Here is a 41,128-nt window from a genome sequence, read left to right on the forward strand (position 1 = left end):
AGCGAAACGGACTTAAAGTCACAAAAAAAAATAGTGACATAAATGTCACTACCACTAAACACAAAAAGACAGGCCTTTATAAGACCTGTTCTAAAACTTGTTTACTTCTACGGTGTTTCAGAATAAGATAAAAAATAACTTCAAAAAGAAGAAAACTAAAATAGAGCCCTAAAATATAAAGCAAAGTTTCCCATTTATCTGTTGCTGATTGAAAATGACCGTGATGATCCACTGTACGAATGCTAATTAAAAGACAAATATCTAGAAATAAGGCTAGAAGAATACCATTAAATCCTATAAAAAAACGCTTTTTAACCATAGTCTGACTCCTGTATCTTTTTTCTTAACCATAGAATAGCAAACTCAACTTAAACCAGCCTAAAGCAAAAAAAGACTCAGAGAGCCCTTTTTCCTTTATGTCAATTTTTCTTTCAAATATTGTCCTGTGTAGCTTTTTGAAACAGCTGCTACTTCCTCTGGAGTCCCTGTAGCTACGATGGTACCTCCACCGACACCGCCTTCAGGACCCAAATCAATGATGTGGTCTGCGGTCTTGATAACATCTAGATTGTGCTCAATCACGAGAACAGTGTTGCCATCATCCGCAAAACGCTGAAGCACCTTCAAGAGACGAGCAATGTCATCCGTATGGAGACCAGTCGTAGGTTCATCCAAAATGTAGAAGGACTTCCCAGTAGAGCGTTTGTGCAACTCACTAGCCAGTTTCATACGTTGAGCTTCTCCACCTGATAGGGTTGTTGCTGGTTGTCCCAAAGTCACATACCCGAGCCCCACGTCCTTGATAGTCTGAACCTTACGAGCAATCTTAGGAATAGCCGCAAAAAAGTCAACTGCGTCATCAACTGTCATATCCAAAATTTCAGCAATATTTTTCCCCTTATAGCGAACCTCTAAAGTCTCAGAATTATAGCGTGTGCCATGACAAACCTCACAAGGGACATAAACATCAGGCAAGAAATGCATCTCAATCTTGATAATACCATCACCAGAGCAGGCTTCACAACGACCACCCTTGACATTGAAAGAGAAACGCCCCTTCTTATAACCTCGAATCTTGGCCTCATTGGTTTGGGCAAAAAGATCACGAATATCGTCAAAAACGCCTGTATAAGTCGCTGGATTAGAACGAGGTGTACGCCCAATTGGACTTTGGTCAATATCAATCAAACGCTCGATATGCTCAATGCCTGTCACTGATTTGTGTTTACCAGGTTTCTCACTATTGCGATTGAGCTCTTGGGCAATTTTTTTCTTGAGAATTCCGTTAACCAAAGTCGATTTTCCTGAACCAGAAACACCTGTGACTGCAATCAACTTTCCAAGTGGAAACTTGACAGTTACATTCTTCAGGTTATTCTCGCTAGCACCTTTAACCTCGATAAAACGACCATTACCTACACGACGTTCCAGAGGAACAGGAATTGATTTGGCACCTGACAGATATTGCCCAGTGATTGATTTCTTGTTCTTAGCCACTTCCTCTGGGGTCCCAGAGGCCATGATTTGACCACCAAAAGCACCCGCACCAGGTCCCACATCGATAAGCCAGTCAGCCTCACGCATGGTATCTTCATCATGCTCCACCACAATCAAGGTGTTGCCCAGGTCACGCATCTTTTTAAGACTTGATATCAAGCGATCATTGTCACGCTGATGAAGCCCTATAGAAGGCTCATCCAAAACATATAAGACTCCAGAAAGGTTAGAACCAATCTGTGTCGCCAAACGGATACGCTGACTCTCACCCCCTGAAAGGGTTCCGGCCATACGAGAGAGGGTCAAATAATTAAGGCCTACATTATTTAGGAAAGTCAAACGATCCTTGATTTCCTTAACAATTGGACGAGCGATCACTCCCTCATTTTCACCTAATTCAAGGTTATCTATCTCCTGAAGATGATCTGAAATAGACAAATCAGAGATTTGGCCAATATTGAGGCCATTCTCACCACCAACACGAACCGAGAGTGCCGCTTCGTTAAGACGATAGCCATGACAAGTTGGACATGACAGCTCATTCATATAACCCCGCATGACATTGCGAGTGAAATCACTATTGGTCTCGTGATAGCGACGATTGATATTAGTCACAACCCCTTCAAAAGGAATGTCAATATCACGCACCCCACCAAAATCATTAACATAATGGAAATGGAATTCACGATCCCCAGATCCGTAGAGGACCAAATCTTGTTCTTCTTTTTTCAGATTTTCAAATGGTGTATCCATATCCACGCCGAACTGCTCCATGGCCTGCTCAAGCATAGCTGGATAATAGTTGGATGATATAGGATTCCAAGGCGCCAGAGCACCTTCACGCAAGGTTTTACTAGCATCAGGGATAACCAAATCCATATCAACTTCCAGTTTATTACCCAAACCGTCACAGGTCGGACAAGAGCCAAACGGTGCATTGAATGAAAAGAGACGCGGCTCCAACTCTGGCACTGTGAAGCCACAAACTGGACAAGAATAATGCTCTGAGTAAAGCAACTCATTATCATCCATAGTATCCACAATCAAGTAGCCATCTGCTAAACGAAGAGCCGCCTCCACCGAATCAAAGAGACGACTACGGATACCCTCCTTATTTACCAAGCGGTCCACAACCACTTCGATATTATGCATCTTAGACTTAGACAACTCTGGCACTTCTGTGACATCGTAAATCTCACCATCTACACGAACACGAACATAACCGTCCTTTTGTACACGCTCAAAAACGGCCTTGTGTTGCCCTTTTCTACGACGAACAATCGGCGCTAAAATCTGCATACGCGTACGCTCTGGGAGGGCTAGAACCTCGTCAACAATCTGTTCCACAGAGGACGACTGAATGGCTCCATGACCATTAGGACAATAGGGGACACCCACACGCGCATAAAGGAGACGAAGATAGTCATTAATCTCCGTTGCTGTCCCTACAGTCGAACGAGGGTTTTTGCTTGTTGTTTTCTGATCAATGGAGATGGCAGGACTCAAACCATCAATCGAGTCCACATCAGGTTTCTCCATATTACCCAAAAACTGACGAGCATAAGCCGAGAGACTTTCAACATAACGACGTTGCCCCTCTGCATAGATGGTATCAAAGGCCAAGGAAGACTTCCCAGAACCTGACAAACCCGTCACCACCACCAGTTTATCACGCGGAATCTCCACATCAATATTTTTTAAATTGTGAGCTCTTGCTCCATGAATCACTAACTTATCTTGCATATTTTTAAGAGGCCCTAGCCCAAAAGCTACGGCCACTCCTTTCTACAGACGGATGGAAAATCCATCCCGACTTTCTCTCATATTATAACAAAATTTCAATTTATCCAGCCCAAAAATGTTTCAAATGTAGTATAATATTGGAGTGTCTAAAAAAGGCAAGGAACATCGTCCCAAGCCTCATTTGACATCACTAAAAAAAGCTAAGAGCAGTGTTTATTTTACTTAAAAGCGATTGTAAAAATCCTTTTGTAATCAAGGCGCTAGCGCTTACCTAATGACAAAGGAGGGGTTCCCATTGAAACAAATGTTCTTATCCACCGGAAAAGAATTCAAAGAAATTGAAACATTCGAGCCTGGTGCTTGGATTCATTTGGTGAACCCTTCCCAAGAAGAAGCCATGAAGGTCGCAGAACGTTTTAACATTGATATTCAAGACCTCCGTGCCCCTCTGGACGTGGAAGAAACATCACGTATCGATGTCGAAGATGACTACACCCTGATTCTGGTCGACGTCCCAACCCAAGAAGAGCGTAATAACAAAAGCTACTACGTCACTATTCCATTGGGTATCATCGTTACCGATGAGGTGGTTGTTACAACCTGTCTCGAGGACATCAGCCTCATGGACAACTTCCTCAACCACCGTGTACGTAACTTCTACACCTTTATGAAGACCCGTTTTGTCTTTCAGATTCTCTATCGCAATGCTCAACTCTTCCTAACCGCCCTACGTTCTATCGACCGTCAGAGCGATAAATTGGAAGCTCAGTTGGAAAATGCGACTAAAAACGAGCACTTGATTGACATGATGGAATTGGAAAAATCCATTGTCTATCTAAAAGCCTCACTTAAGATGAATGAGCGAATTGTCAAAAAGCTAACAGGTAACGCCTCTAGCTTGAAGAAATATATCGAGGACGAGGATCTCTTGGAAGATACACTGGTCGAAACCCAACAGGCCATTGAGATGGCAGGCATCTATGAAAATGTCTTGAATGCCATGGCTGAAACCGCTGCTTCTATCATCGGCAACAACCAGAACACTATCATGAAGACACTCGCTCTCATGACTATGGCTCTGGACATCCCAACCGTTATCTTCTCCGCCTACGGCATGAACTTTAAAAATAATTCTATGCCTCTAAACGATTTAGATAACGCCTTTTGGGTTATCTTTTTCATCGCAGCCTTCGGGTCATCCTGCGTTGTTATCTACTTTATCAGGAAAAAATGGTTCTAACATAGAGCCTCTTCTTTTCCCTAAACTACAAAACTAAAAAATAATACTATTTATCGAAAGGTCATCTCATGGACATCCAAAAACTCACCAAGAAAAACCAAGAATTTATCCACATCGCAACCAACCAACTCATCAAAGATGGTAAGTCAGACCAAGAAATCAAAGATATCCTTGGCGATATTATTCCTGAACTTATTGAAAACCAGAAAAAAGGAATCACAGGACGTGGACTCCTTGGTGCTCCAACTGTTTGGGCAGCTAGTTTCTCTCCTGAAAAACACCAAAAACCTGAAACTGGTAAGCCTAACAAAGAAGTGCCAGAAACAGATAAAACTCCTTGGAAGATGTGGCTTGATACCTCACTCTTCCTTCTAGCCATCGTTGCTATCATGAACGCTATCTTTGGTTTCTCAGGTACACAAACTAGCTACGGCCTCACAACCCTTCTTTCAGTGTCATTCATTGGAGGCCTTGCTATGTATACCCCTTATCACTACATCTACCGTCACAATAACAAACCAAAAGAGGAACGTCCAAAATGGTGGTTCAGCATGACCGTCATCACACTCTCTTTTATTGCATGGTTTGCTCTCTTTAGTCTTACAGCCCTTCTTCCAAGCTACCTCAACCCTGGTCTTTCACCAATTGTAATCCTTATCATTGGTGTCATCGCTGGTGTTGCCAAATACTTCTTCAAACGTCATTACAACGTCCAAAGTACTTACGCACCTGCATCTTAATCAACCTCAAGCACCCATAAGGGTGCTTTTTTACGTCAGAAATCTTGACACAGTTGGCTATTCTATACTAAAATGTTAAAGTTAATAGACAAAAGAAAGAATTCCAATAGATGCGTATCAAATTCCCTCTACTAATCATTGCTTGCTGCCTACTACTTATGGCTTGTGGCCACAAGAATACTCAGAAAAACTATCAAGCTTACTATAGTTTTAACAATGTGACGACTTCCACTCAGGAAAAACAGCTAGCAAAAGCCTTAAAAAGCAAGGGTATTCCGACAAAAGACTGGGACAATCTAGCCCCTTATATTAGTCGTTACAATCAGGAAAATACAAATCTCCAACCTGTTGTCAAAAAATGGACCCAAAGTAAAATCGGCAAGGATCAAAATCAATTCGTCACCTTCCTTAATGAAAAAACTTTCGAAGATAACAAATCACATTTTACTGATGACTTAAACTGCCGACGAACATCGTTCCTCCTTCTTCATGACCTTATTACAAGCTCAGAGGACCTCACCAAATTGGACCTCCCCTCTCAAAACGAATTTATAGATCTTAAGTCACGCCACAAAGAGCTAACTTCCAAGGATCAAGCTCTCTATAGTCTCCTCTTTGGAGATAATATCAGCTACCAGTCTACGGATGACCTCCTTAAAGCTTGGAAAAAAGCTGGACTCAAGTTTCCAGAAAAGGTTAAACTCCTCTCAGTCTTTCAAAATAGCCCTGGTGATGTCAGCAATTTCCACACGGCTATAACTTACGAAAAAGATGGCAGTATCTATGTCTTTGAAAAACAGGACCCAACACTTCCTTATAGGTGGAGCCGCTTCAATAATTGGGCAGATATCAAAACACATTGGTTATCAAACCGCTTCAAGGTCTTCAAAGATAATGTCGATATCCTCGTTAACGACCAAAAATTTGATGATTTCTTAGAAAACACACTCTATATACCACAAAACAACCAACTAGCTCCTCAAGATAAATGAGAAGACCAGTTGGTTTTTCTTTTTCCCTAAAGTATAAAATAACACTCAACACACAAGCCTAAAAAGAAAAAAGCCCATAAAATCAAGCCAGAAAAAAACACCCTCAGTCGAGGGCATTATTTTTAGTCTTCGTTTACGTAAGGCATAAGTGCCATAACGCGAGCGCGTTTAATCGCTGTTGTTACTTTACGTTGGTTTTTAGCTGAAGTTCCTGTTACACGACGTGGAAGAATTTTACCACGTTCTGAAACGAAACGGCTAAGAAGCTCAGTATCTTTGTAATCAACATATTCGATTTTGTTAGCTGCGATGTAATCAACTTTTTTACGGCGTTTGAATCCGCCACGACGTTGTTGAGCCATGTTTATTTCTCCTTTATATATTTAATTCGTTTTGTCCATTCTTAGAATGGGAGATCGTCATCTGAAATATCCATTGGATTTGAATTACCAAATGGACTCTCGTCACGACCGAAGTTTGGTGTAGATTGTGCAGGTTGTGATCCACCAAATGAACCACCAGTTGAAGCTCCTCCACCGAATGAATTTGAATTATCAAATCCTCCAGCGTTGTAAGAACCACCACTGTGACCTTCACGTGCCGCACGGCTTTCCAACATTTGGAAATTATCAGCGACAACTTCAGTTACGTAAACACGTTGACCTTGTTGATTTTCATAGTTACGAGTCTGAATACGACCTGTAATTCCAATCAATGCGCCTTTCTTAGCCCAGTTAGCCAAATTTTCAGCTTGCTGGCGCCAGATAACACAGTTAATAAAGTCAGTTTCACGTTCACCATTAGCACCCTTGAAGTTACGGTTAACCGCAAGGCTGAATGTTGCAACAGCAACGTTACTTGGTGTATAACGAAGTTCCGCATCACGGGTCATGCGACCAACGAGTACGACATTATTAATCATAATTTACCTTCTTACGCGTCAAGTTTAACGATCATGTGACGAAGAATGTCACCGTTGATTTTTGAAAGACGGTCAAACTCGTTAAGAGCAAAATCGTTATCAGATTCAACGTTAACAACGTGGTAAAGTCCTTCACGGAAATCTTGGATTTCGTATGCAAGACGACGTTTTTCCCAATCTTTTGATTCAACAACAGTTGCACCGTTGTCAGTCAAGATAGAATCGAAACGTGCTACCAAAGCGTTTTTAGCTTCTTCTTCAATGTTTGGACGAATGATATAAAGAATTTCGTATTTAGCCATTGATATTTTCCTCCTCTTTTGGTCTAATGACTCATGGTCTTTCGCCACGAGTAAGTGAGGTGCACTCACAAGATATAATTCTACCAAAGTTTGAGGGATAATGCAAGGAAAAAGTAAAGAGTTAGAAATTTTCCCTCATAAAAAAATTAAGCCTTATGAGTCGTCTTTTCTCCAGCCAAACTTCATGCTAAAATAAGAGAATGCTTTATCATAAAAAGAAATTAGGAGAAAAACTAGGGCTTCCAACCTTTAACCACTACTATAATATTCCTATTACTTCCCTAGAATATGATTTAAAAAACTTAGGTCAGAGTGACGTCTACATTATCACTTTCAAACAGGACAATAACCTCTTTGTTGTTGACATAACACATCAGCTTGGTCATACCAGTCATTTTGATACCGTCTCCCTCTTTGAACAAGACAAGGTCTTATCAGGCATCGCTGCTGTCCCTTTGGCCTCTGTTCATAGCATACAAATCTTGTCTTTTCCAGACAAGTTACACTCTCTGGACCCTAGTCAGCGTCTAAAAAATCTCGTCGCTCTTTACTACAAGGATGCAGAAATCATGCGTTACCTCAAGACGACTAAAAATATCGGTGATCAGGTGGCAAGATATCAATTAGAGGCTGATCGACTAGAAAGACAGGATAAGAGTTTTGACTTCTTCAAGTACGCCAGTCGTAGCAAAATACGAGAAGAAAACGGTCTTTCGGAAGTATCCAGCAAGGACTACGACTTCATTCCTGATTTTCATCCCTTCTTAACCTCACCAAGAAGCCAACAGGTTCTAAGCGTACCAGTAACCTACTGTGATGACAAAACGAAACAGACCGCTAAAATAGACATCATGGGGTGGTATATCAAGGACCAACAACTTAAGATTCGTTGGAAACCCAAGTACATGCGCAAACGTCGATGGCGCTCATCACGTATCTCAATTGATATCGTGACCGACAACTACTTCTTCCAAGGACAAATCTATAGAGACAGTAGCGCCCCCATATTTCTGAACAACCTAAGCTTTGATAGCAAGATTCCTAAGAGCTTCCTGCCGCATCTTAAAAATCAATACCAAATCTTTATGGCTCTAGTCGAAGAACAAAAAAGACTGGCTCTCCTACGAAAGGTCCAGTTAAACAATAAGGATTAAGTAACTTTCAAAATTCAACATATCAAAAAGCTCATTCTTACACGCTAGAATGAGCTTTTAAGATTCTTCAATTGTCATTAGAACATCCTTTTGGAATTTTGTAAAAAATATTTTCATAAGGAGGAGTCATTGTGTGTCACCATTTTTATACCTAGCAATCATAGATTACCTCCATCAACTTACAAATAACTTTTTTGTATTGTAAATTTTCTATTACATTGGTATCACTCCCTAAGCTATTTTATGCAATAACTTGAAGTGTCTCCATTTTTATAACGTCCTAAATTCATCATCATAGTAATCACCTCTGATTCGTATGATTTGAGACCTATCTCCCCATTGACCACTCAATGAGATTTACTTGTCGCCGTTCTTATAACGACTTACATCAAACATCAACATAAGCGTCACCTCGGTACTTTGTTACAAGATTTAAGCATTTAACTTTTGTCGATAGTTTACTCATTTGGCATCGGTATCACTCCTTAAGCTATTTTACGCAACAGCTTAAGTGTCTCCGTTTTTATACCTACTAACATTTCTCATGAGCTTTACCTCACTTCTTCTTAAGTTAACAGATTTGAGTTTAGCCTTCGACTTCTGGTGGTATCACTCCCTTGTAGCTATTTTATGCAACATTTTTAATCGCCGTTTTTATACCTACTGATATATTTCATGAACTCACCTCGTTCATCTTAAGAATATAGGATTTACGTTTCGTGTGGCATGGGTATCACTCCTTAGGCTATTTTACGCAACAACCTAAGTGTCTCCATTTTTATACCTACTAACATTTCTCATGAGCTTTACCTCACTTTTTGACGTTAATCTTGAGTTTAGCTTTCGATTTCTGGTGGTATCACTCCCTTGTAGCTATTTTATGCGACTGAATTAATCTCCGTTCTTGTAACGTCCTACTGTCATGCGGTCACGCTCCTCAGAGATGATTGATAAAGTTATTTGTTTTGCCTACTGTTTTGTTTAGAGATCTCAGTCTCCGTTTTTGTACCTTGAAATATTGACTCTCACCATGGCTTTTACCTCCTTGATGAATCCTTATCTTCTTTACACTCTTAGTATAATGTAAACGCTTACTTTTGTCAATCTTTTTAACAGAAAAACGCATAATTTTTTGAAAAAAGATTTCTTTGCTACAATAGAGACATGTTAGATTTAAAAGAATACGGCATTGTCATGTGGGATGCTGAGAAAATCGCCTCTTTTCGTCGTACCCTCCTGGACTGGTACGATCGAGAGAAACGAGACCTACCGTGGCGAAGAACTAAAAATCCCTACTATATCTGGGTCAGTGAAATCATGCTACAACAAACCCAGGTTCAGACTGTCATTCCCTATTACGAGCGCTTTTTAAACTGGTTTCCAACAGTTAAAGATTTGGCTGAAGCTCCAGAAGAGAAGCTTCTCAAAGCTTGGGAAGGGTTAGGTTACTATTCACGTGTCCGAAACATGCAAAAGGCTGCTAAACAAATCATGGATGACTTTGATGGTCAGTTTCCAGATACTTATGACAATATTGCCAAACTCAAGGGCATCGGGCCCTATACTGCTGGTGCTATTTCTAGCATCGCCTTTGGGCTCCCAGAACCCGCTGTTGATGGTAATGTTATGCGAGTCATGGCTCGTCTCTTTGAGGTTAATTACGATATTGGAGACGCCAAAAATCGTAAGATTTTCCAAGCGATTATGGACATTTTGATTGACCCTGACCGTCCAGGGGACTTTAATCAGGCGCTTATGGACCTTGGGACCGATATCGAATCGGCTAAAAATCCAAGACCAGACGAAAGCCCTATTCGCTTTTTCTGTGCAGCCTATCTCAATGGAACTTATGACAAGTACCCTATCAAATTGCCTAAGAAGAAGCCTAAACCTATGCAAATTCAAGCTTTTATTATCAGAAATGCAAAGGGTGAATTTCTGCTCGAAAAAAATATCGAGGGACGTCTGCTAGGTGGTTTCTGGTCCTTCCCTATCGTGGAAACAGACTTTATTGGCCAACAACTCAGCCTTTTTGAAAAGGATGATAGTATTCTCGAGACAGTCTCTCAAAAGGCTATTTTTGAAGAAAATTATGCCCTTAATCCAGAGTGGACGAACAATGATTTTACACCTGTAAAACATACCTTCAGCCACCAAAAATGGACCATCGAGATGGTAGAAGGTAGCGTCAATGACGACAAACTCACTACCGATAAGGAGTTATGCTGGGTAGCGGCTGAGGACTTCGACCAGTTCCCAATGGCCACACCACAAAAGAAAATGATTAAAACTTATGAAGACAGCAAAAAAGGATAGCATTGAGTGCTACCCTTTTTGTTATACGTCACGTTTAGCGTGCTTCCGGCCACGCAAAGCAAGGTATACCTTTGAAAGAACTACTCCCAAAAAGATATAAAACAACTCCAAATAAGTCACATTTTTTGACATCAAAAATTCAATCATAGTACGACACTCCTTTTTATTAAGAACTCCTGTCGCTGTTCTCAGTTATGGTTCTATTATAGGTAATACGGCCAATAAAAAATAGTGACATAAATGTCACTATGACGAAAACAAAAAAGCCGAAACGTTTCAGTTTCAGCTTGTTAATCATTAGTCTACTTTGTAGAAGAAATAACTATCGTCTGTGGTGCCATAAAGTGACTACCCACCCCAGATACGATCCTTACTTTTATCTGACTGATCATCGGCTTTCTCATTTGGCGATGACATTACAGAACTAGTCAAAGATACTCCTTTGGGTAAGAATGCAAGCATTCCACCTCCAGGACCAACTTCTTTTGGTACAAGTCCTGCTTAAAAAAAGCCATCAGTGATTTTACCATATTCAATTGCTACCTTTGCCGTATACAATTCTATAAATTGGAATTAATTTACTTCATTGTCTCTTTCTTTTTTCTACATTTGTACACAATAAAATGGACTATACAAAATATAACGAACATAGACGTGAAATTTATCCAGACGTCCATATACGCGGACTGAGCTAAATTTTCTCTAAAACTCGTAGACCATACATAAAAAAATGCAAGTAAAACTGTCGGTATGTACGAAACTGCATATCTTAGAACCATAGGCTTTATAATCAGCTCTGTAACAAGAGCATATGCCACTACACCTATTAAAACTATGATTGCTCTGTCTATTTCGTGCCAGTTTCCGCTCGGATCCTCATATATTCCGTTATATAAATACAAAATGCTGTTTAGCACCGTTACAAATGTATATAAAACCGTATATGCGAAAATCAAATTCTTATATTTATCCTTTTTCATTGCACTACTACTCCAGAAATTCAAATTTGTTTATCTAATTATAAAATAAAGGTTAACGATTAATCAATTTAATTATATAACTAAAATTAGAAATGTTTATTCCAAATTTATTTGAGAGCTGTTCTAAGTTATTCCTTCCTTTCTAAGTTAAGTTCATAGATTAGAACTTGTAACTTGCTCTTCGGATGAAAGCCTCTGCTACCGGCCAAGGCTTAAAAAACCACCGAATAGTTCCACTTCAGCACCACCTTTGCTAGCTGACCCGACTAGCAAGTCTCATTAGTATATTAGCTACTGGTCGGGAACCCCTATCTAATATAACACTTTAGGGGGACTTTTTTGATACATCGTTAAAAACTTTTCGGAACCACTAGCATATCTGGTGGTTTTCAATAGGCAAAAAAGCTGGACCTCAGTCCAGCTTTCATCTGTCTATTTCTACTTGGTCATAAAGTAGGTGATTATTACTAATATAGCCACAATACCTAGGATAACAGCCAGAAATCCTAGCATGTAACGCAAGAGAAAATAGGTAAATGGAAAATTTTCTTTCATGTTTTACTTTGCCTCATACCATGTACGGCCGTCATTCTCATCTGCAATGAGTGGGACAGCGAGTTCGACTGCAGCTTCCATAGTTTCTTTAACCAAGGCTTTCATGGCTACAAGTTCATCGTTTGGCACCTCAAGGACGATTTCATCGTGCACTTGGAGGAGCATCTTAGTTTTATACCCACCTTCTACCAAAGCCTTGTCTAAGTTAATCATAGCAATCTTGAGGATATCAGCAGCACTTCCCTGAATAGGCGAGTTGATGGCTGTACGCTCTGCGAAGTTGCGAACATTAAAGTTACGAGAATTGATATCTGGCAACTCACGACGGCGATGGAAGAGGGTTTCTACATAACCCTTATCCTTGGCCTCACGAACCACATTATCCATATAGGCCTTGATACCAGGATAACGCTCAAAGTAGGTGTCGATATACTCCTTGGCCTTCTTACGGCTAATGCCAAGGTTGTTAGAAAGACCGAAGTCAGAAATGCCATAAACGATACCGAAGTTAACAGCCTTGGCGTTACGACGGTCGTTAGGTGTGACATCCTCTGGCTTTTCAATACCAAAGACACGCATGGCTGTAGAGGTATGGATATCTGCCCCCTCTTTAAAGGCTGCAATCAAATGCTCATCTCCCGAAATGTGGGCAAGCACGCGCAACTCAATCTGTGAGTAATCCGAGCTTAAAAGTACTGCGTCCTCAGTCGATGGGACAAAAGCCTTACGGATGAGACGACCTTGCTCCAAGCGAACAGGGATATTTTGCAAGTTTGGATCCACTGATGAGAGGCGACCTGTCTGTGTTAAATCTTGCACATAACGGGTATGGATTTTGCCATCCTCAAGGATATAATCCTTAAGTCCCAAGACATAGGTAGACTGAAGCTTGGTGATTTGGCGGTACTCCAAAATCTTAGCTACGATTGGAGCAATTGGTGCCAAACGTTCAAGGACATCCACAGCCGTTGAATAACCTGTCTTGGTTTTCTTAGTGTATTCCAAAGGTAGTCCCATCTTTTCGAAGAGGATGACACCCAACTGTTTTGGCGAGTTGATATTAAACTCTTCGCCCGCCATCTCATAGATTTCTTGGGTCAATTTATCGATGACCACTTGGTTTTCCACTGCCATCTCGTTAAGGGTTTGTCCCTTAACCTTAATACCAGCGATTTCCATCTTAGCTAGCACATTTGCCAGTGGTAACTCCATATCAAAGAGAAGCTCTGATTGGCCGTGTTCAGCCAATTTTTCAAGCATAACAGGTTTAGCTACCTGAAGGACCTTGACTTTTTTAGTTAGGTGGCTGAGCAAGACCTCTTTTTCAGGCACGGCACGTTTAGCCCCTTTACCATAGACCACTTCATCTGTTTCAAGCGGCAAGTCTGTATAGAGACGGGCAATGGTTGACAATTCATTGTCCTCAACGGTTGAGAGGAGATACTTGGCCAGACGTGCATCAAAATTAGCCGTAGGCAAGTCAATACCTAGATGACTCAAAAGGACCTTACTGCGCTTGAAATCGTAGATATTAACAGCTTTAGAAAGAGCTGCCTGGAAGGCGTCTGATTTGAGGAGGTCAGTATCTGTAGATGCATAAATCTGCTTGTCATTCCCCCAAGCAAAACCAATGATAGGCTCCGTGTGATAATTCTCACCAAGAATTTCAAGATAAAAGAAATCATCAGGGCTGAAGTGATCTTCTGTCACTTGGCTTGGCTCAGTATAGGCCACATCAAAATCTTGTGGAACAGCCTCGCCACCAAGGGCATTTTTAAACTGAACAAAGCCCATCTCGTCATAAAAGGCTGCCAATTTTTCAAGGTCAGGTCCCGTAAAGGCCGTATCATCTAGGTCAATTTCAATAGGAGACTGGGTATCAATAGTCGCCAGGGTCTTAGAAAGAAAGGCTTGATCCTTGTCGTTGATGAGATTTTCCTTCATCTTAGACTTCTTCATCTCATCGATGTGGTCATAGATACCTTCAAGGGAACCGTGTTCCAAGAGGAGCTTGAGACCTGTCTTTTCACCAATCTTAGTCACTCCTGGAATATTATCAGACTTATCACCCATAAGGGCTTTAAGGTCAATGAATTGCATTGGGGTAATCCCCATTTTCTCCATGAGGTAGTCAGGTGTGAAGGCTTCAAACTCAGCCACACCTTTTTTCGAAATCTCAACGACTGTATTTTCGTCAGTCAGCTGAATCAAGTCTTTATCCCCAGAAACAACTGTGATTTGGTAGTTCTCACTGGTATTTTCAGCCATCTTAGCTAAGGTACCGATAATGTCATCTGCTTCGTACTGAGCCAAGTCATAATAGGCGATGCCACGTGCAGCCAACATCTCACGGATATAAGGGAACTGCTCACGGAATTCCTCTGGAGTCTTGGAACGACCAGCCTTATAGTCCGCAAACATCTCTGTACGGAAAGTTGTTTTACCAGCATCAAAGGCTACCAAAACATGGGTCGGCTGGATTCGCTCAAGTAGGTTGTCCAACATGAGGTGGAAACCGTAGATGGCATTGGTATGAAGGCCGTTATTGTTACGAAAACGGTCAATTTGATTATAGAGTGCGAAAAAGGCACGAAAGGCAACGGATGAACCGTCGATTAGGAGTAATTTTTTCTGATTAGTCATAGGTTTATTATAGCATAGATGGGAGAAATGGATGGGATGAGAGTATTTAAAAAGCACAGGAACAATTCCTGCACTAGGTTCTAATCCGGTGAAAAATATCCGAGCATCTCTGCTTTCAAAATGGCTTCCTGTCTATTATTCACAGCCAATTTTGAAAAAATATTACCTAGATGATTGGACACTGTCCGTTTGCTCACAAAAGCTTGTTCACAAATTTCTTCAATGCTCAAACCTTGTCTTACTAATTTCAAAATAGCGATTTCTCTGTCTGTTAGGATGTCAATCATATCATCTGTTGTAAAGACAATTCCACCTTGATCAATGTTTTTTAATAGGAAAACCAACTGTTCAATATCAATACTTTTATCAATAAAACCCCTAGCACCCATTTCTTTCGCACGATGGCTGTACATTGGTTTGGAATATCCCGTTAGCATAACAATCTTAACAGCAGGATCTTCTGCAATAATTTCTTCTGCCAGGGTTAAACCATCTTGTTCATATAGCGTTGTTAGATTGATATCTACCAAAACAATATCGTAATGATCACTCAAAGGATACTGTAATTTTGTGATTTCGTCCACGGTGTCTACTTTTTCGAAGTCATCGTAAATCTCCAAGCTCATTTGAATACTTTTACTAAACAACTTATGATCATCAATCAATAAAATTCTCATGGCACAACCCCTTATCAATTGGAATAGTAATATAGACACTAAATGTTCCGTTTTCATTTGTTATCGAATAATTACCGCCTAACACCAGTGTACGCTGTTCAATAAATCTCAATCCATAGCCGATCCTGTTCACAGACTCATCTGAACCATTTTCTAAATGAATATGAATCATATCATTCGCCGTCCAAAGTTCCAAATTACTAACCATTCTAGTTGAATGCTTAATGGAATTATTTGCAAGTTCTTCCAATAATCTATACACGATGAGGTCATATGGAGACAACAGAATAATGTTATCATCTACCTGAAAATGAATTTCCCGCTCCGTATGTGACTTAGCCACAATTCTAGCTATCATCTCACGATAGCTTTGGGCTATACTTTGTTTTCCCTCTACAAATGGTTGATAAGTATCTAAACGTTCTCTTATTTCTGTAATAACAGATTGGCTAATTTGATTGATCTGTTCCCTAAAGATTGGCTTATCCCCCTGCTTATTAAAATTTTTAATTGCAATAACACTCTGGAGAATGTCATTATGTAGGAACTCTGAAAACTGATTTTTATACTCTTCATCCTCCAGTAGCTCTTTTACCATTGTATTTCTTTTTAAAAATAAGGTTTTGAAATGCTCAGAGCTTCCTTCATTCAATTCTTTACCAAAAACCTGGAAGGACTGTATAAAGGCAAAAGCAAAAATTAGAATATAAAAATTAAGTAGTAGGAAGCTTAATTTTGCATCAAGTTGCAAAAATAAACAAGAGACAATAAACGTAATAATCGACCCAAAAAATATCCGAAATATCAGTCCGATATATTCTTTTTTTACGTTTTTAACAACTTGACTGAACTTTTCAAAGATAATCCTTAGGTGAAAAAAGCTTATTAAGATGAATGTTCCCAAATACCATATTAGTAATGAAACATTACTAACTTCATAAGTAAGAATAAGAAATATAGTAGCCCATACTGAGAGTATCACTAAATAGCGACGCTGACTTCCTAATATAGTTTTTAATTCTTTGGCATACATAACTAGAAATATGATAGGAAGAAGCGAAGTAAACAGTGAACAAAAGAAAGAGAAAGTAACAAATAATCCCTTATTAATAAAGAACAAACCCTCTGTTATCAGAACAACAAGGAAGTAGGTTACAAATAACTCCTTACCAACCCATTGTTTTCCAAGTAAAATAATTGAAATAGCACTAAAAATCATCATGAAAAAAATAATGGGATTCAATAAATCTGTTAATAACATCACAGAACTACTTATGGAACTGTTTAAAATGAGCTGCCACATCAATAAATTGATACTGACATATAAAAAAAATTTCAGCAGGATTGATTTAAAATGGACAACAGAACACACATAGCTAAAGATAACCAGAATAGTTACAATGGAAAACATCATGACTGTCTGGAATGTGATTTGGGAAACTCCTTGATAAATCACCAGTAGCGCCAACACCTGACTTAAGGATGTTAACCAAAACAAGATTAATGGATATCTTGACAAAATATTATTTCTTATCATATAGCATCACCTATCTCCATTATACCACAGTAGTAATATCCCTTTTTTCTCTAGTTAACGCTTCTCTGTACGCAACAATCGTAAACTAATAGTATATGTGAACGCAATATATAGCCCAAACAATAACCAATAGATCATTAAATAACTGAAATTAAAGTCAACTTCAGTATTGGCATAATTTGCGAAATATCCTAACATACCTTTTGACAAAGCTATAAATGCTGGTAACCCAATCAATTCTGGAACAAGAAAATAAAAAAGAATCTGTTGAAAAAGAAGTCCTCTATTTTGCTTACTTCCAAGTAAAAATAGAATGTCGTAGTCTCGTTGGCTATCCAAGGTCGATGCAAGAGATTGAATGGAAAGAATGCTCAGTGAAATAATGGTAAAAATGAGTCCGACAAAAATCAATACAAGAACAACTACACCAACAAAACCAAGATACATATTAATCAGTCGATCTTTGGTCTGATAAATGTAGGTTTGTTCATTTCCAACCACATCTTCTTTTTTCAGTTGTTCAAGGAAATCCTTAATATAGTCTTTATTAGCATTCTTCCGATAGATAGCATCATAGTTTCTTTGGTAAATAGATAGCCCATCTACAGCATTATCTGGAACAACTAAGGTTCCCCTATCATTATTTCCAACTGACGTCATGACATAAACATTAGACAAGACCTGTGGTGATGCAAGCTTAAGTTTTTGATTTCCAATCAAAAGAGTCTTAGTACTCTTAACAAATTTCTGTATCTGTTTTTCTGTCCCCTTATAATTGGCATTAACAAAATACTCACCATCATTTAATGAGATTCCTTTTTTCCCTTGAAGACTTAACGTCTTATTATAATCACTAACACTGATAATAGGAACTGTTCTATTTCCCAAATCCTTGTCTAGTGACCATAACTGACTGGTATCTAAAACGTCTTTATACAAAAGATTACTTGCATAGATAGTAATCTCCGTATCCTTCTTGATATTTGAGAAATCAAAACTATCTTCCCTCAATTTAGATTTAATAGAAATACTTACCATACTGTTTGAACCATCCACACTTTGGATAATTGACATGCTATAGGGGATATACTTTTGTAGTTCATTTGATACAGCATTATAGGCACTTCCACTCACTGTCAGCAGAGTCATTGATAAAGCCATACAAAATGATAAAATTGCTATGGTGATTGCATTTTGATCAGCTTGTTTAAATAATTGTCTAACTTTAAATGAATTATATTTATGGAAATAAATACTATCAAATCGTTTAATGATTCTCACCATCGCATCGCCCATAGTGCTATAGAAAAATATCACTGCCAATACAAAAGCCAAAACTAGAAGTACTCCCCAACCTTTAAAGTATTGAAAATTTTGTTCATTACTAACGAAAAATAAGGAGAAGACGATAACAACAACTGATATGATAAATTCACATAAGACTACAAACCTATTATTTGCGACAAGGATCGAATCACTTCCCTCATATTCAGTAATCAAGGAAATGAGTCGTTTTTTTCTAAATGTTAATATGTTCATCAACACAATGATAAAGCTAGTCAATCCGTAGGCTATGACTAAGAGCAAAATAGATGGCAGATCAATATAAAATAATCCCCCAGTGTACCCGGATTGAAACATGATATCTGCTATTTTCGCAAGTATACTGAGAAAACCTGTTCCAACACATAATCCTAAAACAAGAGACAAAAGATTAATAATTAAGGTTTCAAATGATAGTATACTGACAATCTTAGGAGTACGCATACCTAAAACCGAATATAAACCCAATTCCTTTTTTCTTCGCTTTAATACGAAATTGGTAGAATAGACCACCAAAAAGATAATGATCATAATAATGACATAGGCTAGAATCCCCATATACTGACCAAAAATGTTAGTCATATTTGCCTTTGCACCACTTAAACTACCCATAACAGGATGATTCGGAACTGCATTGAAGGCATACAGTAATGCATATATGATAGATAGACTTAAAAAATATATTAAGTAAACCTGTAGGTTTCTCTTTACGTTTCTCAATATTAAATTAAAAAGCATAGTTTACCACCTCATCTAACAGTTAAAATTTATAGTTTCGTATTTCTGTAGGAATTCACAGCCCTACCCTTTCCAATATCGTACCATTTTATTAATCCAGAAGCCTGAGTATTTTCGGCAAAAAAAGAGTTGAGAAAACTTTTTCATGGTCTTCTCAACTCTTTTAGACTGAGTCTATTTCTTCCGATTATTTCTTCTCTTCATGAAATAAACAATCCCAATGATTAGTACTCCTAAGAGGAAAATAGGAGCATAAAATTCAAATGTACCAAGCAGTGCAGTCATAAATCATCCTCCTATTCATACACTAAACTACTCTACAAATCATAATAAGCAACTCAATGACATAAAATACAGTTACAAACTATAAGAAGTCAATTTTACCTACCACTTATTTTAACAAACTATCTTTTAAGGCGTCAATTGACATCATCGCTTTATTTACAACGAACATCATGAAAAATATACACATTAATTATTTTGTATTATTCTACTACAAATCCTATGAGTCAGTATCAGATAAACAATAAATAACACAACCGTCAATCCGAGATATCTTAAATCTACAACAACATCTGTATTGGCAAAATGTGTAAAATATCCTAATAAACTATTTCCAAAAGCAATACTGAGTGGGATGGCCAATATAAAGGGTGTCAGAAAATATAAAAGAATTTGTTGGAATAAAAGTTTCTTGTTGGATCCATATCTATTTCCCAACAAATATAGAATCTTGTAATCACCAGCGCTATCGAGAGAATTTGTCAAGGCCTGCAACGATAAAATACTAAAGGAAATTACCGTAAACACGATTGCTACGAATATCATAACAAAAACAATAACCCCCATGGAACTGATACTCAGTTCCGATAAACCAAGCTTTGTTTGATAGGTAAAGTCATTACTCTCTCCCTCACTCGTCTTAAAATAATATCCTTCAAGCCAGTTTTTCAAAAATAATTCGACTTGACGCATATCTGTTTTTTCTTTATATGTTGCAACATAAGCCATGCTATCTACTGACAGTTCTTTTGCAACTTTATCTGGAACAATAAAGGTACCAAAATCATTTGTGCCGACAGATGAAAGAAAATACACATTTTCAAGAGGTGTTTTAGAGAACGATTTCAAACTGTACCCACCAATAGTTAATGTTTCACCTTTTTTAAGAAAGTCTTTAATTTGTTTTTCTGTTCCTTTATAATGTTGATTTACAGCATATTCATCATTTTTGAGGGCAATTCCCTCTTTTCCCTGTATCTTCATTAAATGATTGTAACTTGACAAACTGATTACTTTCAAAGGAGTATCAGGTAGATACTTATCATGCGGCCAAAGATGATTGGTGTCAATAATATCTTTATAAGTACTATCTGCCTTATGAATAGTATATTGATACTCTGTATCAACCACATTGAAGTTAAAGCCATCTGCTTTCAAACAATCCTTGGTCGTCATATTTAAATAATGAAAATCCTCGCCTCGATAAAGAGAGACTTCCATATCGTATGGAGTGTAGGTCTCAATATCCTTTTCCATACTTGTATAGGTACTGCCACTAAAAATCAGTAGTGTTAATGTGAGTGTCATAAAAAGGGACAAAACTGCTATGACAATAGAATTGTTATCCGCTTGCTTTGAAAACTGACGAACTTTAAAGCTGTTATATCTTTGAAAATATAGTTTCGGTGTGGTACTAATCAACCTCAAAATAAACTGACTCAAGGAAGTATAAAATAAAACAACCACAATCAGAAATAGTACAATAAAAGCTAAGGCATGATTTTTCAAAAATCTCAAATGACTATAATTTGAAAGATAAAAGCAAATCACACAAAACAATATCGTACTTATTGTAAACAGGAATATCTGCCATTTACCATGAGCTTTTGAAATAATAGTTCTTTTTTTTTCATTATCTTGGATGAGACTGATAATTTTTTGCTTTCTAAAAGATAACACATCCAGTGCACCAATGATAAGGCTCGTCACCAAGTAACAGACAACTAACAATTCAACTGAATAATTGTCCCAAAATAATTTTCTTCCAAAATAATTTCCCATAAAGAAGTCTGAAGCAAGAGATGAGACAGGAATCAATATCATCAATCCAAACAAGAGCCCAACTACTAATGAGAGCAAATTAATGAACAAGGTCTCACAAAAAACAACTCCCATAATATGACATTTCTTCATTCCCAAGCTCGCATAGAGACCTAATTCCTTCTGTCTTCGTTTTAGAACAAAATTTGTCGAATAAACAATCAAAAAAATAACAGCTCCAACAACCATATAAGATACTATTCCCATATATTGGGTCATAATGGTTGTTAACATTTTTTTAGAACCAGACAAACTAGTCATAACTGGATGATTTGGAAGAGCATTAAAAGCATAAAGCAGGCTATAAATTAATGTTAAACTAAAAAAATAAATGCTATACGTTTGTATGTTACGCAAAACGTTACGGATAATTAATTTTGGATACATATTATCCCCTTATCTAGTCTTTTGATAAATAGTTTCCAAATATGCATCATTAGACATGCCATTGCGATACAAATCCTCGATAATATGACCATCTTTTAATAAAAGCATCCGCGATGAATATTTAGCTGCCGCAGGATCATGGGTAACCAGAATAATAGTGATCTCAAATTTTTGATTGATTTCTTGTAATAAAGCCATCAGATTTTCCGAATTTGCAGAATCTAGAGCCCCCGTAGGTTCGTCAGCGATTAAAAGCTTAGAATCATCTACCAGCGCCCTTGCTGTAGCTACACGCTGCCGTTGTCCACCTGACAATTGATTTGGGAATTTATTTCTAAGTTTTGAAATAGATAATTTTTCCAAAACTTCCTCAATTTTTTTCTTAGATAAACTAACTCTCTTTCCTTGAATTTGCAATGGTAAGACAATATTTTCATATACTGTCAACGTCTCTACTAAATTATAGGATTGAAAAATATAGGAAATGTTTTGTGACCGATAATCAGCTAACTCACTGTCTTTTGCATGAACAATATCAAACCCTTCGAAAGAAATATCTCCAGAAGTTGGCTCGTCAATAGTAGAAATACAATTCAATAAGGTGGTCTTACCACTACCACTGGACCCCATAATAGCGAGAAAATCACCTTTATCTACATCAAATGAAACATTGGACAAAGCATGGACAAGATTATCATCCTCACCAAATATTTTACTGACATTTTTTACAATTAATTGACTCATTAGCCAATCCTCCTACTTTTTTATTTTCATAAACAGTATAAGTCAGCTGACCTACATTGGCATGAGTAATTCATGCAGTAAAATGCTAACACTGTATTTGTAAATAATCATGAGTAAAATATGCATAAATTTACTATTTTTGTGAGCAAATCAATTCATTCCACCACCCCGCCCCTCTTGACAGGGTGTGCTATAATAGAAGCTATGAACACAAAGATTTTAGACCAATTAGAATTTAACAAGGTCAAGGACCAGTTCACAGAATACCTGCAGACTGAACAGGCTCAGGCGGAGTTGCGTGACTTGGTGCCTATGACCAATCCAGAAAGAATTCAAAATCAATTTACAGAAATTCAAGAAATGGCAGAGATTTTCGTAGAGCACCATGGCTTTGCCATTGGTAGCTTGCGAGATATTTCTGAGCCCTTACGTCGCTTGGAACTGGATGCTGACCTCAATATCCAGGAGCTTATTGCCATCAAGAAGGTGCTGCAAGCTTCGGCTGACCTTGGTCGCTTCTACGCTGACCTTGAAAATGTTGAGCTCGTCGCTCTTAAACGTCTTTTCGAAAATATTGAGGCCTTCCCAAGTCTACAAGGCAGTCTTCAAAGTATCAATGACGGTGGTTTCATTGAGCATTTTGCTAGCCCTGAGTTGCAAAATATCCGTCGTCAACTCAAATCTTGTGATGATGCCATTCGCCAGACCTTGCAAGACATTCTCAAGAAATCTGGCCACATGTTGGCTGAGAATTTGATTGCTAGTCGTAATGGTCGTTCAGTGCTGCCTGTCAAAAATACCTACCGTAACCGTATTGCTGGGGTTGTGCATGACATCTCAAGCTCTGGAAACACAGTGTATATCGAGCCACGCGCCGTTATCCAACTTAACGAAGAAATTACACAATTACGTGCAGACGAACGTCATGAGATGGCCCGTATCCTGCATGAATTGTCTGATCAACTCCGTCCACAAGCTGCTGCTATCGCTAACAACGCTTGGATTTTGGGTCACATGGACTTTATTCGAGGAAAATACCTCTATCTCCAGGATAAAAAGGCAGTTATTCCAAAGATTAGTGACAACCAAACACTCCAACTGCTTAACGTTCGTCACCCTCTTTTGGTCAATCCAGTAGCCAACGATTTACGCTTTGATGAGGACCTCACAGCCATTGTCATTACAGGTCCCAATACCGGTGGTAAAACGGTCATGCTTAAAACTCTGGGATTAGCACAACTGATGGCTCAATCTGGTCTTCCAATTTTGGCTGATAAGGGTAGTCGTGTAGCCATTTTCCAAGAGATTTTTGCGGACATCGGAGATGAACAGTCTATCGAACAGAGTTTGTCAACTTTCTCTAGTCACATGACCCACATTGTCGAGATTCTGGACGCTGCCGACAGCAACAGTCTTGTCTTAGTCGATGAGCTTGGGGCTGGTACTGATCCTCAGGAAGGGGCTAGTCTAGCCATGGCAATCCTAGAGCACCTCCGTTTGAGCCAGATTAAAACCATGGCTACTACTCACTATCCTGAGCTTAAGGCCTATGGGATTGAGACGCAACATGTGGAAAATGCCAGCATGGAGTTTGACACAACGACTTTAAGCCCTACCTATCGTTTTATGCAGGGAGTTCCTGGTCGCTCTAACGCCTTTGAGATTGCTCGCCGCCTCGGTTTGAATGAAATTATTGTCAAAGAGGCAGAAAACCTCACGGATACTGATAGTGATGTCAACCGTATCATCGAGCAACTTGAAGCCCAAACTGTGGAAACACAAAAACGTCTGGAACACATCAAGGACGTTGAGCAAGAGAACCTTAAATTCAACCGTGCGGTCAAGAAACTCTATAACGAATTCTCCCATGAGTACGACAAGGAACTCGAAAAGGCTCAAAAAGAAATTCAGGATATGGTGGATACAGCTTTGGCTGAGAGCGATAGTATTCTCAAAAATCTCCACGATAAGAGTCAACTCAAACCTCATGAAGTTATTGACGCCAAAGGAAAACTCAAGAAACTTGCCCCACAAGTGGACCTCTCTAAGAATAAGGTTCTTCGTAAGGCCAAGAAAGAAAAGGCTGCGCGTGCCCCTCGTATCGGAGATGATATCATTGTTACCGCCTATGGTCAACGTGGTACGCTTACCAGTCAAGCCAAAAATGGTAACTGGGAAGCCCAGGTAGGTCTCATCAAGATGACACTCAAGGCGGATGAATTCACTCTTGTTCGTGCCCAAGTGGAAGCCCAACAACCTAAGAAGAAACAAATTAACGTGGTTAAAAAAGCCAAAAAGGCATCTGGCGGTCCTCGTGCCCGTCTGGACCTTCGTGGGAAACGTTACGAAGAAGCTATGCAAGAGCTTGATGCCTTTATTGACCAAGCCCTACTTAATAACATGAGTCAGGTGGACATCATCCACGGTATTGGTACAGGTGTCATCCGTGATGCTGTTACCAAATATCTCCGCCGTCATCGCCATGTTAAAAGTTTTGAATATGCCCCACAAAGTGCCGGTGGTTCCGGATGTACCATTGCAACCTTAGGGTAAAAATAGTTAAGAAAGACTGGGACCTTGTGTCCGGTCTTTTTCATATCCTACCAAAACAAAGAACAAAAAAAGTCTCTCTTAATCAAGGAAGACTTCTTTTTTCTATATCACACTTGTCCACAAATGCTGGATAATCTGACTAACTGGAAAATAGCCATTAATCAAGATACGTAAAACCCAGCTCGATGACAAGAGCGTTTGAATGTTGTTCATAGGAACAGTCGCAAGAATATTCCCCAACATAGTCAAAGGCACAAGACTCACTAAGGTGGCCAAGACGCCACCTACCACTTGGTAACGTCTTTGATCAAGTCGCTCAATTCTCACAAAGTGGAAGAAAATACCAAGAAAGCGTAAGCCATAATAGGTTATACAGTAGATAGCAAAATAAGCAACGCCCGCATAATAGACACGGTCAAGTGAAAAGATGTTCTGATCTTTAAAGAAGGCTATACTAGCATCCTTGGTTGGATTGGTATAAGGTACCCAAAGATTGATAGCCTCTCCTAGCGACCGGTAGAAATAGGCCGCCACACACATGGCGATAATGACTGAAACCACGTAATAAGCTTGCATAAAGAGGCCTCGACGGTAGCCAATGTAGAAATTCCAAGCCATAATGGCTAAGACAAGGAGTCCAATCATGCGTCATCCTCATCGTCATTTGTAGCTGTCGCCTTAACCTTGAGCTGCTCAAGTTGCTTAGCTCTCAACGTTGCCAACTCTTTTTCCATATCTTCAACTTGAATTTCGCGTTCCAACTGAGTTGACAGAGAATTGATAGCCATTAGGATAGCGATTGTTTCATTGTCAGCATTTTTCATCTGCTCTTTGATAATTTTATATTTCTCGTGGGCAACACGCTCCACCTCTTCCATGAATAGGTTGTCCTTATCAGTTGTTAGCGTGAGGTTCTTCTCTCCAAAATGAAATTTGTAACGGTTCTTATTTGCCATTTGCTTGTTAGCTGCCAATCAATGGTGGTCATGGATATTCCACCGCAGCTTCTCCTTATATTATTGCTTGTATATCGCCATTTTTAGCAAGATTCAGACACTTACTCTGAGGCGTGTTCGATACTTAAATGCCAACCCATTTTCTCTAATTGTGGAAAAAAGAGCATGGTTAGGCATTCTCTTTCTAATCATTATATCCTAAATTTTAACTTTCGTAAATTTTAGACTTTGCACTTCTCTAGAAAAATAATTTTCAGGGATTCCGAGTCTGTAAAATATCTACCAATTCTCCTTTTTTGTGCTAAAATAGATTTCATGGGCACAATCGTATTAAAAATGACAGCAGAGCAGATTTCGACACTCCAAAAGGACCTAGCAAACTATGCAACTGCGACTAAAAATCCTTATGCAAGTTTTTCAGCCAAGGTCGATGGAATAAGTGTCATCGCCTATACTTCAGGAAAGGTAACTTTCCAAGGAGCTAAGCCAGAAGTCTTGGCTAGCCGTTTTGGATACCAAGCTGAACCTAAGCATTCACCTGATGGGCAAAACCTAGCCCTAATTGGATCAGATGAAGTCGGAAATGGCTCCTATTTTGGTGGTCTAGCTGTTGTAGCTAGTCTAGTTACCCCAGCTGACCATGCCTTTTTAAAATCTCTTGGGGTCGATGATTCTAAAAATCTTAATGATATCAAGATTCGTCAGATTGCACCTATATTGGAGGAGAAAATTCCTCACAAGGCACTTCTTCTTTCGCCTAGAAAGTACAATGAAGTGGTCGGAGACGGTAAGAGTCATAATGCTGTGTCCGTTAAAGTAGCTCTCCACAATCAGGCTATCTTCCTATTGTTACAATCAGGTGCTAAACCAGATAAGATTGTCATTGATGCCTTCACCAGTGAGAAAAATTATCAGAAATACCTCAAGAATGAACGCAATAGCTTTGACTTTCCTATCACTTTAGAAGAAAAGGCTGAGGGGAAATACTTAGCTGTTGCGGTGAGCTCTATCATCGCTCGCAATCTCTTCCTGGAAAATCTGGACAAACTCAGCCAAGAGGTTGGCTACACCCTTCCTTCAGGTGCTGGTGCTAAATCTGACCAGGTCGCAGCTAAGCTTCTTCAAGCCTACGGAGATCAGGCTCTCCAAGCTACTGCTAAATATCATTTCGCCAATACCAAAAAAGCCTACCAACGCTTAAAATAACCCTGAAAGGCCTTAACTATGAAAAACAAATGGACCCAATACTTCCTCATTTTACTTCGTGAATGGGGACTCTTTATCCTCTTTATCACATTTTTCCTTTTGACTCGCCTCTTCCTTTGGCTCCCTGTCCAGGTTGACGGCCACTCAATGGATCCTACTCTAGCCAATAATCAACGTGTTATCGTTTTGAAACACACATCCATTGAACGCTTCGATATTGTCGTTGCCAAGGAAGTCGAAGACGGTAAGACGAAACAAATCGTCAAACGTATCATCGGTATGCCAGGTGATACCATTACCTATCAAAATGATAAACTTACTGTCAACGGTAAAGAAGTCAAGGAAGAATACCTCAAAGAATTCCAAGCTGCCTTTGCCAAGGATAAACTACAAAAAGAATATGCTTACAACGATGACAAGAGCAAGAGTGGATACTTCCAACAACTAGCTAAGGATGCCAAGGCCTTTACAACCAATGCTGACGGTAACACGACCTTCTCTGTCACTGTTCCTGAAGGCAAATATTTCCTACTTGGGGACAACCGTATTGTTTCCAAAGATAGTCGAGTAGTTGGTTACTTTGACAAGAGTGCTCTTGTAGGGGAAGTTAAATTCCGCTTCTGGCCACTTAATAAAATTGGTACCGTTGAGGACAACTAAAAACACTAAATAAGATAAGGTTGGGGGAACCCAGCCTTATTATGTATCTAGGAAAAACACATGCAAGAATTTTATTTTTCAGGAACTATCGAACGCGTCATTTTCGAAAACGCTAGTAATTTTTTTCGTATCCTTCTCTTAGAAATTGACGAAACAGACAGTGATTTTGAGGACTATGAAATCATTGTTACCGGAACCATGGGAGATGTCATGGAAGGTGAAGATTATACCTTCTGGGGTCAGTTAACCAATCATCCCAAATATGGTGAACAACTCCAAATGACACGCTACGAACGGTCAAAACCTTCTGCCAGCGGTCTTATCAAGTATTTCGCTAGCGACAATTTTAAGGGGATTGGTAAGAAAACAGCTGAGCGTATTGTCGAGATTTATGGTGAAGACCCTATTGACAAGATTCTCGAGGATCCGAGCAAATTAGAACAGATTCCTAATCTGTCCAAGGTCAATCGAGAAGCCTTCGTTGCAAAGTTAAAAATCAACTATGGAACCGAGCAAATCTTGTCCAAACTTTCCAGCTATGGACTCACACCAAAAGCTGCCTCACAAATTTTCAACCAATATAAGGAAGAATCGCTCAACCTTATCGAAGAACACCCTTATCTCTTGGTAGAGGAAGTTCAAGGAATCGGATTTAAAATAGCTGACCAACTAGCCGAACGCTTAGGAATTGCTAGTGATGCTCCTGAGCGTTTACGAGCTGCCTTGATTCATTGTCTGCTAGAAGCCAGTATGGAAGAAGGCGACACCTATATCGAAGCCAAAGCCTTGCTTGAACGAACTATCATACTTTTGGAAAGTGCTCGTCAAATTGAACTTGACCCTGCCTTGGTCGCTAAGGAATTAACCAATCTCATCCAAGAGGATAAAGTGCAAAATGTAGAGACTAAAATCTTTGATAATACCCTATATTTTGCGGAACAGGGCATCTATACCCACCTAACTCGTATCATGAAAGACCAACCTGACATCAGTGCAGAGGACAAAATCCAAGCAAGCCTTGAAGAGGTGGAAGAGGAACTTGGTATTACTTATGATAAGGTTCAAAAAGATGCCATTATCAAAGCCCTACAAAGCAAGGTCTTCATCCTGACAGGAGGTCCCGGAACAGGGAAAACCACCGTTATTAATGGAATTATTAAAACCTATGCCGACCTTCATGGTCTAGATGTCAAAAAGTCTGACTTGCCTATTATTTTAGCGGCACCAACGGGACGGGCTGCTCGTCGGATGAACGAACTCACCCAACTCCCTAGCGCCACTATCCATAGACATTTGGGACTCAATAGCGAGGACGATTTCAAGACCTTGGAGGACTATCTCGATTGCGACTTGATTATCATCGATGAGTTTTCTATGGTTGATACTTGGTTGGCCAATCAACTTTTTGAAAGTATCTCTGATTCAACCCAAGTCATCATTGTGGGTGACCAAGACCAACTGCCTTCCGTAGGCCCTGGCCAGGTCTTGGCTGACCTTTTGCAGATTGATAACTTGCCTAAGGTTTCTCTGACCAAAATTTTCAGACAATCCGAGGATTCCACCATCGTTACTTTAGCTAGTCAGATGCGCCAAGGCCAATTACCCGCTGATTTCACAGAGAAAAAGGCTGACCGCTCTTACTTTGAGGCCAATGCCAACCATATTCCACAGATGGTTCCTAAAATTGTCTCTGCCGCTATAAAGAGCGGGATCGCTGCTCAGGATGTGCAGATTCTAGCTCCCATGTATCGAGGACAGGCTGGTATTAACAATCTCAATACCATTATGCAGGACCTACTTAATCATCAAGAAAAGGCCAATCAGTTTGCCTTTAATGATATTTTCTTCCGTAAGAACGACAAAATTCTCCATCTGGTCAACGATACCGAACTTAATGTCTTCAATGGCGATATCGGAATCATTACTGATCTCATTCCTGGTAAATATACTGAAAGCAAGCAAGATGAAATTTACATGTCCTTCGATGGCAATGAGGTTATCTATCCTCGTAACGAATGGAATAAGATTACTCTGGCCTATGCCATGTCAATCCACAAATCCCAAGGGAGTGAGTTCCCAGTCGTTATCCTTCCCATCACACGACAAAGTGGACGTATGCTACAACGTAACCTCATCTACACCGCTATCACACGCGCCAAGAGTAAACTAGTCATGTTAGGGGAAATCGCAGCCTTTGATTATGCCGTTCGCAACGAGGGAGCTAAACGAAATACTTATCTCATCCAACGTTTTGAACAAACTTATACACAAGCTGTTGATAAGTCTGTCGAAAAGATTGTTAAAAACGAGGCAACAGACGCCTCCAATCAAACAAAAACGAAAAACAATGACCCCTCAGAAATCCTTGAAAACAAAGACTTTTCGGAAAATATCAATCCATCCCAAGATCTTGTTAACACTTATTCACAGCCTGTGGATAAGTCTGTTAACAAACCTGTGCAAACAGAAGAAAACTATCGTTTAACTGAAGATAATTGGTCAACTATAGATCCAATGATTGGTCTCAGCGAAGACGATATAGCTGCCTTTTTTAACAATAACTAAAAAAGACTTGGAAAGCGACTCACTAAGAGCAACTCCAAGTCTTTTCATTTGCTAAAATACGAAACGAATCAGGGCCATAGATATTATACCGACGATTACTGCATAGAGCAGATTTTTGCTCTTAAAGGCTACAATTACCGTTGGCACAGTAGCCAGGATTTCCATCCACTTAAACTGTGGCAAGTGACCAATCTTCTCAGTCGTGAGACTAGAGAGAATCAGAGCAAAGAGGATTGAAACTGGTAAATAGTGCAAAAATCGAACAACGATATCTGGAAGCCCCTTGTATTTCACTAAAACAAAGGGAAGCACACGAGGAACCCAGCTGACCACAAACCCAAGTAGAATAGCAATGAGAATAAACTTATTGACAGCCATCACACATCACCCCCACACTACATCCAACCAAAGTAGCCACTAAAACAGCCAAAGATTCCGACAAGATGACACTAAAGCTCAGATAAGCCACAGCAATAGATAGTAAAATCAAGAGTAGCTTACGCACGCCTTCCCCTAACAAGGCATCAATCTGACTACTCAACAAACCAATAAACATGGCAATCAAAGCAAAATCCAAACCAAATAGCTCAGGATTAGGAATCATGGAACCAATCAAACAACCAATAACTGATGATACAATCCAAACCAAATAGCTGAAAATATTGTTACCATGCATCCAGTTAGCAGGAATATCTTTATGATGCACATATTCTCCCAACAAGACACCATAACTTTCATCCGTAATCAGACTACCAATTCCCAGCTGATTCCAGAGACTTGTTTTTGTAAAAATCGTCGTTGCATGTAAACTCATCAACATGTTACGCAAATTAACCAAGAAAACAGTCAAGGTTAACTCACCTAGACCAGCTCCTGCAACTACTAAGGCACACATGGCAAACTGGGCCGAGCCACCATAGACCAAGGCACACATGAGGCCAACCTCAAGGGCTGATAGACCCGAAGCAGCTGCTACAACACCAAAGGCTAGGCCAATAGCTACATAGCCTAAAGCTGTCGGTACCGCGGCTTTTACACCTAAACGAAAGTCAGACACACTCAATTCCTTTCTAAAGGAACCTCTTACCAAACTAGTAAGAGGTTCTTCTTATTCTTCAAATCCTGCAAAGGCTAGACTTGGTTTTGCATTCAAGTCCAACTCAGCAAAATGTTTTTGATCACATTCAATAGCGGCTGCTAGAGCAATCATGCCAGCATTGTCACCACAAAGACGTAAAGGCGGAATAACTACATCTACATCTGTGATTTCTTCAGCCAAACGTTCTCGTAAGCCCTGATTAGCTGCCACGCCACCTGCAACAACAAGTGTCTTGACAGGATAACGCTCCAAGGCTTTCTTAGTCTTAGCTAGGAGAATATCCAACACAGCAGCTTGGAAAGAAGCACAAAGGTCTTCTTTAATTAGAACGTCACCCTTTTGCTCTGCGTTGTGATGTAAATTGATGAAAGCTGACTTCAAGCCTGAAAATGAAAACTCCAAGTGGTCTTCCTTAATCATAGCACGTGGAAAATCATAAACATCTTTCCCTTTATGAGCTAACTCATCAATTTCACGCCCGGCTGGGTAGGTCAACCCCATCACACGCCCGACCTTGTCATAGGCCTCACCAACTGCATCATCACGTGTCTCACCAACAATCTTGTAATTTCCCGGTTCTGACACATAAACCAACTCTGTGTGCCCTCCAGACACCAAAAGCGCTAAGAGGGGATATTCCAATTCTTGAACCTCACGCGCTGCCATAAGATGCCCAGCCATATGATTAACTGGAATCAAAGGCAACCCATGTGCCCAAGCAAAGGCCTTAGCTGCTGCCATCCCGACCAAGAGCGCCCCGACCAAACCAGGACCATAGGTTACTGCTACAGCATCTAGTTGTTCAGCAGTAATTCCCGCCTCAGAAAGGGCATCTTTAATGCAAAGAGTTACCACTTCCACATGGTGACGGCTAGCCACCTCAGGAACAACACCACCAAAACGTTTATGGCTTTCCACCTGACTGGCAATAATATTACTTAAAAGTTCTTTCTCATTTTTCAAAACGGCAACTGAAGTCTCATCACATGAGCTCTCCACTGCCAAAATATATCTATCTGCCATTAGACTTCCTCTCGCCTCATGATAACTGCATCTTCTTGAGGCTCATGATAATAATTTTTCCGAATCCCTAGACTTTCAAAACCAAATTTTCTATAAAGTGCCTGAGCGACTTGATTTGAAGCCCTCACTTCTAGAAATATAGGCTCACTACGCTCTTCCAAATGCTTCATCAGCTGACTAGCATAACCACGACCCTGATAAGCTTTTAAAACGGCGATATTGGTCACCTCGAGCTCACCCACCAAATTTTGAAGGGCTAAAAAACCAACAACTTCTTCCTGATCATAAACATAGAAATACTCCGTCGTATCCAAAGCCAAGTCTGCTACCACTTGTTCTATCGTCCACGGAGACTTGTCATAAACATCCGACAAAATCTGATAAATCAGTTGAGCTTGCTCCTGGCTACTCAATCTAGACGCGCTTGATGTAGTTGTCACGGTTAGTCTCCTCATGCGTCTTAAGCCAATTCTCCTCCGCCTCAACTCGCTTCAAGTAATGTGGAACAAAAGCATCCACATCAACAGAAGTCAAGGACAAGCCTAAACGACCAATTAACTGGGCAGACGGAAGGCTGGACAAGATAGTTGCTTCTGGAAGGCTTTCCTTAATCTGATCCACAAAATTAGCCACTTCACCGACAAATGTCACCTTTTCAAAAGTTTTAGCTTGCTCCAGAACATCTACAAAAGATGCATGGCAATCTGGGACGAGGGCCTGACCATTTTCATAAAAACCAACGTAAACATTATTACGACGGGCATCCATGATAGGAATCACAACACCGTCAACCGAAAGGTCTGTCAGTGCCTGTAGGCTTGAAACTCCCACCAAATCAATGTCGAGCGCATAGGCTAAAGTCTTAGCTGTTGCGACAGCCACACGAAGCCCTGTGTAGGATCCAGGACCCTGTGCAACCACAATACGTTCTAAATCAGACGGTTGCCAGCCTGCCTGAGCAACTAAAAAATCAATGGTTGGCATTAGACTAATACTGTGGTTCTTTTTTACTGTGACAGTTGACTCTGCCACTAGTTTCTCATCTTCTAACAAGGCTACTGATAAAGCTGTGCTAGAAGTATCAAATGCTAATATTTTCATCTTTTTTCCTTGTTTCCTTTTATGCTTTTCTATTATAACACAAGTCACTGTTTCCCAGAAACGAACATTTTCCAACTTTTTCCGCCATTTTCTTTATCTAGCCCCTATCTTATGGTACAATAATAATAATTGTTAAACGAATCAAGGCTACTAGCTATTACTCATAAAGTGAATATCATAACGTCAAGTAAATCATAGAAAGATTAACTTGACCGGTTTTTTTATAGAATGGCAGAGCCTTTTGGAAAGAAAGGAAAACCATGATTTATAAAGTCTTTTACCAAGAAACTAAAGAGCGTAATCCACGCCGTGAACAGACAAAATCACTCTACCTAGATATCGATGCAGAAACTGAACTTGAGGGACGTATCCAAGCTCGTCAAATCATCGAAAAAAACACTGCCTATAACATCGAATTCATCGAGCTCCTTTCAGAAAAAGCCCTTGAATACGAAAAAGAAACAGGCGTTTTTGAAGTAACGGAGTTCTAAGACCATGGCATCAAAAATCAATCTAAAACCTGAAGAAGTTGGGGTTTATGCGATTGGTGGTTTGGGGGAAATCGGTAAAAATACCTATGGTATTGAATACCAAGATGAGATTATCATCGTCGATGCGGGTATTAAATTCCCCGAGGATGATCTTCTCGGAATCGACTATGTTATCCCGGACTATTCTTACATCGTTGAAAACGTTGATCGTGTAAAGGCACTAGTCATTACCCATGGTCACGAAGACCATATTGGTGGGATCCCCTTCCTTCTTAAACAGGCAAATATCCCAATTTATGCAGGACCACTTGCTCTTGCTCTTATCAAAGGAAAATTGGAAGAACACGGACTACTTCGTGATGCACAACTCTATGAAATTAATGCTAATACAGAGCTTACTTTCAAAAATATGAGCGTGACCTTCTTCCGCACTACTCACTCAATTCCAGAACCTCTCGGTATTGTCATCCATACACCTCAAGGTAAAATTGTTTGTACCGGTGACTTTAAGTTTGACTTCACCCCAGTAGGTGAGCCAGCAGACCTTCACCGTATGGCTGCACTTGGTGAAGAAGGCGTCCTTTGCCTCCTCTCAGACTCAACCAATGCTGAAGTACCAACTTTCACAAATTCCGAGAAGGTCGTTGGTCAATCCATCATGAAAATTATTGAAGGCATCCACGGACGTATTATCTTCGCCTCATTTGCCTCAAACATTTTCCGTCTGCAACAAGCTGCCGAAGCCGCTGTAAAAACTGGCCGTAAGATTGTTGTCTTCGGACGTTCTATGGAAAAAGCCATCGTCAATGGGGTTGAACTAGGCTACATCAAAGTTCCAAAAGGAACTATCATTGACCCTAGTGAGATGAAAAACTACCATGCCAGTGAGATTCTTATCATGTGTACTGGTTCTCAAGGAGAGCCTATGGCAGCCCTTGCACGTATCGCTAATGGGATGCACCGCCAAGTGACACTGCAACCTGGTGACACTGTTATCTTCTCATCTAGCCCTATCCCAGGAAACACAACTAGCGTTAACCGCTTGATTAATACTATTCAAGAAGCTGGTGTCGATGTTATCCACGGTAAAATCAACAATATCCATACCTCTGGACACGGTGGTCAACAAGAGCAAAAACTCATGCTTCGTTTGATCAAACCAAAATTCTTCATGCCTGTTCACGGTGAATACCGCATGCAGAAAGTTCACGCAGGCCTTGCTGTTGATTGTGGCGTTCCAAAAGATAATATCTTCATTATGGAAAATGGTGATGTCTTAGCCCTAACAAAAGACTCTGCTCGTCGTGCAGGTCACTTCAATGCCCAAGATATCTACGTTGATGGTAATGGTATCGGCGATATCGGAGCGGCCGTTCTTCGTGACCGTCGTGATCTCTCTGAAGATGGTGTCGTACTTGCCGTAGCAACTGTTGACTTCAAGTCTAAGATGATTCTAGCTGGTCCAGACATCCTCAGTCGTGGCTTCATCTATATGCGTGAATCTGGCGATCTTATCCGTGAAAGCCAACGCATTCTATTCAATGCTATTCGTATCGCTCTTAAGAATAAGGATGCTAGCATCCAATCCGTTAATGGTGCTATCGTCAATGCTTTACGCCCATTCTTATATGAAAAGACAGAACGTGAACCAATCATTATTCCAATGATTCTCACACCTGATAAATAAAAAAATGGTAGCTGGATGGCTACCATTTTTTAAGTTTAAATACAGTCTGGAGCACAACCCTTCCAGCAAGTAAAAAAAGCGTTTATAACGCTTTTTTCATTTTATGCACCTGGATAAATGTAAGATACTGAACCTGGTGTAGTTGAGTTTTGTGGGTCAAACCAACCACGATAGTTATTGATTTGTTGTTGACCTTGATAATTTGACTCCAAGATTTGAATTTGACCATCTTGATCAACTTGTGTTACATAACCAACGTGACCATAACCACCATCAGTCCAACATACAATTGATCCTGTCACAGGTGTTGAACCTACAGCATAACCTTGGCTAGCAGCGCTTCCTGCCCAATCGCCACCATTACCCCACCAGTTACTTACCCATGGAGCAACTTCCTTAACACCCCATGTACATTGACCAACTGGGTAACGATTCCAAGTAGCATCTGAATCAGTAGCTGTTACCTCTGAAGAAGAAGCTTCTGTCGTTTCCTCAACTGCTGTCGTAGCACCTGAAACTTCCAAGCTTCCACCAGGAACAATTGTTGACCAAATAGTCATGCCATTTTCAGCTGCCAATTGATAAGGATCTACCCCATACTGACTAGCAATCCCGAAGAATGAATCTCCATTTTGAACTGTATAAGTATCAGCATTAACTGTTTGTGCGACTGTAAGACCGAGCAATAATGCACTTGAGGCTGCTACCAAAGCAGCTTTTTTTGTAGTTTTCATATTTCCCCCTGAATAAGATTAATATAAAATTAGTTTAACACTCACATATTTTAATGCGATTAAGGGTGAATAAAGAAATATGACAAAAGAAAACAGCTCAGTTAAAACTACGTAATTTGTCCAAGAACTTAATGAATTTAAAAGAAAAAGAAAACCAGGCATAACCTGATTTTCAAATTTAATTTCTTAATAAATATCCAAGTAGTTATCAATTTCCCATTGTGAAACAAAGGTAGCATAGCTTGCCCATTCCATACGTTTCGCATCAAGGAAGTTAGTATAGATATGATTACCCAAAGCTTGACGAACCACTTCATCTGTTTCCAATGCTTTAAGAGCGTTACGAAGTGTTGATGGCAAATCAATAATACCTGCTTCTTTACGTTCTTCAGGAGACATTGAGTAGATATTTGTTTCAACTGGATCTGGAGCATCAATCTTGTTGATAATACCATCAAGACCAGCTTCCAAAAGAACAGCAAGTGCCAAGTATGGGTTTGCCATTGGGTCTACTGAACGCAATTCCAAACGTGTACCCATACCACGAGACGCAGGAACGCGGATCAATGGTGAACGGTTGCTACCTGCCCATGCAATATATACAGGAGCTTCGTATCCAGGAACCAAACGTTTGTAAGAGTTCACTGTTGGGTTAATAATTGCAGTATAGTTGTATGCATGTTTCATCAAACCACCAAGGAAGTAGTAAGCATCTTGAGACAATTGCATACCACGTGGATCCTCTGGATCAAAGAATGCATTTCCTTCTTCAGTGAAGAGAGACATGTTACAGTGCATACCGCTACCAGCAATACCATATTTAGGTTTCGCCATAAATGTCGCATAAAGACCATGTTTACGAGCGATTGTCTTAACAACCAATTTGAAAATTTGGATATTATCACAAGCCTTCAAAACATCTGTATACTTGAAGTCGATTTCATGTTGACCAACCGCCACTTCGTGGTGAGATGCTTCAACATCAAATCCCATTTCTGTCAAGACATTAACGATTTCACGACGTGTATTGTCTGCAAGGTCAGTTGGTGCAAGGTCAAAATAACCACCTTTATCGTTAACTTCAAGCGTAGGATTACCTTGTTCATCTAATTTGAAAAGGAAGAATTCTGGTTCTGGTCCAAGGTTAAATGATTTATAACCAACTTCTTCCATATGACGCAAAGCCTTTTTCAAGTTACCACGAGGGTCACCGGCAAATGGTTCACCTGCAGAAGTATAGATATCACAAATAAGACCAGCTACTGCACCATTTTCATCACCCCAAGGGAAAACTGTCCACGTATCAAGATCTGGGTAAAGATACATATCAGATTCGTTGATACGAACAAATCCCTCGATTGATGAACCATCAAACATAGCTTTATTTGAAAGTACCTTATCCAACTGTTCATCTGTCGCAGGAATTTCAACGTTCTTCATAACACCAAGAATATCAGAGAACATTAAACGCAAGAAAGTAACATTCTTCTCTTTGACTTCGCGACGAATATCAGCTGCTGTGATTGCCATAATAGGGGTCTCCTTTATAAAAACCAAAAATAAAAGTTCAAAGCGTAATTAGATACGCAAGTTACCAAATTGTTGTGACGGGGTCGTAAAACGGCCTTGCTGAAGGAGTTCATCATGCAAGATACGTCGAACGTCCGCATCTGTTAAAGCCGCTTGTTTTTGTTGGGCACGAACTTCACGCTCTTCGTACTCATGCTTAATCGCTGCAATATTGTAACCATCATCCAAAAAATCTTTGATTTCCAATAAACGATCCATATCATTTAATGAGTACATCCGACGATTTCCAGCTGTACGTTCAGGTTGAATTAAACCTTGATCTTCATAGTAACGAATTTGACGAGCAGTTAAATCAGTCAATTTCATAACTGTTCCAATCGGAAAAACAGCTAGAGAACGCCTTAATTCTTTCTCTCTTGCCATGATCATCCTCCTTTCCTAACAATTATATTCTGAATATTTCTACATGTCAACAGTTTATGTTACTTTTTCTTACACAATAAGCAATTCCCGAACATTACATTGTGTATTCGCTCTAATTTAAGGATTTTATCAAAAAAACATAAAAAATAGAGTTCAATAGAACCCTATCATTCTTATTTTAAGTGTTTAAGTAACCAATCATAATCATAATTGACAAGGATTGCTATAAAGACTCCACAGAAAGTTTCAAAGACTCGAGCAATAACATAAGTAAAGGTATTATCAGGTGGAATAGACAAGGTAATAATCAGAAGTGCAGCCACCCCTCCAATAACACCAGATGCATTATTAAAAGACACATTAATGACAATCGTCAGCATTGTCAAAATTGGAACCAATAGCAAAGTCACCCAAACTGAATGATTAAACCACATATTCACAAAGTAAAATAATAGCGATAAAAGCCCTCCAACCGTATTCGCAAAAATACGTGACTTACCAAACTGAATACTTCTATCGAAGTTTTCTCGAAGACTAAAGACTGCTGTCAAACAACCAATCTGAAGCCCTTCCCACCCTAATGCAGAAAAAAGACCTAAAACTAGAAAGACAGCAATCCCCGTCTTAAGTGTACGCATACCAAATTTAAATTTCTTCGGTTCAAATTTCAATCCCATTTTACTATTTTAACATGATTATGAAACTTTTGGCTACTTCTACAGTATTATGCCGCAAAGTTCAAACTAATAATCGCAATTTTTTGAAAGAAACTTACTTCCCAATAATAGTTTTAGCCTCTATCAAATACTCAATGAGATGACACAAAAAAGAGTTGGTTTCCCAACTCTTTTCATTCTAATAGACTTATTTATCAGTAAGTGCAGCCAATCCTGGAAGTTCTTTACCTTCAAGAAGTTCCATAGAAGCACCACCACCAGTAGAAATCCATGAGAATTTATCTGCACGTCCAAGGTTGATTGCTGCGGCAGCTGAGTCACCACCACCGATGATTGATTTAACGCCTGGTTGTTTCACGATAGCATCCATCACACCGATTGTACCAGCTTGGAAGTCAGGGTTTTCAAATACACCCATAGGACCATTCCATACAACTGTTTTCGCACCAGTCAAGGCTTTATCGAATTCAGCAATTGATTTAGGACCGATATCCAAACCAAGGAAACCTGGGTCTACTGCTTCACCTTCAGTGTCTTTCACTTCAGTGTAGTCAGCAAATGCATTAGCTTCTTTTGAGTCAACTGGCAAGATCAATTTACCGTTTGATTTTTCAAGAAGAGCTTTAGCAACATCAAGTTTATCTTCTTCCACAAGTGAGTTACCAATTTCGATACCTTGTGCTTTGTAGAATGTGTAAGTCATACCACCACCGATAAGAACTTTATCAGCTTTTGCAAGAAGGTTTTCGATAACACCAATCTTATCAGATACTTTAGAACCACCAAGGATAGCTACGAATGGACGTTCTGGAGTTTCAACTGCTTCTTTGATGTAAGCAATCTCGTTTTCAAGAAGGAAACCAGCAACAGCTTTGTCAACATTTGCTGAGATACCAACGTTAGATGCGTGTGCACGGTGAGCTGTACCGAATGCATCATTTACGAAGATACCATCCCCAAGTGATGCCCAGTATTTACCAAGTTCAGGATCATTTTTAGATTCTTTCTTGCCATCAACATCTTCAAAACGAGTGTTTTCAACCAAGAGAACTTGTCCATCTTCAAGAGCGTTAACAGCTGCTTCCAATTCAGCGCCACGTGTAACTCCTGGGATAAATTTAACGTCTTGACCCAATTTAGCAGCCAAGTCAGCAGCTACAGGAGCAAGTGATTTACCTTCTTTGTCAGCTTCTTCTTTTACACGTCCAAGGTGAGAGAAGAGGATTGCACGTCCACCTTGTTCAAGGATATACTTGATTGTTGGAAGAGCAGCAGTGATACGGTTATCATTAGTGATCACACCGTCTTTTACAGGAACGTTGAAGTCAACACGAACGAGAACTTTTTTCCCTTTCAAGTCAACATCTTTAACAGTCAATTTAGCCATTTGATCAGACTCCTTAATTTTTTAATACGTTTTCATTATATCACAAAATACCTAAAAGAGATAGCAAAATCAGAAGGATTTCTAGCTTATTACTAGTACAAGTACATCTACCATATAATCAAAATAGAAAGGCAGAATAACAATGAAAAAACAACTAAATAAAATTCAGAAAAAAGCTGATCAGGATTTACATATAATCCTCATACTTACACTTATTCCTCTTTTCTTCTTTCTTACCTTTAAACAAACTCTCGTTTCCTATATTAACCAAACCTCAGTCTCACTATGGACACGTTTAATCCTATTAGCCAGTTTGCAATTTGCCATTGCAGTTTTTGAAACGCCCTTTAACTTGCTTCAAAAGAGCCTTATTTTCTGTACAAAAAAAGAAGAGCCTAAGCTCTTCTTAATATGGCTCTATAATTTCTGTAGTGGGTAAAACT

General features: G+C 39.6%; 36 protein-coding genes. 12 read left to right on the plus strand and 24 right to left on the minus strand.

Going from position 1 to position 41,128, the window contains the following annotated elements; translation table 11 throughout:
- Positions 1–76 precede the first annotated feature (76 nt).
- Positions 77–319: a DUF3923 family protein gene (locus HMPREF2571_RS07145; RefSeq protein WP_002891836.1), complete on the minus strand. Its 243-nt coding sequence runs from the start codon at positions 317–319 to the stop codon at positions 77–79.
- A gap of 95 nt (positions 320–414) precedes the next feature.
- The gene (uvrA, locus tag HMPREF2571_RS07150) at positions 415–3,240 is read right to left on the minus strand and encodes an excinuclease ABC subunit UvrA (RefSeq protein ID WP_004183468.1); all 2,826 of its coding nucleotides are present in this window, start codon (positions 3,238–3,240) and stop codon (positions 415–417) included.
- Positions 3,241–3,535: 295 nt separating this feature from the next.
- On the opposite strand from uvrA, the gene HMPREF2571_RS07155 reads away from it, so the two are divergent.
- From HMPREF2571_RS07155 to HMPREF2571_RS07165, 3 genes are all read left to right on the plus strand, one after another.
- Positions 3,536–4,480 (plus strand): magnesium transporter CorA family protein, encoded by a 945-nt coding sequence (locus HMPREF2571_RS07155; RefSeq protein WP_004183470.1) that lies wholly within the window; start codon positions 3,536–3,538, stop codon positions 4,478–4,480.
- A gap of 68 nt (positions 4,481–4,548) precedes the next feature.
- Positions 4,549–5,220 carry a DUF1129 domain-containing protein gene (locus tag HMPREF2571_RS07160; protein WP_004183471.1) on the plus strand — a complete coding sequence of 224 codons (672 nt, stop codon included), beginning with the start codon at positions 4,549–4,551 and terminating at the stop codon, positions 5,218–5,220.
- Positions 5,221–5,330: 110 nt separating this feature from the next.
- On the plus strand, positions 5,331–6,212 hold the full coding sequence (locus HMPREF2571_RS07165) for a DUF4300 family protein (RefSeq protein WP_004183473.1): 882 nt from the start codon (positions 5,331–5,333) through the stop codon (positions 6,210–6,212).
- Positions 6,213–6,334: 122 nt separating this feature from the next.
- Here the strand turns inward: HMPREF2571_RS07165 and rpsR are convergent, their stop codons facing one another.
- Genes rpsR through rpsF form a run of 3 tightly spaced genes read right to left on the minus strand, consistent with a single transcriptional unit; the run spans position 6,335 to position 7,436 of the window.
- Positions 6,335–6,574: a 30S ribosomal protein S18 gene (gene rpsR / locus HMPREF2571_RS07170; protein WP_000068665.1), complete on the minus strand. Its 240-nt coding sequence runs from the start codon at positions 6,572–6,574 to the stop codon at positions 6,335–6,337.
- A gap of 41 nt (positions 6,575–6,615) precedes the next feature.
- Positions 6,616–7,134: a single-stranded DNA-binding protein gene (locus HMPREF2571_RS07175; RefSeq protein ID WP_002891844.1), complete on the minus strand. Its 519-nt coding sequence runs from the start codon at positions 7,132–7,134 to the stop codon at positions 6,616–6,618.
- An 11-nt stretch (positions 7,135–7,145) separates the two neighbouring features.
- Complete coding sequence (gene rpsF, locus HMPREF2571_RS07180) at positions 7,146–7,436, minus strand: 30S ribosomal protein S6 (protein WP_002884188.1); 291 nt, start codon at positions 7,434–7,436, stop codon at positions 7,146–7,148.
- 200 nt (positions 7,437–7,636) lie between these two features.
- Between rpsF and HMPREF2571_RS07185 the strand changes: the two genes are divergently transcribed.
- Together HMPREF2571_RS07185 and mutY are read left to right on the plus strand one after the other, a co-directional pair.
- The gene (locus tag HMPREF2571_RS07185) at positions 7,637–8,590 is read left to right on the plus strand and encodes a hypothetical protein (protein ID WP_004183517.1); all 954 of its coding nucleotides are present in this window, start codon (positions 7,637–7,639) and stop codon (positions 8,588–8,590) included.
- 1,164 nt (positions 8,591–9,754) lie between these two features.
- Positions 9,755–10,906: an A/G-specific adenine glycosylase gene (gene mutY / locus HMPREF2571_RS07190; RefSeq protein ID WP_004183519.1), complete on the plus strand. Its 1,152-nt coding sequence runs from the start codon at positions 9,755–9,757 to the stop codon at positions 10,904–10,906.
- A 578-nt stretch (positions 10,907–11,484) separates the two neighbouring features.
- On the opposite strand, the gene HMPREF2571_RS11005 is transcribed toward mutY, so the two are convergent.
- From HMPREF2571_RS11005 to HMPREF2571_RS07230, 7 genes are all read right to left on the minus strand, one after another.
- Positions 11,485–11,886, minus strand: a complete 402-nt coding sequence (locus HMPREF2571_RS11005; RefSeq protein WP_070847552.1) for a DUF6608 family protein — start codon at positions 11,884–11,886, stop codon at positions 11,485–11,487.
- A 558-nt stretch (positions 11,887–12,444) separates the two neighbouring features.
- Positions 12,445–15,084: a DNA polymerase I gene (gene polA / locus HMPREF2571_RS07205; RefSeq protein WP_070847562.1), complete on the minus strand. Its 2,640-nt coding sequence runs from the start codon at positions 15,082–15,084 to the stop codon at positions 12,445–12,447.
- Between the two features lie 80 nt (positions 15,085–15,164).
- Entirely contained in the window at positions 15,165–15,761 is a 597-nt protein-coding gene (locus HMPREF2571_RS07210; protein WP_037598477.1) for a response regulator transcription factor, read from the minus strand.
- A complete protein-coding gene (locus HMPREF2571_RS07215; RefSeq protein ID WP_013991190.1) occupies positions 15,742–17,298 on the minus strand; it encodes a sensor histidine kinase in 1,557 nt (518 codons plus the stop codon). The genes HMPREF2571_RS07210 and HMPREF2571_RS07215 overlap by 20 nt, the downstream gene beginning before the upstream one ends.
- A gap of 54 nt (positions 17,299–17,352) precedes the next feature.
- Entirely contained in the window at positions 17,353–19,359 is a 2,007-nt protein-coding gene (locus tag HMPREF2571_RS07220; RefSeq protein WP_070847554.1) for an FtsX-like permease family protein, read from the minus strand.
- A 471-nt stretch (positions 19,360–19,830) separates the two neighbouring features.
- Positions 19,831–21,849 (minus strand): FtsX-like permease family protein, encoded by a 2,019-nt coding sequence (locus HMPREF2571_RS07225; RefSeq protein ID WP_013991193.1) that lies wholly within the window; start codon positions 21,847–21,849, stop codon positions 19,831–19,833.
- A gap of 9 nt (positions 21,850–21,858) precedes the next feature.
- Positions 21,859–22,593: an ABC transporter ATP-binding protein gene (locus HMPREF2571_RS07230; RefSeq protein WP_002889290.1), complete on the minus strand. Its 735-nt coding sequence runs from the start codon at positions 22,591–22,593 to the stop codon at positions 21,859–21,861.
- Positions 22,594–22,797: 204 nt separating this feature from the next.
- Here HMPREF2571_RS07230 and HMPREF2571_RS07235 point away from each other — a divergent pair, with 204 nt between their 5' ends.
- Positions 22,798–25,146, plus strand: a complete 2,349-nt coding sequence (locus tag HMPREF2571_RS07235; RefSeq protein WP_049527816.1) for an endonuclease MutS2 — start codon at positions 22,798–22,800, stop codon at positions 25,144–25,146.
- A gap of 102 nt (positions 25,147–25,248) precedes the next feature.
- Here the strand turns inward: HMPREF2571_RS07235 and HMPREF2571_RS07240 are convergent, their stop codons facing one another.
- On the minus strand, positions 25,249–25,791 hold the full coding sequence (locus HMPREF2571_RS07240) for a CvpA family protein (RefSeq protein WP_049527813.1): 543 nt from the start codon (positions 25,789–25,791) through the stop codon (positions 25,249–25,251).
- The gene (locus HMPREF2571_RS07245) at positions 25,788–26,102 is read right to left on the minus strand and encodes a hypothetical protein (RefSeq protein WP_037611266.1); all 315 of its coding nucleotides are present in this window, start codon (positions 26,100–26,102) and stop codon (positions 25,788–25,790) included. The genes HMPREF2571_RS07240 and HMPREF2571_RS07245 overlap by 4 nt, the downstream gene beginning before the upstream one ends.
- Before the next feature lie 315 nt (positions 26,103–26,417).
- On the opposite strand from HMPREF2571_RS07245, the gene rnhC reads away from it, so the two are divergent.
- From rnhC to HMPREF2571_RS07260, 3 genes are read left to right on the plus strand one after another with little or no spacing between them, the layout of a single operon-like run.
- A complete protein-coding gene (rnhC, locus tag HMPREF2571_RS07250) occupies positions 26,418–27,308 on the plus strand; it encodes a ribonuclease HIII (protein ID WP_070847556.1) in 891 nt (296 codons plus the stop codon).
- Between the two features lie 18 nt (positions 27,309–27,326).
- Positions 27,327–27,968, plus strand: a complete 642-nt coding sequence (gene lepB, locus HMPREF2571_RS07255) for a signal peptidase I (RefSeq protein WP_002884233.1) — start codon at positions 27,327–27,329, stop codon at positions 27,966–27,968.
- Positions 27,969–28,028: 60 nt separating this feature from the next.
- Positions 28,029–30,533, plus strand: coding sequence for an SF1B family DNA helicase RecD2 (locus HMPREF2571_RS07260; RefSeq protein WP_070847558.1), 2,505 nt, complete (start codon positions 28,029–28,031; stop codon positions 30,531–30,533).
- Positions 30,534–30,584: 51 nt separating this feature from the next.
- Here the strand turns inward: HMPREF2571_RS07260 and HMPREF2571_RS07265 are convergent, their stop codons facing one another.
- The 5 genes from HMPREF2571_RS07265 to tsaB are packed head-to-tail and all read right to left on the minus strand — an operon-like array spanning position 30,585 to position 33,756.
- Positions 30,585–30,911: an AzlD domain-containing protein gene (locus tag HMPREF2571_RS07265; RefSeq protein WP_014635057.1), complete on the minus strand. Its 327-nt coding sequence runs from the start codon at positions 30,909–30,911 to the stop codon at positions 30,585–30,587.
- Positions 30,898–31,590, minus strand: a complete 693-nt coding sequence (locus HMPREF2571_RS07270; protein WP_070847560.1) for an AzlC family ABC transporter permease — start codon at positions 31,588–31,590, stop codon at positions 30,898–30,900. The genes HMPREF2571_RS07265 and HMPREF2571_RS07270 overlap by 14 nt, the downstream gene beginning before the upstream one ends.
- A 51-nt stretch (positions 31,591–31,641) precedes the next feature.
- The gene (tsaD, locus tag HMPREF2571_RS07275) at positions 31,642–32,655 is read right to left on the minus strand and encodes a tRNA (adenosine(37)-N6)-threonylcarbamoyltransferase complex transferase subunit TsaD (protein WP_014635059.1); all 1,014 of its coding nucleotides are present in this window, start codon (positions 32,653–32,655) and stop codon (positions 31,642–31,644) included.
- Entirely contained in the window at positions 32,655–33,110 is a 456-nt protein-coding gene (gene rimI / locus HMPREF2571_RS07280) for a ribosomal protein S18-alanine N-acetyltransferase (RefSeq protein WP_045769118.1), read from the minus strand. Before rimI ends, tsaD begins: the two co-directional genes overlap by 1 nt.
- A complete protein-coding gene (gene tsaB, locus HMPREF2571_RS07285) occupies positions 33,070–33,756 on the minus strand; it encodes a tRNA (adenosine(37)-N6)-threonylcarbamoyltransferase complex dimerization subunit type 1 TsaB (protein ID WP_045769117.1) in 687 nt (228 codons plus the stop codon). The genes rimI and tsaB overlap by 41 nt, the downstream gene beginning before the upstream one ends.
- A gap of 260 nt (positions 33,757–34,016) precedes the next feature.
- Between tsaB and HMPREF2571_RS07290 the strand changes: the two genes are divergently transcribed.
- Both HMPREF2571_RS07290 and rnjA read left to right on the plus strand, forming a co-directional pair.
- Positions 34,017–34,247, plus strand: coding sequence for a DNA-dependent RNA polymerase subunit epsilon (locus tag HMPREF2571_RS07290; RefSeq protein WP_002884752.1), 231 nt, complete (start codon positions 34,017–34,019; stop codon positions 34,245–34,247).
- Positions 34,248–34,251: 4 nt separating this feature from the next.
- Positions 34,252–35,934 (plus strand): ribonuclease J1, encoded by a 1,683-nt coding sequence (gene rnjA, locus HMPREF2571_RS07295; RefSeq protein ID WP_002884294.1) that lies wholly within the window; start codon positions 34,252–34,254, stop codon positions 35,932–35,934.
- Positions 35,935–36,035: 101 nt separating this feature from the next.
- Here the strand turns inward: rnjA and HMPREF2571_RS07300 are convergent, their stop codons facing one another.
- The 5 genes from HMPREF2571_RS07300 to pgk form a co-directional block, all read right to left on the minus strand.
- On the minus strand, positions 36,036–36,668 hold the full coding sequence (locus HMPREF2571_RS07300; RefSeq protein ID WP_013991205.1) for a CHAP domain-containing protein: 633 nt from the start codon (positions 36,666–36,668) through the stop codon (positions 36,036–36,038).
- Between the two features lie 186 nt (positions 36,669–36,854).
- Positions 36,855–38,198 (minus strand): type I glutamate--ammonia ligase, encoded by a 1,344-nt coding sequence (gene glnA, locus HMPREF2571_RS07305; protein WP_002884322.1) that lies wholly within the window; start codon positions 38,196–38,198, stop codon positions 36,855–36,857.
- A 48-nt stretch (positions 38,199–38,246) separates the two neighbouring features.
- Positions 38,247–38,621, minus strand: coding sequence for a MerR family transcriptional regulator (locus HMPREF2571_RS07310; protein ID WP_004183576.1), 375 nt, complete (start codon positions 38,619–38,621; stop codon positions 38,247–38,249).
- Between the two features lie 173 nt (positions 38,622–38,794).
- The gene (locus HMPREF2571_RS07315) at positions 38,795–39,298 is read right to left on the minus strand and encodes an FUSC family protein (RefSeq protein ID WP_002884568.1); all 504 of its coding nucleotides are present in this window, start codon (positions 39,296–39,298) and stop codon (positions 38,795–38,797) included.
- A gap of 187 nt (positions 39,299–39,485) precedes the next feature.
- Positions 39,486–40,685: a phosphoglycerate kinase gene (gene pgk / locus HMPREF2571_RS07320; RefSeq protein ID WP_002884739.1), complete on the minus strand. Its 1,200-nt coding sequence runs from the start codon at positions 40,683–40,685 to the stop codon at positions 39,486–39,488.
- A gap of 142 nt (positions 40,686–40,827) precedes the next feature.
- Here pgk and HMPREF2571_RS10860 point away from each other — a divergent pair, with 142 nt between their 5' ends.
- Entirely contained in the window at positions 40,828–41,124 is a 297-nt protein-coding gene (locus HMPREF2571_RS10860; protein ID WP_013991206.1) for a hypothetical protein, read from the plus strand.
- Positions 41,125–41,128 lie beyond the last annotated feature (4 nt).

It is taken from the genome of Streptococcus sp. HMSC068F04, assembly GCF_001837455.1.
Classification (GTDB): Bacteria; Bacillota; Bacilli; order Lactobacillales; family Streptococcaceae; genus Streptococcus; species Streptococcus salivarius_D.

Excerpts from the sequence above, each read along its gene's own strand:
- HMPREF2571_RS07300 (WP_013991205.1), bottom strand. The coding sequence starts at position 36,668 with ATGAAAACTACAAAAAAAGCTGCTTTGGTAGCAGCCTCAAGTGCATTA.
- glnA (WP_002884322.1), bottom strand. The coding sequence starts at position 38,198 with ATGGCAATCACAGCAGCTGATATTCGTCGCGAAGTCAAAGAGAAGAAT.
- rnhC (WP_070847556.1), top strand. The coding sequence starts at position 26,418 with ATGGGCACAATCGTATTAAAAATGACAGCAGAGCAGATTTCGACACTC.
- HMPREF2571_RS07290 (WP_002884752.1), top strand. The coding sequence starts at position 34,017 with ATGATTTATAAAGTCTTTTACCAAGAAACTAAAGAGCGTAATCCACGC.
- HMPREF2571_RS07230 (WP_002889290.1), bottom strand. The coding sequence starts at position 22,593 with ATGAGTCAATTAATTGTAAAAAATGTCAGTAAAATATTTGGTGAGGAT.
- mutY (WP_004183519.1), top strand. The coding sequence starts at position 9,755 with ATGTTAGATTTAAAAGAATACGGCATTGTCATGTGGGATGCTGAGAAA.
- rimI (WP_045769118.1), bottom strand. The coding sequence starts at position 33,110 with ATGAGGAGACTAACCGTGACAACTACATCAAGCGCGTCTAGATTGAGT.
- HMPREF2571_RS07315 (WP_002884568.1), bottom strand. The coding sequence starts at position 39,298 with ATGGGATTGAAATTTGAACCGAAGAAATTTAAATTTGGTATGCGTACA.
- HMPREF2571_RS07185 (WP_004183517.1), top strand. The coding sequence starts at position 7,637 with ATGCTTTATCATAAAAAGAAATTAGGAGAAAAACTAGGGCTTCCAACC.
- tsaB (WP_045769117.1), bottom strand. The coding sequence starts at position 33,756 with ATGAAAATATTAGCATTTGATACTTCTAGCACAGCTTTATCAGTAGCC.
- HMPREF2571_RS07310 (WP_004183576.1), bottom strand. The coding sequence starts at position 38,621 with ATGGCAAGAGAGAAAGAATTAAGGCGTTCTCTAGCTGTTTTTCCGATT.
- HMPREF2571_RS11005 (WP_070847552.1), bottom strand. The coding sequence starts at position 11,886 with ATGAAAAAGGATAAATATAAGAATTTGATTTTCGCATATACGGTTTTA.
- HMPREF2571_RS07210 (WP_037598477.1), bottom strand. The coding sequence starts at position 15,761 with ATGAGAATTTTATTGATTGATGATCATAAGTTGTTTAGTAAAAGTATT.
- HMPREF2571_RS07235 (WP_049527816.1), top strand. The coding sequence starts at position 22,798 with ATGAACACAAAGATTTTAGACCAATTAGAATTTAACAAGGTCAAGGAC.
- polA (WP_070847562.1), bottom strand. The coding sequence starts at position 15,084 with ATGACTAATCAGAAAAAATTACTCCTAATCGACGGTTCATCCGTTGCC.
- uvrA (WP_004183468.1), bottom strand. The coding sequence starts at position 3,240 with ATGCAAGATAAGTTAGTGATTCATGGAGCAAGAGCTCACAATTTAAAA.
- pgk (WP_002884739.1), bottom strand. The coding sequence starts at position 40,685 with ATGGCTAAATTGACTGTTAAAGATGTTGACTTGAAAGGGAAAAAAGTT.
- lepB (WP_002884233.1), top strand. The coding sequence starts at position 27,327 with ATGAAAAACAAATGGACCCAATACTTCCTCATTTTACTTCGTGAATGG.
- rpsR (WP_000068665.1), bottom strand. The coding sequence starts at position 6,574 with ATGGCTCAACAACGTCGTGGCGGATTCAAACGCCGTAAAAAAGTTGAT.
- HMPREF2571_RS07260 (WP_070847558.1), top strand. The coding sequence starts at position 28,029 with ATGCAAGAATTTTATTTTTCAGGAACTATCGAACGCGTCATTTTCGAA.
- rpsF (WP_002884188.1), bottom strand. The coding sequence starts at position 7,436 with ATGGCTAAATACGAAATTCTTTATATCATTCGTCCAAACATTGAAGAA.
- HMPREF2571_RS07145 (WP_002891836.1), bottom strand. The coding sequence starts at position 319 with ATGGTTAAAAAGCGTTTTTTTATAGGATTTAATGGTATTCTTCTAGCC.
- rnjA (WP_002884294.1), top strand. The coding sequence starts at position 34,252 with ATGGCATCAAAAATCAATCTAAAACCTGAAGAAGTTGGGGTTTATGCG.
- HMPREF2571_RS07220 (WP_070847554.1), bottom strand. The coding sequence starts at position 19,359 with ATGCTTTTTAATTTAATATTGAGAAACGTAAAGAGAAACCTACAGGTT.
- HMPREF2571_RS07175 (WP_002891844.1), bottom strand. The coding sequence starts at position 7,134 with ATGATTAATAATGTCGTACTCGTTGGTCGCATGACCCGTGATGCGGAA.
- HMPREF2571_RS07245 (WP_037611266.1), bottom strand. The coding sequence starts at position 26,102 with ATGGCAAATAAGAACCGTTACAAATTTCATTTTGGAGAGAAGAACCTC.
- HMPREF2571_RS07240 (WP_049527813.1), bottom strand. The coding sequence starts at position 25,791 with ATGATTGGACTCCTTGTCTTAGCCATTATGGCTTGGAATTTCTACATT.
- HMPREF2571_RS10860 (WP_013991206.1), top strand. The coding sequence starts at position 40,828 with ATGAAAAAACAACTAAATAAAATTCAGAAAAAAGCTGATCAGGATTTA.
- tsaD (WP_014635059.1), bottom strand. The coding sequence starts at position 32,655 with ATGGCAGATAGATATATTTTGGCAGTGGAGAGCTCATGTGATGAGACT.
- HMPREF2571_RS07165 (WP_004183473.1), top strand. The coding sequence starts at position 5,331 with ATGCGTATCAAATTCCCTCTACTAATCATTGCTTGCTGCCTACTACTT.
- HMPREF2571_RS07265 (WP_014635057.1), bottom strand. The coding sequence starts at position 30,911 with ATGGCTGTCAATAAGTTTATTCTCATTGCTATTCTACTTGGGTTTGTG.
- HMPREF2571_RS07215 (WP_013991190.1), bottom strand. The coding sequence starts at position 17,298 with ATGATAAGAAATAATATTTTGTCAAGATATCCATTAATCTTGTTTTGG.
- HMPREF2571_RS07160 (WP_004183471.1), top strand. The coding sequence starts at position 4,549 with ATGGACATCCAAAAACTCACCAAGAAAAACCAAGAATTTATCCACATC.
- HMPREF2571_RS07225 (WP_013991193.1), bottom strand. The coding sequence starts at position 21,849 with ATGTATCCAAAATTAATTATCCGTAACGTTTTGCGTAACATACAAACG.